41 protein-coding genes and 2 pseudogenes (1 of these 43 running past the window's edge) are annotated in these 57,671 nt (G+C 63.6%); 13 read left to right on the plus strand and 30 right to left on the minus strand.

What is annotated here, in order from left to right; translation table 11 throughout:
* Positions 1 to 76: 76 nt before the first annotated feature.
* Together G3480_RS05095 and G3480_RS05100 are read right to left on the minus strand one after the other, a co-directional pair.
* Complete coding sequence (locus G3480_RS05095) at positions 77 to 1,576, minus strand: GGDEF domain-containing protein (protein WP_164652595.1); 1,500 nt, start codon at positions 1,574 to 1,576, stop codon at positions 77 to 79.
* A gap of 537 nt (positions 1,577 to 2,113) precedes the next feature.
* A complete protein-coding gene (locus tag G3480_RS05100; RefSeq protein ID WP_164652596.1) occupies positions 2,114 to 2,710 on the minus strand; it encodes a YceI family protein in 597 nt (198 codons plus the stop codon).
* Positions 2,711 to 2,849: 139 nt separating this feature from the next.
* Between G3480_RS05100 and G3480_RS05105 the strand changes: the two genes are divergently transcribed.
* A complete protein-coding gene (locus G3480_RS05105) occupies positions 2,850 to 3,425 on the plus strand; it encodes a nucleoside deaminase (RefSeq protein WP_338114066.1) in 576 nt (191 codons plus the stop codon).
* Positions 3,426 to 3,573: 148 nt separating this feature from the next.
* Here G3480_RS05105 and G3480_RS05110 read toward each other — a convergent pair whose 3' ends face one another.
* Positions 3,574 to 3,963, minus strand: a complete 390-nt coding sequence (locus G3480_RS05110) for a hypothetical protein (RefSeq protein WP_164652597.1) — start codon at positions 3,961 to 3,963, stop codon at positions 3,574 to 3,576.
* A 286-nt stretch (positions 3,964 to 4,249) separates the two neighbouring features.
* Between G3480_RS05110 and G3480_RS05115 the strand changes: the two genes are divergently transcribed.
* The 4 genes from G3480_RS05115 to G3480_RS05130 all read left to right on the plus strand — a co-directional run bounded on the left by G3480_RS05115 (position 4,250) and on the right by G3480_RS05130 (position 7,472).
* Positions 4,250 to 4,867 (plus strand): ankyrin repeat domain-containing protein, encoded by a 618-nt coding sequence (locus G3480_RS05115; RefSeq protein WP_240905598.1) that lies wholly within the window; start codon positions 4,250 to 4,252, stop codon positions 4,865 to 4,867.
* Entirely contained in the window at positions 4,864 to 5,157 is a 294-nt protein-coding gene (locus G3480_RS05120; RefSeq protein ID WP_164652599.1) for a hypothetical protein, read from the plus strand. The genes G3480_RS05115 and G3480_RS05120 overlap by 4 nt, the downstream gene beginning before the upstream one ends.
* A gap of 86 nt (positions 5,158 to 5,243) precedes the next feature.
* Positions 5,244 to 5,981 carry a UDP-2,3-diacylglucosamine diphosphatase gene (locus tag G3480_RS05125; protein WP_164652600.1) on the plus strand — a complete coding sequence of 246 codons (738 nt, stop codon included), beginning with the start codon at positions 5,244 to 5,246 and terminating at the stop codon, positions 5,979 to 5,981.
* A 741-nt stretch (positions 5,982 to 6,722) separates the two neighbouring features.
* Positions 6,723 to 7,472: a hypothetical protein gene (locus G3480_RS05130; protein ID WP_164652601.1), complete on the plus strand. Its 750-nt coding sequence runs from the start codon at positions 6,723 to 6,725 to the stop codon at positions 7,470 to 7,472.
* Between the two features lie 97 nt (positions 7,473 to 7,569).
* On the opposite strand, the gene G3480_RS05135 is transcribed toward G3480_RS05130, so the two are convergent.
* From G3480_RS05135 to G3480_RS05155, 5 genes are all read right to left on the minus strand, one after another.
* Entirely contained in the window at positions 7,570 to 8,040 is a 471-nt protein-coding gene (locus G3480_RS05135; RefSeq protein WP_164652602.1) for a rhodanese-like domain-containing protein, read from the minus strand.
* 179 nt (positions 8,041 to 8,219) lie between these two features.
* Positions 8,220 to 8,891 carry a response regulator gene (locus tag G3480_RS05140; RefSeq protein ID WP_164652603.1) on the minus strand — a complete coding sequence of 224 codons (672 nt, stop codon included), beginning with the start codon at positions 8,889 to 8,891 and terminating at the stop codon, positions 8,220 to 8,222.
* The gene (locus tag G3480_RS05145) at positions 8,891 to 10,507 is read right to left on the minus strand and encodes a histidine kinase (RefSeq protein WP_164652604.1); all 1,617 of its coding nucleotides are present in this window, start codon (positions 10,505 to 10,507) and stop codon (positions 8,891 to 8,893) included. Before G3480_RS05145 ends, G3480_RS05140 begins: the two co-directional genes overlap by 1 nt.
* Positions 10,508 to 10,728: 221 nt before the next feature.
* Positions 10,729 to 11,244 carry an SCP2 sterol-binding domain-containing protein gene (locus tag G3480_RS05150; protein ID WP_206171504.1) on the minus strand — a complete coding sequence of 172 codons (516 nt, stop codon included), beginning with the start codon at positions 11,242 to 11,244 and terminating at the stop codon, positions 10,729 to 10,731.
* A gap of 127 nt (positions 11,245 to 11,371) precedes the next feature.
* Complete coding sequence (locus G3480_RS05155) at positions 11,372 to 13,168, minus strand: ABCB family ABC transporter ATP-binding protein/permease (protein WP_164652605.1); 1,797 nt, start codon at positions 13,166 to 13,168, stop codon at positions 11,372 to 11,374.
* Positions 13,169 to 13,555: 387 nt separating this feature from the next.
* On the opposite strand from G3480_RS05155, the gene G3480_RS05160 reads away from it, so the two are divergent.
* The 3 genes from G3480_RS05160 to G3480_RS05170 all read left to right on the plus strand — a co-directional run bounded on the left by G3480_RS05160 (position 13,556) and on the right by G3480_RS05170 (position 16,893).
* Positions 13,556 to 13,942, plus strand: a complete 387-nt coding sequence (locus G3480_RS05160; protein WP_164652606.1) for a S24 family peptidase — start codon at positions 13,556 to 13,558, stop codon at positions 13,940 to 13,942.
* A 178-nt stretch (positions 13,943 to 14,120) separates the two neighbouring features.
* A complete protein-coding gene (locus G3480_RS05165) occupies positions 14,121 to 14,729 on the plus strand; it encodes a hypothetical protein (protein ID WP_164652607.1) in 609 nt (202 codons plus the stop codon).
* 295 nt (positions 14,730 to 15,024) lie between these two features.
* Positions 15,025 to 16,893 (plus strand): oxygen-binding di-iron domain-containing protein, encoded by a 1,869-nt coding sequence (locus G3480_RS05170; protein WP_164652608.1) that lies wholly within the window; start codon positions 15,025 to 15,027, stop codon positions 16,891 to 16,893.
* On the opposite strand, the gene G3480_RS05175 is transcribed toward G3480_RS05170, so the two are convergent.
* Together G3480_RS05175 and G3480_RS05180 are read right to left on the minus strand one after the other, a co-directional pair.
* The gene (locus tag G3480_RS05175; protein ID WP_164652609.1) at positions 16,890 to 17,660 is read right to left on the minus strand and encodes a c-type cytochrome; all 771 of its coding nucleotides are present in this window, start codon (positions 17,658 to 17,660) and stop codon (positions 16,890 to 16,892) included. The genes G3480_RS05170 and G3480_RS05175 overlap by 4 nt on opposite strands.
* 341 nt (positions 17,661 to 18,001) lie before the next feature.
* Positions 18,002 to 18,472 carry a CBS domain-containing protein gene (locus G3480_RS05180; protein ID WP_164652610.1) on the minus strand — a complete coding sequence of 157 codons (471 nt, stop codon included), beginning with the start codon at positions 18,470 to 18,472 and terminating at the stop codon, positions 18,002 to 18,004.
* A gap of 642 nt (positions 18,473 to 19,114) precedes the next feature.
* On the opposite strand from G3480_RS05180, the gene G3480_RS05185 reads away from it, so the two are divergent.
* A complete protein-coding gene (locus tag G3480_RS05185; protein ID WP_206171505.1) occupies positions 19,115 to 23,269 on the plus strand; it encodes a ribonucleoside-diphosphate reductase subunit alpha in 4,155 nt (1,384 codons plus the stop codon).
* Positions 23,270 to 23,750: 481 nt separating this feature from the next.
* Entirely contained in the window at positions 23,751 to 24,113 is a 363-nt protein-coding gene (locus tag G3480_RS05190) for a hypothetical protein (protein ID WP_164652611.1), read from the plus strand.
* Between the two features lie 1,052 nt (positions 24,114 to 25,165).
* Here G3480_RS05190 and G3480_RS05195 read toward each other — a convergent pair.
* Complete coding sequence (locus G3480_RS05195) at positions 25,166 to 25,852, minus strand: class I SAM-dependent methyltransferase (protein ID WP_164652612.1); 687 nt, start codon at positions 25,850 to 25,852, stop codon at positions 25,166 to 25,168.
* A 1,303-nt stretch (positions 25,853 to 27,155) separates the two neighbouring features.
* On the minus strand, positions 27,156 to 27,908 hold the full coding sequence (locus G3480_RS05200; protein WP_164652613.1) for an MBL fold metallo-hydrolase: 753 nt from the start codon (positions 27,906 to 27,908) through the stop codon (positions 27,156 to 27,158).
* A gap of 381 nt (positions 27,909 to 28,289) precedes the next feature.
* Here G3480_RS05200 and G3480_RS05205 point away from each other — a divergent pair, with 381 nt between their 5' ends.
* Entirely contained in the window at positions 28,290 to 28,862 is a 573-nt protein-coding gene (locus tag G3480_RS05205) for a plasmid pRiA4b ORF-3 family protein (protein WP_164652614.1), read from the plus strand.
* 998 nt (positions 28,863 to 29,860) lie between these two features.
* On the opposite strand, the gene G3480_RS05210 is transcribed toward G3480_RS05205, so the two are convergent.
* From G3480_RS05210 to G3480_RS05235, 6 genes and pseudogenes are all read right to left on the minus strand, one after another.
* Positions 29,861 to 30,028, minus strand: coding sequence for a PIN domain-containing protein (locus tag G3480_RS05210; RefSeq protein ID WP_164652615.1), 168 nt, complete (start codon positions 30,026 to 30,028; stop codon positions 29,861 to 29,863).
* A 118-nt stretch (positions 30,029 to 30,146) separates the two neighbouring features.
* Positions 30,147 to 30,432 (minus strand): annotated as a pseudogene (locus tag G3480_RS05215) (HigA family addiction module antitoxin).
* Positions 30,433 to 30,731: 299 nt separating this feature from the next.
* Positions 30,732 to 30,935 (minus strand): annotated as a pseudogene (locus tag G3480_RS28240) (type II toxin-antitoxin system RelE/ParE family toxin); the annotation flags it as partial.
* Positions 30,936 to 30,992: 57 nt separating this feature from the next.
* The gene (locus G3480_RS05225; protein WP_164652617.1) at positions 30,993 to 34,124 is read right to left on the minus strand and encodes an efflux RND transporter permease subunit; all 3,132 of its coding nucleotides are present in this window, start codon (positions 34,122 to 34,124) and stop codon (positions 30,993 to 30,995) included.
* Entirely contained in the window at positions 34,121 to 35,461 is a 1,341-nt protein-coding gene (locus G3480_RS05230) for an efflux RND transporter periplasmic adaptor subunit (protein ID WP_164652618.1), read from the minus strand. Before G3480_RS05230 ends, G3480_RS05225 begins: the two co-directional genes overlap by 4 nt.
* Positions 35,458 to 36,177: a CerR family C-terminal domain-containing protein gene (locus tag G3480_RS05235; RefSeq protein WP_164652619.1), complete on the minus strand. Its 720-nt coding sequence runs from the start codon at positions 36,175 to 36,177 to the stop codon at positions 35,458 to 35,460. The genes G3480_RS05230 and G3480_RS05235 overlap by 4 nt, the downstream gene beginning before the upstream one ends.
* 836 nt (positions 36,178 to 37,013) lie before the next feature.
* On the opposite strand from G3480_RS05235, the gene G3480_RS05240 reads away from it, so the two are divergent.
* The gene (locus G3480_RS05240) at positions 37,014 to 37,943 is read left to right on the plus strand and encodes an adenylate/guanylate cyclase domain-containing protein (RefSeq protein WP_164652620.1); all 930 of its coding nucleotides are present in this window, start codon (positions 37,014 to 37,016) and stop codon (positions 37,941 to 37,943) included.
* A 16-nt stretch (positions 37,944 to 37,959) separates the two neighbouring features.
* Here G3480_RS05240 and G3480_RS05245 read toward each other — a convergent pair whose 3' ends face one another.
* The 8 genes from G3480_RS05245 to G3480_RS05280 form a co-directional block, all read right to left on the minus strand.
* Positions 37,960 to 38,508, minus strand: coding sequence for a cyclic nucleotide-binding domain-containing protein (locus G3480_RS05245; protein WP_164652621.1), 549 nt, complete (start codon positions 38,506 to 38,508; stop codon positions 37,960 to 37,962).
* A gap of 22 nt (positions 38,509 to 38,530) precedes the next feature.
* The gene (locus G3480_RS05250; RefSeq protein WP_164652622.1) at positions 38,531 to 40,777 is read right to left on the minus strand and encodes an NHLP bacteriocin export ABC transporter permease/ATPase subunit; all 2,247 of its coding nucleotides are present in this window, start codon (positions 40,775 to 40,777) and stop codon (positions 38,531 to 38,533) included.
* On the minus strand, positions 40,774 to 42,945 hold the full coding sequence (locus G3480_RS05255; protein ID WP_206171506.1) for an NHLP family bacteriocin export ABC transporter peptidase/permease/ATPase subunit: 2,172 nt from the start codon (positions 42,943 to 42,945) through the stop codon (positions 40,774 to 40,776). Before G3480_RS05255 ends, G3480_RS05250 begins: the two co-directional genes overlap by 4 nt.
* A 2-nt stretch (positions 42,946 to 42,947) precedes the next feature.
* Positions 42,948 to 44,225, minus strand: a complete 1,278-nt coding sequence (locus G3480_RS05260) for an NHLP bacteriocin system secretion protein (protein ID WP_164652624.1) — start codon at positions 44,223 to 44,225, stop codon at positions 42,948 to 42,950.
* Positions 44,226 to 44,326: 101 nt separating this feature from the next.
* Positions 44,327 to 45,058, minus strand: a complete 732-nt coding sequence (locus G3480_RS05265; protein WP_164652625.1) for a hypothetical protein — start codon at positions 45,056 to 45,058, stop codon at positions 44,327 to 44,329.
* Entirely contained in the window at positions 45,058 to 45,660 is a 603-nt protein-coding gene (locus G3480_RS05270) for a 2OG-Fe(II) oxygenase (RefSeq protein WP_164652626.1), read from the minus strand. Before G3480_RS05270 ends, G3480_RS05265 begins: the two co-directional genes overlap by 1 nt.
* 116 nt (positions 45,661 to 45,776) lie before the next feature.
* Positions 45,777 to 46,124 carry a Nif11-like leader peptide family RiPP precursor gene (locus tag G3480_RS05275; protein ID WP_164652627.1) on the minus strand — a complete coding sequence of 116 codons (348 nt, stop codon included), beginning with the start codon at positions 46,122 to 46,124 and terminating at the stop codon, positions 45,777 to 45,779.
* Positions 46,111 to 49,680 carry a type 2 lanthipeptide synthetase LanM family protein gene (locus tag G3480_RS05280; protein ID WP_164652628.1) on the minus strand — a complete coding sequence of 1,190 codons (3,570 nt, stop codon included), beginning with the start codon at positions 49,678 to 49,680 and terminating at the stop codon, positions 46,111 to 46,113. The genes G3480_RS05275 and G3480_RS05280 overlap by 14 nt, the downstream gene beginning before the upstream one ends.
* Before the next feature lie 1,080 nt (positions 49,681 to 50,760).
* Here G3480_RS05280 and G3480_RS05285 point away from each other — a divergent pair.
* A complete protein-coding gene (locus G3480_RS05285) occupies positions 50,761 to 52,095 on the plus strand; it encodes a sensor domain-containing diguanylate cyclase (RefSeq protein WP_164652629.1) in 1,335 nt (444 codons plus the stop codon).
* Positions 52,096 to 52,224: 129 nt separating this feature from the next.
* Here the strand turns inward: G3480_RS05285 and G3480_RS05290 are convergent, their stop codons facing one another.
* From G3480_RS05290 to G3480_RS05305, 4 genes are all read right to left on the minus strand, one after another.
* Positions 52,225 to 54,117: an XrtA/PEP-CTERM system amidotransferase gene (locus G3480_RS05290; RefSeq protein WP_164652630.1), complete on the minus strand. Its 1,893-nt coding sequence runs from the start codon at positions 54,115 to 54,117 to the stop codon at positions 52,225 to 52,227.
* A gap of 353 nt (positions 54,118 to 54,470) precedes the next feature.
* The gene (locus tag G3480_RS05295; RefSeq protein ID WP_240905599.1) at positions 54,471 to 55,610 is read right to left on the minus strand and encodes a TIGR03088 family PEP-CTERM/XrtA system glycosyltransferase; all 1,140 of its coding nucleotides are present in this window, start codon (positions 55,608 to 55,610) and stop codon (positions 54,471 to 54,473) included.
* Positions 55,611 to 55,632: 22 nt separating this feature from the next.
* Positions 55,633 to 57,165 carry an exosortase A gene (gene xrtA, locus G3480_RS05300; RefSeq protein ID WP_164652632.1) on the minus strand — a complete coding sequence of 511 codons (1,533 nt, stop codon included), beginning with the start codon at positions 57,163 to 57,165 and terminating at the stop codon, positions 55,633 to 55,635.
* Positions 57,159 to 57,671: the final stretch of a TIGR03087 family PEP-CTERM/XrtA system glycosyltransferase gene (locus G3480_RS05305; RefSeq protein WP_164652633.1), read on the minus strand. Its footprint extends 720 nt past the window's final position; the window shows 513 of its 1,233 coding nt (coding positions 721-1,233); its start codon lies beyond the right edge, outside the window — the gene reads right to left on this strand; the stop codon is at positions 57,159 to 57,161. The genes xrtA and G3480_RS05305 overlap by 7 nt, the downstream gene beginning before the upstream one ends.

Raw genomic sequence — 57,671 nt, forward strand, 5'->3', positions numbered from 1 at the left:
ACATGGTCGGACTCGATAGGGTCAGTCTGTTGAGTAAATCCCATCTTAACCGGGTAAACTGTTATTCGGAAATCACCTAAGCAGCGACAACAATCCGGTTTCGGCCCAAGCGCTTAGCGTCATAGAGGGCGCGATCGGCGGCGCGGACCAGATCGATCGAATCCTCCAAGCGGCACTCACCATCCATGTGCGCGGCGATCCCGATCGAGGTGGTGACATGGAAGCGCCCGCCGGACTCACCAAGGTGCAAGGTCTGCTCAACGGCAGCCCTGAGCCGCTCGAAGACCTTGAGAGCACCCTCCAGCCCATGGCCTGGCAGGAGCACCACGAACTCCTCACCGCCGTAGCGCATGATGTAGTCGCGCTCGCGCAGGTTCTTCTTCAGCACGCCAGCGACCTTGACCAGCACGGCGTCACCGATCAGGTGGCCCTCGGTATCGTTGACCTGTTTGAAATGGTCGAGGTCGATGAAGCCCAGGGTCAGCGGCCAGGCGTTGTCGATCGCGAGGCCGAATTCGATGTCCAGGATCTGATCGAAATGACGCCGGTTGTGCAGCCCGGTCAAGGCGTCGTGGATGGCGGCCTTCTGCAGCAACTCAGCGGCCTGCTCCATCTCGATGAAGCGCTGGTGGTGCTCCGTCGCCTGCTGGATGAGCCGCAGATTGCGTGTCGCGAGGATCTCGCGAGCCTGATCGGCGAGCCCGAACGCCATGGCTTGTGAGACGACCTCCAGCTCGAAGAGTGCGCCCACCTCGGGTAAGTCAGTCACGACATCTTCCACCAACGACGCCAAGCTGTCCGGGGCCAAGCCGAGCCAATCGCTGGCAGAACTGGCCGCCGATTCCATAGCATCCGCCGAGCCCTCGGACAGGACGAAATCGGCGAGCTGAGCACCGACCGCCACCGGATATACGAACTGCTTCTGCTCGTCATCCAGCGCATCGCTATCCGGGCTGTGCACGGCCAGTGCCGTCATCGCAAGACGCTCCGGCATCCCCCAATGCTGCATCAGCCAAGTGCCAGCTTCGCCATGATCGTAACCGAGGGCATCGCGCTCGAGACGCACAAAGCTTTGATGATCGTCGTACTGCTCGAGCAAGGGGAGGTAGCGGTCTGGCACGGCCGCATAGAGGGCCAAGATACCGAGATCCTGCAGCAAACCGCCGAGATAAAGTTCGTCGAGCGAGCCCAGCCCCGCACGCTCGCCAATCTTTCGGGCCGCCAAGGCAGTGACGATCGACCGCTTCCAAACGCGCTCCAAGGCGCTCTTTTGGGCCTTTGCGGCGCCAAAAAGGTCCGACAGCGTGAAGCTCAGCGCCATGGTCATGGTGGAATTGAGCCCCAGAAGCATCACGGCCTGATGCAGATTGGTCGTGGTCCGACGCTGGCCATAGAGCGGGGAATTGCAGACACGGAGCATACGGCTCGAAAGTGCGGGATCCTTCGCCAACAAGCCGGCCAGGGCGCCGATGTTCACGTCCGGATCGCGGCCCATCTCCACGATGCGAACCACGACCCCTGGCAAGGAGGGCAGATTGGGGCAGTAACGCAGGACGTCACTCACCTTGGAGGTCATGAGCGTCCTCGCAGGTGACCGCGATGAGGCAGGCCAGCCGGTCCGGCCATGACCGCACTTGGATCGCTGCTCAGAGCACAGATCGCACGCTTGCCCGCCGCACGCGCGCAGTTTTTATCGAGCAGATCTGGTCGGCCCGACTCTGAAGACGCCTTGAAACGCCAGGCTGCTTGGAGCATCAGCCCATTTGCCTCCCCTCGGCAGTTAGCACGGATACCGATGCGCGATGATACCGACTTAAGTCCTGGGGTGCGCGCTTGCGTTCTAAACCCTCTAAACCACTAGCGAGGCTTCGCCTCAGACCGACGCGTCATGCCATCGGGATGGCTATCGGAATCGGGATCGCTACCGTCGGTTCGATCCCGATCCCGACGGCCTTGGATGATCGGACGCTTCATCGAAATTTGACTCGTCTGCAAGCATTTTGCGCCCTCAAGGATTTTAGGACGCTCGATCCGTGAGCGTCCTCGGGCTTAGGCGCGTCATCCGTCAGCAGAGGAGCGATGCTAAGACAAGCCTGCGCCCGCCCGCAGCTCATCATTGTGCGGCGGCCGGCGTGCTCACGAAGGTCACCACGAAGGTGACAGGTACGGCGTCGCTGATGCTATCGAGGCCGGCAATCTCGCGGAGCTTCTCGACACCGTCGCCGAGGCCGAACTTGGCCGCGTCCACGAGCAATGGCTTGGTTGTTGCCACCAAGAGGGTCGCGTCATCGAGCTTCGCGACCCGAATGGACAAGGTCATGGGCTGGGTCTTGCCGTGGAGGGTCAGGTTGCCCTCGGCGGCAATTTGAGTCATTTCGCCGACACCGAGAGCCGTGATCGCCTCGGGATCCACCTTGGCGGTGAGCGTTGCCTCTTTGTAGTCCGTGGTCTGGAAGAGGATCTCGCGCATGCGCTCGTTGCGAATCGGCACCAGAGTCTCGACACTGTCGAGCATGAGGGAAACCTCTGCTTGACCGCTGCTGTCGATGGAGCCCTGCATCTCGGTAAAACTATTGTTCTCAGCGACATCCTTGGCCTTGATCGTGACGTAGGTGACCGCCGACCGAGCAGGGTCTAGCGACCAGTCGGCAAGCGTTGGCGCGGATACGAGACTTGCAAGTAGAGCCAGCGGCAGTAGTGATTTATACATTGAGCCCTCCGTTGGGTGGTCTGAGTTCTCTGGCGGCCGGCCAACCCTGAGTTGAGGTCAGAGCCGCCGTCGCGTTGATCTGTGTCGAGAATCTGGAACCGAAATCTTGAGAAACAAGCGCGCGTAGGAGGGCATTGGGGTGAGAAAGATCGAGATTGTCGTACCAGAATGGGTTGAGGGCTTCCTCGACGCACGGGAGTCAAGGCTGAGCGGAGACGCGCAGCGGATGCAGCTGGTCTTGGATCTAACACGCGCCCACATCCGCGCCGGAACGGGCGGCCCCTTCGGCGCGGCCTTGTTCGATGCGCAGAGCGGCGAGCTGATCTCCGTCGGCGTCAATCTGGTCGTCGCCTCACACTGTTCGATCGCCCACGCAGAGATGGTGGCAATCGCCAGCGCCCAGCAACGGCTTGGACACTACGATTTGAGTCAGGCCGTCCCCGGCGGCTGCGTCATCTACAGCAGCGCGGAGCCCTGTGCCATGTGTCTCGGCGCCATCCCTTGGTCCGGAGTCGAGCGTTTGGTCTGCGCGGCGCGCGACGCCGACGCCCGCGCGATCGGCTTCGACGAGGGCCACAAGCCCTCGGACTGGCAACGGGGTTACGCCGAGCGCGGCATTGAGGTCACTAGGGACATCTTGCGACAGGAGGCGAGCGCGCTGCTGCGCGACTATGCGCGGCACGGCGGCGAGATCTATGGCCCGAAAGAGCACTAGCGGGGCTTCGCCTCAGACCGACGCGTCATGCCATCGGGATCGGGATCGTCGGTTCGATACCGATACCGATGGCCTTGAATGGTCGGACGCCTCATCGAAATTTGACTCATCTGCAAGCATTTTGCGCCCTCGAGGATTCGAGGGTCGATCAGGGAGCAGCAGGGCTGTCCACCGGCAAAATGATCATGCGCTCGACATCTGCGAGCCGAACCTGGCGGCCGTCCAGGGTCTGGATTTGGCGACCACCCACGTCGCCGCGATGGGCACGGTAGGTGATCACCTCACCCGTGTTGGCGTTCACCACTTGGACCTGAACGACCTCACGCGTCTCGAGCCAGCCTTGCAGCATCACCAGGACGCTGCCTCCCGCCATGATGGCCAAGACCACTGCGGCGGCCAACCGGGCAGCGCCGCGCGGCAGAAGCGGAGCAGACGGCGGTTCGAGGCCGCGCGCGACACGCTCCGAGCGCCAGCGCGCGCGCAGAACGGCATAGGCGCCAAAGAGCACCAATAGAGTCAAGGCCAGTTTTCCGATCATCCCAATTCCCACCTTCCTCGGTAGAGGCTGTCCTCAGAGACGCCCAGGGCTCGGGCGGCGAGGCGGCACAAGAGCAGACGGCACAAAAAGGAAGCGCAACGCGTGCCGGCAGACAGCGCCGGGTTGCGAGGCCACAAGCACCGGAATTACCATCGCGGGCCTCTACCGAGACAGTCGCAAAGGAGACGGTCGCAAAGGGCTCATGCCTATGTATCGCCCAATACTCGTTTTTCTTCTCGCGGTCGCCGCCTTGATTGCGGCCTGCACCGAACCAGAGCCTCCCACCTTGAGCCTCTATCGCGCCGTGCATTCGGGCGATCTGAACCAGGTGATGCGGCACCTCTACTGGAAAACCGATATCAACCAGCCAGACATCGACGGTAATTATCCGCTGCACGTCGCGGCCCACGACGGCCGCGTCAGGATCGCCCGCGCCTTGGTCGAGCATGGCGCTGACCCAGAGACCCGCAACGCGGCCGGCGAGAGCGCACTGCGCGTCGCCTTGGGCAATGGCAAGACCCAGGTCGCCGACATGCTGCTGAGCGAAGGCACCTCGATCAACCCGCAGGCGATGCTCGCGGAGCTGGTCCAAGCCGGCGTTTCCGACCGCGACAGTTTCCAGTTTTTGCTGCGTCGCGGCGCGAGCCTGTCCCAAGTCGACGACGCCGGTGATACCCTGCTGCACCTCGCCATCGCCAGGGGCCACCTGGACACCCTGGCACGTTTGATCACACTCGGAGCCGACGTCAACCAGCCAGATCGCGACGGTCAGAGGCCCTTGACGCTGGCCCTGAAGCAAGCGAAGCAGTCGCATGACGACGGCCGCAACATCGTCGAACTGCTCAAGCGCAATGGCGCATCCGACGCTGCATTATCACCTGAGACACAGAGGAAGCCACAATGACGGAGCGGATCGAAGACTTGACCGTAAGCTATACGGAAGACGGCATCGAAACCACGAAGGAACTCGACAAGGTCATCCTATCCAAGGGAAGCTGGACCACCATCCTCTTCCGCTATCAGGACTGGGATCGCGCAAAGGCCGAATACGGCCCGGAGCGCTACACCATCCGCCGCTATCAGAAGCGCAGTGGCGAGTATCGCCAGCAATCCAAGTTCAACATCTCCAGCCGAGCACAGGCCCAAGCCTTGGTCGCCGCGCTGCAGGGCTGGATGGATGTCAGTGAGGATTGACCCAAGGCGCGCAGGGAACCGGCCGCCGCGCGCGACCCAGGCACCCTGCGCAAGCGCACGCCCAAATCGCCCGTGAAGGAGCAGTCATGACGCGCTCATCGGGCGAATCCCTCTTCATCTCCGACCTCCATCTCGCACCAGAACGGCCCGCGACCATCGAACTGCTGCTGCGCTTTCTCGGCGAACGGGCCCGTCAGGCAGAGCGGCTCTTCATCCTTGGCGACCTCTTCGAGACCTGGATCGGTGACGATGACGACGCGCCGGCCTACATCGAGGTTCGTGCCGCCCTCCGTCGGCTTGTCGAGGCGGGCACGCACTGCGCGCTCATGCACGGCAACCGGGACTTTCTCATCGGCCGAACCTTCTGCCGCGAAACGCACTGCCAACTGCTCAAGGATCCGACCGCGCTCGAACTCGGCGGTGAGCGCGTCCTGCTGATGCACGGTGACCTGCTCTGTAGCGACGACATCCCCTATCAGCGATTCCGGCGTCGCATCCGCAACCCCCTCGTCATCTGGCTGTTCCGCCGCAAATCGCTGGCGAGCCGGCGGGCCCTTGCTGCGAACTACAGACGTAAGAGCGGCGCCGCAACCTCGGCAAAGGCCGAGCACATCATGGACGTCAACCAAAACACCGTCGTCCGTTATCTGCGCCGCTACGCAGCGAACCGCTTGGTTCACGGTCACACACACCGGCCCGGTGATCACAGCATCGATCTCGGCGGCGAGTTATTGCATCGGCACGTCCTTGCGCAGTGGCACGAAGCTACCGCCGAAGCCCTGGCTTACAGAGACGGCCGCTGGTATCGCGAGGCCCTTGTCTAGCGAGGCTTCGCCTGAGACCGACGAGTCATGCCATCGGGATCGCTATCGTCGGTTCGATACCGATACCGATCCCGATCCCGATACCGATACCGATACCGATACCGACGGCCTTGGATGGTCGGAGGCTTCATCGAAATTTGACTCATCTGCAAGCATTCTGCGCCCTCTTAAGGATTCTAGACCCAAGGGTTCCGCCCCCCCTTCCGACCCCTCCACCTGCTCAAGCGCCAGCTTGATTCGTCTCAAGAGCGAGCCAGACGTGCGCATATCGGCGTGTATGCTAGGATCAAGGATGCAGGAGCAACCCGGCTTTGCATTGTCACAAGCCCCTGTCGCAAACCTGCGACGAAAGTGACGAATCGCAAGTGTGACAAGGCATTTTTCAATACTGATCAACGGTATCGCTTTTCCGATCAGCGGTAAAATCAAGAACTGGCGACGCCATCACTCAAGGCATTGACAAGGTGAATTGTCAGAGTACTCAGCCCTTAGTTTTCTTTTAGTTAGGAAGGCTAATTTACAGAGCGAATTAGGAATCGCCCAGATCAGCCGTGCCCTTGTTTCGATCGAGGCACGCAAGCTGCATTATAGATTGCAGTAACGAGCAGCCGATGCCCGCGGCCCGGGCAATGAAACGCTTGCCTCTACGACGGATTCGCGAGATGACCACACAGCGCGAAAACCATCGTGTCTTAAATGATGCGGCAAGCGGACTCAGGGAATCGACGAGCAAGTAATTACATGAGCACTAGACGCTTCGCACTCATCTTGGTCCTGGCCTTCTCGCCTGGCTTGGTCGGAAACGCCTTTGCGATCTCGATCCGCTACGAGCCCGGAATCACCCATGAGGCCCGTGCGATCACGGAATATCGGACAACGGGCGCCATGATCGAGGGCCTCGAGGTGACGGCCTTCTTCTCGAACGGGGCATCCGAAAGCCTGAGCTGGGCCAGTAGCGACGCCGCATCCGGCGGGGTCATGGGCTCCGGCTGGTCACTGACGCAGTCGGGAGACACCTTTCGGTCCGCTTGGACCCTCAGCATGGACGCACCGAGCACCAGCTCCACCGACAGGGCGCCATCCATCGCCAGGCTCGTCCTCAATGCTGCTCCAGGCCGCTCGGTCTTCGATGTCGATGTGACCGACCAGGACGGAAGCGGAACGGCCGGCTCCAAGGCGGGTGGGGCCTTCGCGCTCGAGGGTCAGCGCCAAGGGCTTGCGGTGACCTACTCGGATCAGGTCGCAATCGGTAATCAACGCGCCCTCGGAGATCTCTACAACACCTTGACGCTCGAGTTCAGTGAGACCAGCTTCTTCAGTGCAGGACAAAGCCTGAACTTCGTGGCGGACATGGACAGTATCTTGACCTCTCCGAAGCAACTCGGCGGCCTTGACGACCGCGTCGCGGTGCCGATCCCGAGCGCAGTCTGGCTCTTCGCGTCCAGCCTGGCGGGAATTGCAGGCATTGGCCGGTGGTCGCGCAAATCCTGAGGCGAGCAGCTAGCCCGATCAATGCCACAACGCCCCATCCAGGAGCCAGTCGGGCAATCGCCTAAGAGGACTGACGCCGACGGCAGAGAACTGCTGGTCAGCCAGCACTCGGACGCATCTGCTCCGAGCGCAGGCGTGGCGTGAAGTAGACATCCGCATCATCGAGATCAACCGACCTCCCCTCCGCATCGACGAGCGGCTGCTCGTAATCCTTCCAGCCACGCAGCCCGGTCTGGAGCGAGACGACATCCTTGTACCCCAGAACATTCATCGAATGGGCCGCCAAGACGCTGCGGTAGCCTGAGCGGCAGACCACCACCACCTCGCGCTCGCGCGCCCGCACCAGCTCGGGCACCGTCTCCTCATAGTCCCACTCGCAGGCAGACTCCAGAATACCGCGCGGCACGTTCAATGATCCCTGAATGTGCATGGCGGCAAACTCCCCTGGCTCGCGCACGTCGACGATGAGCAGGTCGGGATTCTCTTCCAGCCGCTCCTCGAGATCCCAGGGCATGATCTCTCGGATGTCAGTGAGGCAGTTCTTGATAAGCTCTAAGAAGTTCTTCACGGGTGCAACATCTCCTCTGTGATTCTGCGAAGCTGCGATCTCGGTTGACCGATACGCGCCTAAACACTGCTGAGCTGAAGACCATAGCCCGACCATGCAAGCCCGCGCATTCAAAATCCGCAGTGCGAGACTCGGAATCATTGGATGTCCGTACCTCAACCCGAGGTAACAGGCGGCCGCTAGCTCGGCAGGCCAGGGTCACGGGTCACGGCGCGCTCGCACAGCCCGCGCTCCACCGCGATCACCGCCGCCTCCACGCGCGAGTGCACCTCCAGCTTGCGGAGGATCGCCTTCACATGCAGTTTGACGGTACCGTCCGAGATCCCCAATCGGCGCGCGATGGCCTTGTTGCTTTGCCCTTCAGCAAGGTGGCAGAGGATCTCTTGCTCGCGCGGCGTCAGGTCGGTGGCGCCGTTCTGCGGCTGTGCCACCTTAGCCTCACCCTGGACCGCCTTGGCGAGCACGATGGCCAACTCGGGCGCGACGACCGTCTTGCCCTGCACGATCTCGCCGAGCGCGGCGATCAAGGCATCTGGCTCCATGTCCTTGAGCAGATAGCCCTGGGCGCCGCCCTGAAGGGAATCGATGACGTCACGCTCCTCCGCGCTGGTCGTGAGCATCGCGATCGGCATGGTCTGGTCAGCGGCACGCAGCTCCCGCAGCAGGTCGAGCCCGGAGAGCTGCGGCATCCGCATGTCCAGCAGCACCGCGTCAGGACGCGTCTCGGCGACCTTCTGAACACCAGCGGTGGCGTCGCCCACGGCGGCGACCACCTGGATCCCACGGCGCTCCAGCAGTTCCTGGAGCCCGAACCGGAAGAGTGCATGGTCGTCGATCAAGAGTACGCGCATCAGGCAGCCTCCAGCGATGGGCGCGGCGGGCGCCGATTGACCTCGAACATGACCTCGACCCGCGTCCCCTCGCCGGGCTCACTCTCGATGCGCAGCTCGGCGCCGATGCGGCGCGCGCGCTCTTCCAGGATTGAGAGCCCGATGCGCTCACCGGGCTGAGCGCCGTCGGCCGGGGCGCTGAACCCAACCCCATCGTCCTCGATCAGCAGCACATGTTGACCGCCCGCCTCGCGCGTCAGCAGAACCCGCACGGTATGTGCTTTGGCATGCTTGCGGACGTTGGCAAGGGACTCTTGGGCGATGCGCAGGAGCTGAAGCTCCTCGGTTGCGGACAGCTCGAAGGGCCGACAGTCGTTCTGAAAGAGCACATGGGCACCCGTCTCCTGCCCCAGACGCTTGGTCAGCTTCTCGAGCGCTGGAACCAAGCCGCGCCGATCCAGCGGGGCGCGGAAACTGCTTAGCAGCTCGCGCAGCTCGGTGTGGGCCTCGTCCAGGGCATTGCGGATGCGGCTGAGATCGTTGCGGGCCTCGGGCGGGATGGGGCTGCCGGCCAGTGAATCGCCCAGCATGCGGCACTGAAAGCGCAGGCTGGCGAGCGTCTGGGCCAGCGAGTCGTGCAGCTCATGGGCCAGCGCGTTACGCTCCTCCAAGATGGACGCGCGATGCGCCTCGGCATCGGATCTCTGCTTGGCGATCGCCACCCCCAGGTGGTGCCCGACGGTGAAGAGCAGATCCATGATGTCCTCGCGGGACTTCAAGCCGGGCCGATCGACGAAGATGCTGTAGACGCCGAGCAGCTCATCGCGATGCTCCAAAGGCACGGTCACGACCTCCATCTCGGAGCTGGCGAACATGCGCCGGCCATAGATGCGCGAGCAATAGCGGGCATCGTTGTCGCAGAGGATATCCCCTGGCGCCAACACGCTGCCGCAGATACAGAGGTCCACGGGCGTCATGTCCTGCTCACGCACCAAGCCGTCATCGAGTCCGATGGAGCCAACCAAGCGGCGCGTGCCATCCGGCATCACCAAGCGCACCGTCGCGGCACGGCCGTTGATCATCTCCTTGAGCACGCGCAGGAACCGCAGCAGCAGCTCCTCGACACTCTCGGTCTGATGGATACCAGCCGCCACGTCGTAGAGAATCTTGAGCGACGCGGTCTTCTGGGCCAACCGCCTGGTCTGGCGCGCCACGCGGTTGTCCATGTCCTCGTAGAGGTCTGTGAGTTCTTCGTTCAGGCTGCGGATATCCTGTGCGATTGGCCCCAGCACGCCCACGTTGGACAGGGTATCGCTCGCACCCGGCTCGCCCTGGCAGACACGCGTCAGCGAGTGCTCGAGACGCACCAGGGGAATGAGCAGCTGCGCACGCAGCCTGGCCCAAGCGAAAAAGCCCGCGGCTGCGGCGAGCAGCAGAGAGACCAGGCTCAGCCGTGCGAAACCGCCCGGCCCCGGCGCGTCAGAGTCAGCCAGGAGGAACACAACGGAAAGCGCAAGGGCAACGACAATGGTGAGCAGGGGCACCATCAGTCGCGACTCGCGCAAGAGGTCACGGACGCGCGCGACCTCCGAGCGTTGATCCGGGTCCAGTCGGAGACGTGGGGCGAAGAGGGTCATTTGGGTCGAAGGTGCGCGATGCGTTGGGCCAAGATGACGACCATCATAAGGCCCAGTCAGTCTTCAACCTAGATCCAGCAGCCGACCGCTGCCTGCTGCATGCAACGCACTGATCGCAACGAAAGATGGAGGGCTCCCGCAACTCACCCGCCGGGTGAAGCCCGCTGGCCTCGCCCCAGCGCCCAGCCGGACCGGACAACGCTGGGAAGAGGCAAGGTGCCTTACTTCGGGCAGGCAGCCGTTTCCCCAGGAACCTTGCCGGTCAGGAGAAGAAAGTTGTCGAAGGGACCCATGACGCCCATCGCCTCACCTTTGGGTCCTTGGAACTTGAGCTTCCCGGTCATCATGGCGCCCATGGCGCCACATCCGAAACTGCCCTTGCCCATGCAGTCCCAATCCTCGTCCGAGGCGTACATGAGGTAGTCCACCTTGGGATCCAGGGTCGCGTGCTGCACCGCACCGCCGCGCTCGCAATGCGCCTTGCCGTCCTTGTTGCGGATCTCCAGCTCGACCTTCGACCCAGCGCCGCACTTGGCGCGATAGAGCTGGATGACCTTGTAGCCGCGTCCAGCGTCGTTCCCGGCCCAGGCATCGCCGCCGAGATCATTGGTGAGGGCCGGCGTGCTGTTCCACGCCGAGCAGGCTGCCGACGCCCAATCGGCATCCATGAAGGTCGCAGCGGAAACCGCGGACGAGCAGGTCAGGGCCGCCAATGCGGCAGTGAAACGGATCATCATCGAGCTGTCCTCTTCGGTGGGTGGACCGCTGAAAGCGGTCTTCTGGAGTTGGTCGTGCCGACCCATGGTAGCCGTGCGCCCTGATCGGGGACAACTGGTCGATCTGCCGGCGCACCCAAGGTTGCTGCTAGGGCAGCGCCTCGACGCCTTCGCGCTTCTGCAGCTCCCACATAGACGCATAGTGCCCGCCTGCCTCCAGCAGCGCGCGATGCGTGCCCTGCTCGCGAATGCGCCCCTGTTCCATCACCAGGATGCGGTCGGCGTCAACCACGGTCGAGAGGCGGTGCGCGATCACCAGGGTCGTGTGGTCCTCGGCGACCTCGGACAGCGTCTGCTGAATCGCCTGCTCGGTGTGACTGTCGAGCGAGGAGGTCGCCTCGTCGAAGATGAGGATGCGCGGGCGTTTGAGGATGGCGCGCGCGATGGCGACGCGCTGCTTCTCGCCGCCGGAGAGCTTGAGCCCGCGCTCGCCGACGACCGTCTCCCATCCGTCCGGCAGGCTTTCGATGAAGGCGCGGATATGCGCCATCTCCGCCGCGCGCTCGATCTCCTGAAAGGTCGCGCCAGGCCGTCCATAGGCCAGGTTGAAGCGGATGCTGTCGTTGAAGAGCACCGTATCTTGGGGAACGATACCGATGGCGGCGCGCAGGCTCGCCTGCGTCAGGTCGCGCAGATCCTGACCGTCGATCAGGATGCGCCCGCCCGTCACGTCATAGAAGCGGAAGAGCAGACGCGCCAGGGTCGACTTGCCGGCACCGCTGTGGCCGACGACCGCGATCTTCTGGCCGGGCTCGATCGCAAACTCCAGGCCGTGAAGGATCTTGCGCTCCGGCTGGTAGTGGAAATCGACCTGCTCGAACCGGATGCCACCCTCACTCAGCCGCAGCGGCTTGGCGTCGGGGCGATCGACGATCTCCGGCTCGCGCTCCAGCAGCTTGAAGACCAGGTCCATGTCCGCCAGGGCGTACTTGATCTGGCGGTAAACGATGCCGAGAAAACCCAGAGGGATGAAGAGCTGCAGCATCAGGGCGTTGACCAGGACCAGGTCGCCCACGCTCATGGCGCCAGACACGACGCCCTCGGACGCGAGGGCCATGATGCCGGTGACGCCGATGGCGATGATGGCGCCTTGACCGAAGTTCAGCAGCGACATGGAGGTCTGACTCTTGACCGCCATCTCCTCCCATTCCTCCAGCGTCCCGTCGTAGCGCTTGAGTTCCATGGGCTCGTTGCCGAAGTACTTGACCGTCTCGTAGTTCATCAAACTGTCGAAGGCCTGGCTGTTGGCCTCCGAGTCCAGCCTGTTCATACGGTGCCGGTATTCCATGCGCCACTCGGTGATGGCGAAGGTAAAGGCGAAGTAGACGACGACCGTGCCGAAGGTCACCAAGGCGAAGTAAGGCGAATAACGCCCGATCATGATGATGCCGACCAGCGAGAACTCGACCACCACTGGCATCACGCTGAACACCAGATAGTTCATGATGGTCGAGACCGAACGCGTGCCGCGCTCCAGGTCACGGCTGATGGCCCCGCTCTGGCGCTCCAGGTGGTAGCGCAGCGAGAGCCGGTGCAGATGCTCCAGCACGCGCGTCGACAGGCGCCGCATGGCCCGATAGCGCACCCGCGCGAAGACCACGTCGCGCAGCTCATTGAAGAGCGAGGCGCTGAGCTTGAGCGCGCCGTAGGCGAGCAAGAGACTGAACGGCAGGATCAGCGTCTGCGCCTCGACATGCTGAAAGGCGTCGACGATGTCCTTGAGGATCAGAGGCACACCGACATTCGCCACCTTGGCGAGGATGAGGCACCCCAGCGCCAGCGCGGCGCGCCCGCGAAACTCCCAAAGAAAGGGCAGCATGCCGCGCAGATTATGCCAATCCCGACGGTCCCCATGGATCCGCTCGGTCGCAAAGACTCGATTCATTTGGCCTTGTGTCTTCATGCCCTACTGTGACTCGGTCGCCGAGACTGCTTCCGAAGATATGTACCCAAAGAGGAGGCGAGCGCACTCGCAAAAGTCGGCCCCACCAGGCCCAGCTCGCGGACAAGCCGCCCACAGGCCAGTCATCGCCTTCTCACATTGGGGCAGGTCTTCCGCGCAAAGCGTCAATTTTTCATCATCGCAGATATCCACCTGCCCAGCACGGACAATGGACAGGACGTTTGCGCAGCTCGGCTTGGCCCGCCGCCGAGCGGGTGCGATCATCTTGAGCTTTTGCCCTGTCGCCCTAACCCCAGCGCAAACCCCTTCACAGCGCAACCCCTTCAATTAGGCGACGCCCCAGTGAAGCGAAGCTAGCGAGGACCTATCATGAGCGAATTAGAACTGGCGGGCTCCGGCTGCAGCCTCCACGAGCCTTATGCACTCCAGGTGCTCGGTAACGAGATGGAGCCGGAGTTTCCCGACCGCTGTATCGTCATCATCGAGCCCACGGACCAGTGCCCGAATCATGCGTTCGTCTTCGCGGATGTCGAGGGCGTGCGCTGGTTCCGCCAGTATGCACGGGACGCGGCCGGCAAAGAGCGCCTGGTCGCGCTCAACGCGCTCTATCCGGACATCGAGCTCGAGGGTCTAGCCTGGTCGGTCCTCGGCGTCATCATCCAGCGCAATATCCGTCGTCAGGTTAAGCACTATGATTACACTCAACAACCTAGCTCCCGCACAGCGGCCAAGATCACCGACCTGACGGGCCAGTAATCTTTCAGTCTGGGCGGAACCGAAGGCAAAGGTTGACCGACTAAGCAATTCGCGACAGTGACTCTTGGCCTGCGACGCGACTCAGCAGGATCATCATAGCGTCCAGCCGAGAGAGGCTGCTCCCCGCTCAGCTGCAGCCGGCGAAACCAGCCGGGTGCAGACAATAGGGTCCTCGACCATGAATATCGAACTCCTCTACAGCGCCGTCGACCTCGTGCGTGCCAGCGGGCATCGAAGCAATGCCCGCGAAGCCGCCTTCCTGCGAACCTATCCCATTCTGCTTGCAACGGCGCGCATCCCTGGGGCCGACGCCATCGAGACCTTGCTGCGCAGCGCCAGCCTGGTCTATGCCTGGATGCCGAGCCCCCTGCACCTGGACATGAGCCAACTGGAGCACGCGGCGGCATCGCTTGCGATGGCAAGCGGAGAGGCCCCGCTGATCGCCGCCGAGGTGATCGAGCCGATCGCTGACTGCCTCGGCTCGCTGATCGGCGCGGCCAAGGTCCTGCACCTCTCAAGCCCCGCCGTCTATCCGCTCTGGGACGCGCGCGTGGAGCGATTTCGCCTGCAAGACGAGCCGTCGAGCTATCATATGAGCCAAACGCGAAACTACCTCTCCTTCGTCCAAGAGGTCCAGGAGGTCGCTGCACATCCGCTCTTCCTGACCTTCCATAACGAATACTGCACCGCCTACCAAGCAAGGCTGCAGCGGCTCCAGATTCCCGCCTACCCGCTCACCGAGACGCGAGTCATCGAGTCCGCTGCGGCCGAGCTGGCGGGCCAATAGCGCGCTTCGCGCCGAGTAACAGATCGACGCCGAGGCGTGCCGTCCCGAATGGATGGAGCCGAGCCCGCACGAATCGCCGACAGGGAAGGCATCAGCGGACGTCGTCCCCATCGAGATCTGCGGCACCGACAAGGTGGACGGAGAGAACCATGAACCCGAAAAGATCCGTTGAACCACAAAGAGCGCGCAGACCAAGAAGAGCGCGCAGACCACAAAGGCTTTCAATGCCCTGTACCAGCATCAAGGCACCCCTTCTGGGTGAGGCGTCTCCGCGGTTCCAAGCGCCGGATCTAGGATGAGCGCATTCGACACCCAGCTCGCCCATCTGCAACACGCCGACACCCGGCATGCCGTCGAAATCGGGCCACGCATCTGGTGGGTTGGACACCTGCTGGAGGATGACATCTTCCAGTGCCACGTCTACCTCATCGAGCAAGGAGACCAATCCGTTCTCATCGACCCAGGCTCCCTGCTGACATTCGCGCACACACGCGAAAAGATCGAAGAAGTCATCCCCTTCACCGCTATCCGCTACTTCATCTGCCAGCACCAAGACCCAGACATCGCCGCCTCCCTGCCAACGCTAGACGCCCTCATCGACCGCCCCGACGCCGTCGTGGTCACGCACTGGCGAACGCAGACGCTGCTCAAGCATTATGGCATCCGCACCCCCTTCTGGCTGGTAGACAAGAACGACTGGCGTCTCCAGCTCGAGGACCGCGAGCTTGCCTTCATCTTCACGCCCTACGCCCACTTTCCCGGAGCCATTTGCACCTTTGACAAGAGCACGGGTGTGCTCTTCTCCAGCGATCTCTTCGGAGGCTTCACCGAGCAGCCAAGACTCTTGGCCGAAGACGAGTCCTACTTCGAGTCGATGCGCCCCTTCCACGAGCACTACATCCCGAGTCCAGACATCCTGGACTTCGCCTTGACGAAGATTGCCGAGCACGAGGTCAAGGTCATCGCCCCTCAGCATGGCTCCATCATCCCGGAGCACCTGGTGCCCTTCATGGTGGAGCAGCTCAGCCACCTGGATTGCGGTATTTACCTCCATGCCAAGGAGAATACGGACATCCAACGCCTCTCGCGGCTCAATACGACGCTGCGCGAGATCACCCAAACGATGCTCCTCTACCGCGACTTTCGCGATATCGCCGCCCGGCTGCTCCATGTCGTGAGCCGAGGCCTGCCGGTCGAGCGTATCGATTACTACACCAGGCTCGAAGACGGCACGGTCTTGACGCTCAGCCCCGAGAACCAATTCTCCGGGGTAAGGGACCCCATCCCTGAAGGCATCGCCCGACTCATCGGTATCGACCACAAGGAATGGCTCAGGCTCCACCACGAGCATCCGCAGCTCAAGGCGCACAGCATTCGGCTAGGCAGCTTTTGCACCCATCCGAGCCCGGACGGCACGCTCGTCCTGACGCTGCCGCTTATCTCGCCGCAAACGCACGTCGTCGAAGCGGTGGCACTCCTCCAACTGACTCAGATCGACGAACTCACCCGCGAGGACGAGCAGGTCATCCAGCAGATCACCATGCCGCTCCAGGTCGCCCTGGAGCGCGAGGTGATCTATCGCTCCATCGACAGCAAGCGCGAGGAGGCCTATCAGAGATCCATTCACGACTCCCTGACCGGCCTCTGCAATCGGCTCTACATGCAAGACGTCATGAAGCGCCAATGTCGCATCCATGACCGTGATCCGCACGCCGGTTTCGCCGCCATCATGCTCGACATCGACCACTTCAAGTCGATCAACGACAGGCATGGGCACGCGGCCGGCGATCAAGCACTCAAGCAGATCGCCGAGCTGATGCGGATGGCGAGCCGGGAGACCGACGTGCTCGTGCGCCTCGGCGGCGAAGAGTTCGTGCTCTTCTCGCTCGGCGCCAATCAAAAGGGTGCGATCATGCACGCCGAGCGTTTGCGCTCCCTTATCGAGCAGCGTGGCTGCAGCCTGGAATCGGGCGTTTCGCTCAAGCTCACAGTCAGCCTCGGCGTCGCGCTGCGCGCGCAGCTCGAGCCGCTAGACGCCGTGATTCAACGCGCCGATCAGGCCCTCTACCGTGCCAAGCAAGACGGACGCAACTGCTGCCGGGTCGCGCAGCCTGCTCCAGCTCAGCCCCCGGCAGCCGCAGGGGAATGCTTTCCGGCCGGCTAAGGCAGTGCTGGAATCGGCGGCGCTGGCGGGAAGGGGGGAAGCCCCATCGGCTCGCGCACGTAGGCGGGAAAATCGGGATTCAGCCAACCTTCGGTCGCCATCTTCGCTGCGGGCGGACGCAGCCGCGCTGCGTAGTCGAGCATTGCCGCCGCGTCGCGCTGCCGATACTGCGCGACGTGCTCGGCGATGTCCGCATTGGCGTTATTGCGCCGCCCGGTTCGTATCGCTTCGAACTGGCGCACAAGATAGGGGTAATGCTGCCCGGCGATCGCGGGCACGACCTCTTCCGAGTCCCCCTCCCCCGCTGCACCGTGACATCCAGCGCAGTTATCAATGTAGACCTGCCGACCGAGTTCCAGGTCGATGCCTGGGCCAACACCATTGCGTGGCGACATCGGCAACTGAGCGACATAGGCAGAGACATCCGCAATCTGCTGGGTGCCGCCCAGGATGCGCCGCCCCGAGAAAGGCAGCATCAAGGGATTCTCCCGCCTGTGCGCGCGGATGTCGGTCAGCTGCTTGACGATAACGGGCTGCAGCTGCCCGGCGATCTGCGGGTAAGTCCCATCAATGGTCCCCCAGCCTTCCGGACGGTGACAAACGGCGCAAGTGAGATAGACCTGCCGACCATTGTCGACATCTGGGGTCAGAGCCATCGCCTCAGCGTACTCCGCTGCGGCCACGTCCTGGCCGGCAGCCAAGACAATCGTCGCAGGCACTTGCATGAGCGCGAGCAAAGCGCACGACAGGGAGAGCAGTCGAAACATCACAACCTCCGCTCCCCAGCGGATCGAACAGGGGCGTCGATCCTTAGGGGCTGAATCTTAAAGGGGCTGAATCAAAGAGGCTAAATCAAAGCATCAAGGATCTTCACGCGACCGAGACTTCATGACCGCACTGACTGGCAGCGGACGTGCGGCAGCGTCAAACCGCCGCGGCCTCATCATGCATCCCGCTTCTGCGGCGATCTCAGGACGCGGGGGTCCCAGCAGCCAAGGTCGCGGTACGGGCAGGCTAGTGCGTCACGCGCACATCGACAATCCGGCCTGACCCGGATCTTGATTCGCGAGCCCTCGGGCGGGCAGACCCGCCCGAGAACGGCCGCCTCCTAGTCGCGCACCGCCTTCAGCGACCCCGTCAGGTTGGCATGGAAGATCGCCTTGTGGACGTCACCCAAACTCAGCATCCCAATCAGCTTCCCATCCTCGGCAACCGGCATGCGCCTGAAGCTGTGCCGGACCATGATGGTTGCCGCCCGCAGCAGGTGCATGTCGGGATCGACCGAAACCGGCTTCTTCGTCATCAAGTCCTCGGCCGTGAGGTCAAGAACCTCGCCGTAGCGCGCCATCTCCTTGTCGAGATCGACCGAGTGCATGCCCTCGGACATCAAGTCCTCGAGCTTGGGAAAAAGGCAGTGGAGCACGTCCTTCTCGGCAATGACGCCAAGCAAATGGTCCTCAGCGTCCACGACCGGCAGGCCATGAAAGCGGTAGAGACACATGAGGGAAGCCACCTCCACGATCTTGGTGTCCGGCTTGATCGAACGAACCGAACGGCTCATCGCATCGCGCACTTTCATCCAGCAATCCTCCAGTTTATCGATCTTTGTTATCGCTTGGCACAAGGTCGTCGCTGAGCGGACATCAGATGTCCTAGCACGACCGTCCCAGCACGACCTTCGGTTTCAGCACCGGCCGAGACTCGTCGCGGCATACCAGACGGGCTTCGTCGGATTATAGACGCGGATTCATCCCAGTCCGCAATCACTCATACGCCTATCGTGTGCGCCGATGCAATGAGCAACAGCGTGATTCTGGCCGCCAGCGGTTAGGGGAGCGCCCAGAGCACAGTCAGGAACGCGATCGGCAAGGCATTCCTCCGAACGACGCCGACCATGGATCCTCAGAAGACCGGAGGAGTTCTGCCGACGCGCCCCATTCTGGCGCCCTCGGTTGCAGCCGCGGCCAGCGTTATCCACAGCGTCCCAGTTCTCAGACCCAAATTCTCCGACCCAAATTCCGCCCGTCTCGCCGCCTTATCGCATGCGCTTCGCCAGAGCCTTATCCACAGAGAATCCACAGCTAATGGACAGGCATCACACAGGCTTACTCACAATATGTTGTGGTTGACTGAGCAGAATGGACGTATATATTGACATCGATCGCCAGCACCCGTGCGAATACTTCCAACACTGACCCAGCCCCGTTCTTCAGGAGGAGCCATGTCCGCCAGCAGCCAGCCCAACCCTCATCCGATCCAGCATCAGGAGCCCACTGCCGAGCCGGCCAGCCCCGCCGAGAAGGATGCTGGCATCGAGACTGCAGCCTATGTCCCCGGCAAGGTCCAAGTCATCCGACGCAATGGCAAGGTCACGCATTTCGACCCCAACAAGATCATGGTCGCCATGACCAAGGCTTTTCTCGCGGTCGAGGGCGGCTCGGCGGCAGCCTCCAGCCGCATCCACGATCGTGTACAGGAACTGACGGAGCAAGTGGCCGCAGCCCTGACACGGCGCCTTCCCGGCGGCGGCACCGTCCATATCGAAGACATCCAGGACCAAGTCGAGCTGGCCCTGATGCGCGCCGGCGAGCACAAGGTGGCGCGCGACTATGTCCTCTACCGAGAAGCGCGTGCTCGCGAGCGCGCGGAGAAGAGCGCGGCCAGCACCGAGCTACAAGAGGCGCCCACCATCAGCGTCACCCTCGCCGACGGTAGCACGCGCCCGCTGGACGTCGAGCGCATGGCGCGGCTGGTCGACGAGGCCTGCCGCGACCTCGACGCCGTCGACCCCCAAGCCATCCTGACCGAGACCCTGCGCAACCTCTTCGACGGCGTGCGCGAGAGCGACGCGCGTCAGGCGTTGGTGATGTCTGCCCGCACCCTGATCGAGCGCGAGCCGCAGTACAGCCAGGTCGCCGCCCGGCTGCTGCTCGACATCGCCCGCCGCGAAGCCCTCGGCTTCCTCGGTCTCGCGGCCGGCGTGGAGACCCAGGCCGACCTCGCCGAGCGCTACGGCGACTACTTCGCCGCCTACATCAAGCGCGCCGGCGACCTGGAGCACCTCGACCGCCAGCTCAGCCGCTTCGACCTCAAGCGACTCGGCGCCGCCATCCGCCCCGAGCGCGATCTACAGTTCAACTACCTCGGCCTGCAGACCCTCTACGACCGCTACTTCATCCACACCGCCGACGGCATCCGCATCGAGCTGCCGCAGGCGTTTTTCATGCGCGTCGCCATGGGACTCGCCATCAACGAGATCGACCGCGAAGCGCGCGCGATCGAGTTCTACGAGCTGCTCTCAAGCTTCGACTTCATGAGTTCTACGCCGACGCTGTTCAACTCCGGCACCCTGCGCCCGCAGCTCAGCTCCTGCTTCCTCACCACGGTCGCGGACGACCTCGAAGGCATCTACGGCGCCATCAAGGACAACGCCCTGCTGTCCAAATTCGCCGGCGGACTCGGCAACGACTGGACCCGCGTGCGCGGCATGGGCGCGCACATCAAGGGGACCAACGGCAAGAGCCAGGGCGTGGTGCCCTTCCTGAAGGTCGCGAATGACACGGCGGTCGCCGTCAACCAATGCTTCGCCCCGGAGACCACCGTCTTCACCGCCGACGGCCCCAAGGCCATCCAGGACGTCAAGGTCGGCGACCTCGTGCTCGGCCAGCGCGGCCGCTATCGCGAAGTCACCGACCACTTCGTCTACGACCAGAAAGACGCGCCCATGGTCCAGGTCGCCGTCAAGCATGCGGTCAACGACCTCAAGGTCACCGGCGGGCATCCCTTCTGGGCGATCCAGGGCGTTCCCATGGAGCAGAGCATCGAACGGACCCTGCGGCAGATCGAAGACGGCCGCTTCAAGCCGGACTGGATCGAGGCCGGTCAGCTGTCGCGCGGGGACTATGTCGCGCAGGTCATCCCATCCGAGGTGGTCCCTGTCGAGGGGCTGACCGAAGACGACGCTCGCCTCTACGGCATCCTGCTCGGCGACGGGCACCTGAGCGGCGGCTACGAATTCGGCGTCTCGGGCAACCCCAAGGCGGACGCCGGACATCTAGCCTTCGTTCGCAACTACCTCACCGAGCGCGGCATCCACTTCTGGGAGAACAGCCGCGGCGAGACCGACCTGCAGATCAAGTGGAGCCTCGGTCGCGGGCTCGCCCGCTGCGCCACGACCGGCCAGTACGTCGGCCTGGACCAGGCGCACCTGCCCTTTGCGTATGAAGACCTCTACGACACCGAAGGCAACAAGCGGATCGCGCGGCGCTTCAGCCACTTGCCGCACAACCAAACCCTCGCGCTGATCCAGGGTCTACTGGAGACGGACGGCGGCGTCTCGCGCGGCAAGGAGATGTCTTTCACCTCTGCGTCCGCGCCGCTCGCCGAAGGGCTGCGTTATCAGTTGCTCCGGCTTGGCATCCCCTCATCCCTCGCTCGCTCCCACGCTCCGCGTGGGAACGCCGTCTCGGCCGCTCCAGCGGCACGGGTCCGGACTCGACGCTGGAGCGTCAGCACTTGCTCCCACGCTGGAGCCTGGGAGCCAGAAGCGGATGATGGCTCCGTCCTCTCATTCACCGGCACCACCCGCGCCTTCGACCTGCGCATTCCGGCAGTCCCCCAGATTGCGGACTTGGTCGGCGTCCCCGCGTTGACTAAGCACAACTGGTTTCGCCTCGGCAACTGGATCTTCACCCGCGTCAAAGCGGTCACGGAGATCAAGCCCGTCGCCCAGGTGCATGACCTCAAGGTCGAGGGCGACGAGACCTACATGACCGCCGCCGCACTGGTCCACAACGGCGGCAAGCGCAAGGGCGCCGTCTGCGCCTATCTGGAAACCTGGCACATCGACGTCGAAGAGTTCCTCGACCTGCGCAAGAACACCGGCGACGACCGCCGGCGCACGCACGACATGAACACCGCCAACTGGGTGCCGGACCTCTTCATGAAGCGTGTCGCCGAAGACCAGCACTGGACCCTCTTCTCGCCGGACGAGACGCCGGACCTGCACGACCTCATGGGCCAACCCTTCGAGCAGGCCTATCTGGCCTATGAAGCGCGCGCCGAGCGCGGCGAGATGAAGGTCAGCAAGCGCATCAAGGCCGTCGACCTCTGGCGCAAGATGCTCGCCATGCTGTTCGAGACCGGCCATCCCTGGATCGCCTTCAAGGACCCCTGCAACCTGCGCTATACCAACCAGCATGTGGGCGTGGTGCACAGCTCCAACCTCTGCACCGAGATCACCTTGCACACCAACGATCTCGAAATCGCCGTCTGTAACCTGGGCTCCATCAACCTGGCCGCCCACGTCACCGACAAGGGCCTGGACACCGAGCGCCTGCAGAAGACCGTGCGCACCGCCATGCGCATGCTCGACAACGTCATCGACTACAACTTCTACAACGTGCCCCAGGCGCGCAGCTCCAACCTGCGTCACCGCCCGGTCGGGCTCGGCATCATGGGCTTCCAGGACGCGCTCTATAAGCTGCGCATCCCCTACACCAGCATGGAGGCCGTCCAGTTCGCGGACCTCAGCATGGAGCACCTGAGCTACTACGCCATCCAGGCCAGCTCCGAACTGGCCGGCGAGCGCGGACGCTACCCCAGCTTCGACGGCTCGCTCTGGAGCCAGGGCATCCTGCCCATCGACAGCATCAAGCTGCTGGAGGAAGGCCGCGGCGGCTATCTGAAGATGGACACCAGCACCAGCCTCGACTGGAACGGCCTACGCGAGCGCGTCCGCACCCTCGGCATGCGCAACTCCAACTGCATGGCCATCGCCCCCACCGCGACCATCAGCAACATCGTCGGCGTCAGCCAGTCGATCGAGCCGACCTACCAAAACCTCTTCGTCAAATCCAACCTCTCCGGCGAGTTCACCGTCGTCAACCCCTACCTGGTCGCGGACCTCAAGGAACAGGGCCTCTGGGACTCCGTCATGGTCAACGACCTCAAGTACTACGACGGCTCCGTCCAGCAGATCGACCGCATCCCCGACGAGATCAAGCAGCTCTACGCCACCGCCTTCGAAGTCGACGCCCGCTGGCTCATCGAAGCCGGCAGCCGCCGCCAGAAATGGCTCGACCAGGCGCAGAGTTTGAATCTCTATATGCAGGAGCCGAGCGGCAAGAAACTCGACAATCTCTATAAGCTGGCTTGGGTAAGAGGGTTGAAGACGACCTATTACCTGAGGTCCATGGGCGCGACCCATGTGGAAAAGTCGACCATGGCGGATTCAAGCAAGGCAAATCGGTTGAGTGCGGTTGGGGGGAGCTATATCGCGATCGACAAAGACAAGGCGAATGGGAAGGGGAATGGGAATGGGGTGGCGCCGAGTGCTTGCTCGATCTTGGATCCGGAGTGTGAGGCTTGTCAGTGACAGGAAAGAACAGGGGACAGATTTATTTAGCGACATGGTTTCCGTCATAACAGGCTACTTCGACGACGAAGCCTTGGTCATCAGTTGGCCCGGTAGGGTGGACGAGCGAGAGCGAAGTCCACCGAATCCCGCGTCGGCGTTGGTGGACTGCGCTGCGCTTGTCCACCCTAGGGAAGACGACTGGCCGAAACGAAGATCGACACCCGCGGAAAGCTACCCGCGTAATCTCAAGCCCGCGCCAACGCGCGGCAACTTTTTTTACTGAACAGCAAAGCAGCCGGAAAAAGAAATGGCAAAGTGTCCTATATGCAATTCCCGAAAAGGCAAAAGAAAGTGTCTCGTCGCTGATGCCTTGATCTGTAGCCAATGCTGCGGAGAGACAAGAGCCGAAGAAGCCTGCTCAGGCTGCGTCTTCTACCAGGCGCCGAAACGCAAGTATGAACAGGTGCCAGCCTATTCACCCGCCGATATGGAGCGGGACGTGGATCTTCAGACCTATGGGAATGCGATCGAAGGCGCGCTATGCGCCTATGACATGGAAAACCACAGCACGCTGAGCGACGACGATGCGATCAGGATCTTGGAGCTGCTCATCGATAAATATCACTTCAAGGATCAAAAGACGGACGACGAGCGCGAGATCGTGAAAAACGGGGTCGCGTTTGTCGATAACGCAATAGAAATCGATCTCAAAAAAGTCAGCGCCGAGGAGATCACGAAAGTCCTCGGCGTTATACGCTTCGTCGCCAAGCGAAGGACGAAGATCGGAAGAGAGTACATGAGCGTCATCCGTCAGTACGTCGGGATGCGAGTCGGGTCCGGCATACGGGTTTTGCAGGGATGAGAACTCCCCTCTGGCGCAACTGAGCGTTGGTCATCCTTATCGGCCAAGCGTGCTCTATAGCTCTGGGTGGACAAGCGTAGCGCAGTGTCCACCAGCGCCGGCGCGCGATTCGCCTGACTTCGCTCTCGCTCCCCCTACTGACCAATAGCGCAATGGGCGATGACCTGCCGAGGCGGAGGCCTTGGTCATCGTTCCGGGCGGCTGCAAAGCTGACTCTGTAGTCAGGCCATCTTGGCCTGACGATCTCAGGGCTAGAAGCCCTGACTACAGATAGGCACAAGCGATCGGCCGAAAAGATGATCAAGGCCGAAGCGGACAACGAAACGCGGAATGAAACATGGGGCATTACTGTAGGCTTTGCGGACGAACGCGAGCCAACGAGAAGTTCACCGGAGAGGGACATCGAACGCATGTCTGCCGAGATTGCGCGAGGAGGCCGAACGAGGAGTGCAACGCGATCGAATGGGAAGACGAGATCTTCGGCTTCTTGAAGCAGTCGCACATCTCGGACAAAAATGTGCGTCGGCTTCAGACGCTGTCCGGATCAGGAGATGCGAGAATCGCCGAGCTAGCCTCGATCGTGATCGAGGTCGCCAAAGTCAAACCGTACAAGAGACGGCGACTTAAGGTGCTTGCAAGGGAACGGAGAGATTTGCTCGAAGCGCTCGAGAGAACCGGATTGATCGAGGCGCATCATTGGTGACCCGCTAGGTCCGGTCGCCGGGAAGGTCGCTTCCGGAAGACTGAACCCGCGTCGGGCGCAAGAGCGATAGCCTATTGCGCCGCATGCTTGGCAGGCTGCTGGCCCCAAGACACAACGAAGGTCGCATGTCGCATTGCATCTGAGCACCGCCAAGCCGATGGATCCGTGCCGGCATCCTTTCGATCGATTGGGTCAGACGAAGCGAGGCTCCGTCTGCCCAAAGAACCCTAACGTGTAACGTGCGGCCCCGCACGCGACCTCTCACGCAAGACGTATGACCCGTCGGCGGGCAGACCAATGCGGGACCTTCCTGGCCCCAGCCAATCGGGTACCCAGACGAAAGGCCGCATCAGGTTGTGCGCGAGGGTATGGAACAACAAGGTGCAACAGACTCGGTCCGGACAAGCGTCGATGCCTTTGGAATGAGCGTATCGACGCCCGCAAGCCTATCATCCCCGTCCAGCTCAAGGACGCTCCGACGATTGGATGTGTAGACCCAGACACTGGCTGGCGGCAGATTCTTGAAGATCACGGCGACCCGCTCGGTCTTCATGTCCAGGAGTTCGACCAAACGCCGAGAGATGGGAGAGACTGTCGAGTAGGTGTACTGCACCAGTTTTCCGCCCGGGCTTAGCGCCGCGAAAATCCGCATCACGACCCGCGCACGTGCGAAGTGGCTCATGCTCAGCAATGGCAGGCTGGAGACCACGGTGTCGAACTGCTGGATGCCCGTGGAGGAGATGACGCGATGCAGATGCGAGGCATCCCCCGTGAGTATCTGAACACTCGGAAACCGATGGGCCAGCGCTCGCGCCAAGCGCGCGTCCCTCTCCACCAGCACCAGTCGTCGCTTGGTCGGCTCGCCGCGAACGAGGGCGACGGTGATCGCACCGGTGCCGGGGCCCAGCTCCAGGATGGTTTCACAGCGAGGGTCGATCTGCGAAGCCATCGCGTTTGCAAGCTGGATACCGCTGGGCGCGACGGCGCCGACCTGCCTGGGGCTGCGAAGCATGGCAGAGAAAAACGCGGGAATCATGGGTGTTTTGCTCCATCGCCCTGCGAGCGATTCCTGAGAGTTTGTGAAAAATGGAACAATGGCTTATGCCGTCTATCTGAACTGCTGAAACAAGCCTTGAGCACGACTTCACGAGCCCTGCCACTCAGGAGGTTTCTTCGCAGCCTCTGAGGAGACGGATCGTCACGAGGACTAGGCACTCGAGAAAGGACTTTGGAAACTTCCATTGTCTCACGCAGCAGCTAGATTGCCTGAATGTTGGCGTGCAAAGACCAGGTCCGGCCGCGCTTTGTAACATCCTGATTCCTAAACTGCCGCTGCCTGCTGATCAGACTCCTCCGAATCGAATCTTTGCCGGTGCGCTCTACCACATTACCTCAGGGCTATCGCACCAACCATCTCTAATATTCGACCGAACTAATGTTTTTTACAATCAAGGCATTAGCCACGCCGCGCATCTAGGATCTAATCACTGCCCCCATGTGCGCGATTGGACTGGTTCAGGACATAGCATTACCTAAATCTCCGGACGCCATCTGTGTACGCCGCCGTAAGTGCCTGATTGGATAACCCCAGACTTCGTTAACGCGCTTTGATGCGACGAAAATTGGCCACCTAGGCGTGGTCGCGTGACCTGTGTGAAACGGGAGACATGGTCGCCTTTCTGATCTTGCCATCATGCGAGACCTGACCCTTTTCCGGGGTCGCGCGATGTCGACTCAATCGACTGGGCTGTCTGATAATCAACCCCCTACTTTAGATGAAGAAATTTTGAGCGACGATACAAATACCCGACCTCAATGCGGCGCGGCTGGAATCCTCCGAACGAAACCTAGGCAAAGAGAAGAGTCATTTAAGAACCATGAGTGTTTAAGAACCATGAGTGAAAAGAACGAAACTGATAACGATCTCGAGCACTTTATCGGAGATTGGCATTGGGATGACAAATCCCACGTATATGCGCAGCAGCTAGGCCAGTTCTTATTCCGATTCCTAGACAGCCTAGAAGAGCAAGGTCTTTCCGAAAAGACGATCAATAAGCATAGGAGAAACTGTTACTTGATAGGAGTATTCGAATGCAGCTATAGCTATCGAGATACATTCTCTCCAGAAACAGTGTTCTCGGACCCTGATGCAAGTTACGAGTATGAGTATATGAGAAAGGTCAGCGACTCTGAGCACGCTGTCAATTCATACAGATCAACGTGGAAGAAGGTACACCAATACACCAAGAGGCTGGGTAAATCTTAATAGCCTCAAACTCTATCGACGGAGGGCGCAATAGTGATTACCTATCGCGCCTCATGATTGAACAGCGCGCCAATTAGCCTTGATCGCTCGCAGCACAGGGACCACGGAATTGCTCGGGTACGTTGGCCGGACATTCGCCACAGGCCTCGTTGCCTGGCACGGCGAAGTCGATCTTGCGTGGATAAGGAAGATCAAGCCCGTCCATCAGGGCCACGAAGGCGTCCTTCGAGCGACCTCCGCCAAGGCGCGGATTGCGGGCCTTCTCCTGGGCGATGCTCGAGACGAAGCGGCCATCGTAATCGTGGCCGGGATAGACCAGGGTTTCATCCGGCAGTGAGAACAGCTTGTTGTGAATGCTGTTGTAGAGCGCGCCCGCGTCACCGGATTGGAAATCGGTACGACCGCAGCCCTCGATCAAGAGAGCGTCGCCAGTGAGCAGCAGCTTCTGCACGGGTGTATCGATCAGGTAGGCGTGATGATGATCGGTATGCCCCGGTGTAAACAGCGGGTGCAGCGCGATTGAGCCGAACGCGAAAATCTCCCCTTCCTGAACACCGATATCGGCGCACGGCAACCCAAGCATCTTCGGATAGGCGATTCGACAGCCAGCACGCTGCTTCAGTCGACGCGCGCCGGTGAGGTGGTCGGCATGGACGTGGGTCTCCAGCGTGGCGAACAAGCTCAGCCCGAGATCCTTCACGAGCTGCAAATCACGCTCGACCGTATCGATGACCGGGTCGACCAGAATCGCCTGACCGGTCTCTGGACAGCCGATGAGATAGGTGTAGGTGGATGAATCGGCTTCCAGCAATTGTTTGAAGATCATTGATGTGACTCCTGCGCCTTGACGCATGATGGGGCCGCACGCCATGGAGGGGAGCGGCTAGAGCCCGTGCCGGGTGCAGTGCCGCTTAAGGCTGGACGCCAGTTCCAGCTCGGCGCAAACCCCTTCGCTATCCTGCCCGACCCCTGAGGCGGTTGTTTGCTTCCGCCCAGCCTCGACATGGTGCCGTCTGGTCTGACGGTCGCCGCAGCCGCGACTTCGCAGAATCCGGGGCCGCTGATGCGGTTCCTGGTCGACGCACTCATTGCTTGCGCCATCGGCCAGATAGCACAATCCTAGCCGAACGCCCTGAGCGCTGCAGCGCAAGCTTGCCGAGAAAGGCAGGCCGAGCGCGCCGCTATCAGAGAAATCGGGAGAATCATCTTGACCGCAACACGCACCAAAGCCTATCAGCTGAAGATCGGCCTCATCGGGGCCAAGCCGCCGATTTGGCGGCGTCTGCTGATCGCCAGTTCCACTCCGCTTTCAGAGGTTCACCATGCTATCCAGATCGCGATGGGGTGGACGAATTCGCACCTCCATCAGTTCGAGGCGGGCAACGCGTTCTATGGGGTTCCAGACCCTGACTTCGGTTTCGATTTCCACGAGATCCAGGACGAGACGCGCTACAAGCTGAGCCAACTGCTGCGGCGGGAAAAGGACTCGATCACCTACGAGTACGACTTCGGCGATAGCTGGCAACACAAGATCACGCTGGAGAAAGCCATGTTCGTCGAACCAGAGACCAAGCTGCCGCAATGCCTCAAGGGCAAAGGCGCCTGCCCGCCGGAAGACGTCGGCGGACTCTGGGGCTACTACGGATTCCTGGAAGCCATCGCGGACCCCAAGCACCCGGAGCACGTGGACTGCCTGGAGTGGGTCGGCGGCGCCTTCGACCCGACCGCGCTCGACATCAATGAGATCAACGCCCGACTGCTGATCAAATATGACCGCTGAATGAGCCACTCCCCGGAGTGGTTGCCGAAGATACTGTCTACCGCTCGCTCAGATCACGGATGGGTATGACCCATGCGATCAGCATCGCCCCGCGCAGATCGGTGCTTGTCCGACAGAGGCCTGTCTTCCACCTTGCTCGAGTTTGCTGGCTCTGGGAGACGCGTGCTCGAACCGAGTACGCCTTGGCAGATCGACCGACTGCGGATTTCTGAGGCGGAGGAGCACCACGCGGACGACAACGAGAAACGGGGCCATTGGCCCCGTCACATGACTTAGACACTCGTCTGCTGGAATGGTATCGCCGAGACGTTGAAGCAATCCTCCAACGTCTCGGAGCTGATCCGGCTAGGGACATCCCGAGCGGTCAGCAGCTGGAGTGGCCCAGTTAGGCACCACCTCTCAGGGCGTAGGGGACGAGTGGGACAAGACAGATCGCGATTCCGTACCAAAACGCCCGGCGATCGTTCTCTCGGAGCTTTTCTTCAGACATGGCATGAACCTCGACAAATGAGCAGATAATGTTCAGATATCAGTTTGATCGACCTTGCCCAGCTTGCCGTCAGCATTGGCAAGCGAAGGAGCCGTCCCGTCGCGATCGACTCGCTTACGCGCCCCCTCGAAGCGCATAGGGGACCAGCGGGAGCAAGCAAATCGCGACCCCGTACCACAATGCCCGACGGTCATTCTCGCGAAGCTTTTCTTCAGACATTTCAGTCACCTCACTCTCGTTGATTCCTCGATACCCTGCCTCATTGGCCAGGGACTCGTGACGCGGACTTCTGCCCGACGCCTTGGAGTCATCGACTCACGATGGGGAGAATAGTTGCTCACAAGAAAAGCTCAAGGGATACCATGTTCAGCACATGGTCATTTCTCAGCATTTCACTAGGTTTTTTGCGAGCGAGCGTCGCGGCGGCGAGGGATGCACCCAATAGCCCGGTCTGAGCATTCAGCGCATCCAGTGAGGGTGCGCGTTGCGGATACTTGAGGGTGATGTTTCAGTGGGCCTCGCCCCAAGCGAACGTCGAGGTCACTAGGCGGCATCGGCCGGCTGAGGCCAGCTCGAAGAGCAGCAGCGCCGGGCTAGTGTCGCGGTACGCCGCGCTGAACAGGATGTTGGCGTCGAGGAACAGGCGCAAATCAGTCGCCCCGCGCCAGCGAGGCACGGACCCGCGCCTGAAGTTCGGCGGGGACCGCATTCTCCCGCTCGAACTCATCGACGCGCTCCTCCCAACGCCGACCCGACCTGACATGCATTATTGATAGGCACTCACGCCGTCTGGGTTAGGCGGCCCGTGGCTGCACCTTGGCCTGGATAGTCGCGGCAACCCTGCGTCTTGCGACTTTCCAGTTCGTAGTTCTTCTGCAGGTTCAACCATGACGTCGGCGTCGTGTTGAAGTACCGGGCTAGGCGCAGCGCCGTATCGGCGGTGATGGAGCGGCTGCCATTCAATATGGCGGTGATCCGGTTGGTCGGGACATGCAGGGCCTTGGCCAGGGCGTTGGCCGAGAGACCCAATGGCTTCATAAAGTCTTCACGCAGGATCTCGCCGGGGGGGACCGCGGGCAGGAGGTCGGTGCCCTCTGCAACGTCGGTGAAGTCGATCTCCTCTAGTTGCTCTCTATGGATACTCATGGTTCTACTCCTATAGGCGGTTTAAGCGTTTATCGCGGCTGATTTTGGCCCATGCTCAGTGGTAGTCCGTCACCTCGACTTCATAAGCATCGTGGTCCTCCCACCGGAAGCAGACGCGGCGTCGATCATGGTTGCGCCCGCGTCACTTCGGAGGTTGGACAAGCGCACCGTATTGCACCCGCGTCGGCGCGGGATTCGGTGGACTTCGCTCTCGCTCGTCCACCCTACTGGTTCTACCGATGATCGAGGCCGCAGACGCGCCACTGGTCATTGATGCGGATGCTCCACTGGCCGTCGCGGTCGCCATGCAATTGCTCCAGTCGGTTTGACGGCGGTGCGCGCAAAAACGCCAGCGTATCCGCCGCATCCACTGCCTGAAGCTTGGCGTAGGCGCGACGATGGATCGCGGGCGAACGTAAAGATCGCCGTAATCTCGCCCCGTGCCAAAGCGCGCCGCGACGCCGTTAGGAGGGACTTTTGCACATTTGGCACCGCTAAGCCCTAACCTGATCTTCCGCCGGCTCATCCCCCTCCCCCTCCAACGCCCCAAGCGCCCCGAAGTCATCCAGGATCACATACACCGCCGGCACCATGAACAGCGCCGCGATGGTGGCGGTGACCAATCCGAAGGCGATGCTCGCGGCGAGCGGGATCAAGATCTGGGCCTGTAGGCTCTTCTCCAACAGCAGTGGGGTCAGGCCGGCGACCGTGGTGATGGAGGTGAGCAGGATAGGGCGGAAGCGGGCGCGGCCGGCTTGCTTGGCGGCGTCGATGGTGGCCATGCCGCTCAGGCGTGCCTGGCGGATGAAGACGACCAGCAGGATGCTGTCGTTGACGACGACGCCGAACAGCGAGGCCATGCCGACGATGCTGGGCATGGTCAGGTCGAGCCCCAGGGCCATGTGGCCGAAGACGACGCCGATGAGCGCGGTGGGGATCACCAGCATCACGGTGATGGGCGCCAGGTAGCCGCGGAACTGCAAGGCCAGCAGCATGTAGACGCCGATCAGGCCGAGCAGGACGTTGCGCACAATGGACTGGCCGGTCTTGGCGGATTCCTTGCTCTCGCCCTCCACGTCCAGCCGCACGCCTGGATAGCCCTCCAGCAGGTCGGGGATGAAGTGGGCGCGGGCCTGGCCCAGCAGCTCTTGGGCGTTGGCGAGATTGCGATCGACGTCGCCTTGCACCGTGACGGCGCGCTGGCCGTCGACGCGGTTGATGCGCGCCCAGCCGCGCACCGGCTCGATGTCGGCCACGGCGGCGAGCGGGATCAAGGCGCCGTCTCGGCCGGTGACGGTGAAGGCTTCCAGATCGGCGGGACCGGTGCGGTCGCTCGCGGCAACGCGCAGGTTGACCTCGTAGGTCTCGGCGCCGAGCGGGAACTCGTCCACCTTCATGCCCTGATAGGCGGCGCGCAGTTGGTCGGAGACCGTGCGTGCGTCCAGACCCAGCACGCCGGCGTCCGGCTTCAGGCGCAGCCGATACTCGCGCTTGCCTGGGCGCAGGTCGTCGCTGAGGTCGAGCACGCCGGCGAAGCGGTTGAGATAGGCCTGGAGCGCATTGGACGCGGCCTTGAGCTGGTCGAGGCTCGCACCCACCAGACGCAGATCGATGGGGCGCCCGCCAGGACCGATGGCGGGCTCGGTGTACTTGATGCTGATGACGTCCGGCAGCTCGCCGACTGCGGCGCGCCAGGTGTTGAGCACCGCGTCCAGCGCGGCGTCCCGCTCCTCGGTACCGAGCAGGTCAGCGACCACGCGCGCCACATGGGGGCCGGTCTCGTAGGCGTCGGGGTTCTCGCCGAAGATCACGGTGACCGATTGCACCAGATCCTGCCGGTCGGGCTGGCGCTCGCGGAAGGCGTCGTTGACCTCGGCCAGCGCCCCCGCGACCCGTGCGACGACCGCCTCGGTGCGCGCCAGCGGGGTGCCCTGGGGCAACAGGATGCGGGCCTCGACCACGTCGCCGTCCAGGTCCGGAAAGCCGACGAACTTGAGCTTGCCGCCCACCGGCATCGCGATGGCGAGGATGAACAGCATTAGCACCAGGCCGACCGTCAGATAGCGATAATCGACGGCGCGGTCCAGCAACCGGCCGAAGGCGCTGTCGCGCAGGCCCTCGAACCCGCGCTCGAAGCCCTGCCGGAAGCGCGATGGCCGCTCGCCGCGCTGATGCGCCAGCGAATGATTCAGGTGATGCGGCAGGATCAGGAAGGCCTCCAGCAGGCTCACCGAGAGCACCAGGATCAACACGATGGGCATGATGCGCAGGATCTGTCCGATCTCTCCGGAGATAAACACCAGCGAGCCGAACACCAGCAGCGTGGTCGCGAACGATGACAGGATGCCCGGCAGCACCTCGCGCGAGCCCTCGATGGCGGCCTGGGCCGGGCTGTCGCCCTTGGCCATGCGTGCGGCGATGTTCTCGGAGATGACGATGGCATCATCCATCAGCAGGCCGACGCCGATCAGCAGGCCCACCATCGAGATCATATTGATGGTGACACCGAACACCGGCAGCAGGAACAGCGCCCCGAGGAAGGACACCGGCAACCCCATGGCGACCCAAAAGCTGTACCTCAGCCCGAAGAACAGCCAGAGGATGAAGAACACCGCCGCCAGCCCCTGCACGCCGTTGCGCGTCAGCATATCGAGCCGGTCCTGCACGATGGACGCGCGGTCCTGGGTTAGATGCAACCCGACGCCGGCGGGCGTGGCGATCCGTTCAGCGGCGACGAAGCCGCGCACCTGTGCCAGCAGGTCGAGCACGTCTTGATCGCGGGTCTTGGCGATGTCCAGCACCGCGGCGCGCTGGCCGTCGAACAGGATCTTCTCCTCGTCGCGGTCGAAGCGGTCGGTGATGCTGGCGATCTCGCCGAGACGGATGCTGGCGCCGGTGCCGCCTGAGATGACCACCAGATCGCCGAAGTCTCCGGCGCGCTTGCGTTGATCGTCGAAGCGCAGCAGCAGGTCCTCCGAGCCGCCTTCGAGCCGTCCCGCTGGGCTGCTCAGGCTCTGCCGACCGACCGCGTTGGCGATGTCTTGCACGGAGAGACCGTACTGGCGTAGCCGCCAGGCCGGGATCTCGATGCGGATGTGATGATCGGAGAAGCCGGAGACGTTCACCTCGGCGACCGCGGTCTCCGCCAAGATCCGGTCCTTGAGGTCCTCGGCATAGGCCTTGAGGTCGACGGCGTCTGCGGGGCCGGTGACGGCCAGCGAGATCACGGGCTCGGTGCGGCCGAGTTCGGTGATCACCGGCGTCTCGACCTGGTCCGGGAAGTCGTCGATGGCGTCCACCTCGGACTTCACGTCATCGAGGAAGCGCATCATGTCCGCGCCCTCGCGCATCACCGCGGTGGCGGTGCCGACGCCCTCGCGGGACTCGCAGCGCAGCTCATCCAGATCGGTGATGCCCTCGATGGCGTCTTCCAGGCGGCGACAGACGGCGTCTTCCACGTCCTCGGCGGTGGCGCCACGGTAGATCAGCTGGATCTGGACCTTATCGTTTTGGATCTCCGGCAGGGTCTCGCGCTGCAGGCCGGGCAGCGCGGTGAGGCCGAGGATCATGATGGCGGCCATCAGCAGGTTGGCCGCAGTCTGATGGCGGGCGAACCAGGCGATCATGGCGCGTCCCCGAGGGCTTGCAGCTCGGCGGCTAGTTCAAGATCGGGCTGCGGGTCGAGCAGCATGCCGTCGACGGCGGGCACCAGGTCCGACAGCACCACCTGCTGGCCGGCCGTAAGCCCAGCGCCGATGACGCTGTAGTCACCCTGATTGAACAGCACTTCCACCGGCTGGCGGCGCAGACGCTGCTCGGCGTCCACCAAATAGACGGCACCGTCGCGCACGGCGTTGCGGGGCACGACGACCCGCGGGCCTTGGGCGCGCCCGCGCAGCAGCACCTGAACGAACATGCCCTTGGACAGGGGCGGGCGCTCGCCGGGGATGACCTTGTCGAAGGATCGGTCCACTGCGACCACCACGCCCATGGTGCGGGTCTGCGGGTCCACCTGATCGTCCATGCGCACGAACTCCGCCTGCCATTCGGCCACCGAATTGCCCAGGTCCAGCCGCACCAGGGGGTCGAGGCCGACCAGCTTCGACAAAAGCTCATTCAATCGGGTCGGATCCAGTTGGCCAGAGGTCTGTGATAGATCCGGTGTCGGCATGCCGATGAACAGGCGTCGTAGGCTATAGAGCGGCACCTGGACGTCAATTTCCACCCGGTCCACGGAGTCGCCCTCAAACAGGGTCTGACCGACGCCGACATATTGATCCGCCTCCACAGCCAGATTAGCGACGCGCAGATCGAAAGGCGCCAGGATTCGGGTGCGCCCCAGGTCGCGCTCGGCACGGGCGACCTGAGTCTCCAGCACCTGGCGCTGAGTCGGAATCAGGGTCAGGGTGTTGCGCAGATTCTGCGCCGCGCTATTGCTGGTCAGCGCGGTGCGCTCGGCCTGATCTACGTCGCTGGCGGAGGCGGTGCCCTTGCCGGCGAGTTTGCGCAGCCGCTCCAGCTCCTGATTGGCCAGTTCGCGATTGCGCTCCTCGATCTCCAGCGAGGCGCGGGTGTTCTGCTCCTGAACCCTCAGCTCCGCGAGTTCGGCCTGCGCCTGCGCCAGCGCCAGCTCGTAGTCGATGGGGTCGATGCGCACCAGCTCGGTGCCGGCCGCCAGGATCTCCCCGTCGCGCAGCCGTGGGTGGATCTCGATGATGCGCCCGGCCACCTGAGCGACCGCCTTCCAGACCCGTGCCGGGCGCACCGGGCCATAGCCCTCGGCGGTCGGCACCAGTTCGACGGCGGGCGCCTCGATCACCCGCACTGGGCGGGCGATCTCGCCCTGTTCAGCTTGCGCCGGCGGCTCTCGGCCCTGGGCCATCCAGACCAGGATGCCGACCCCGATGGCGATGGGCGGCAGGATCAGCCAACGGTGTTTGCGGTCGTGTCGCTCGGCGCTCATCGGTCTGCTCCTGAGTTGGGTTGGCGAGGGCTGGAGGGGAGGGGTTTGGAGCCGAGGGACCGATAGTCCAGCGCGGCCTCGGTGATCGCTTGCAGCAGCGCCTGGATCTGCGCCACATCGTCGGCGGCGTAAGCGTCCTGGCCGAGATGGCGCAGCAGCGTCGTGCGCGCGGCGCGGAAGGCGATGGGCGGCCCTGTCAGTGCGTGTGCGACTAGTCGGCACTCGGTATCCACCTGCTCCCGACCGCGGGCGCCGGCCACCAGCCCGGCCATGACTGCGTGCATCGGGCCGAAGAGTTTGGCGTAGATCACGTCGAAGGCCTCGGTCGGTTGGTTTTGTTCGCGAAAGATGAAGCCGGGAGCATCCTCACTGAATGGGCCAGCCATCAACTGTTGCGCCAGCCCACTGAGCAACTGCCCGAGCATTTGTCGGCAGTCAGCCGCCGACGCGGTGGGCAAAGCCTGCTCGATGCGTTCCAGGTGCTCGCGCATGCCCTCGCTCATCTGCTCGGCCAGGTAGGCGGCGGTGGCCAGATAGAGTTCGCGCTTACCGCCGAAGTGATAAGAGATGGCCGCGATATTGGCACCGGCGTCCTGCACCAATTGGCGGTTGGAGACCGCGTCGTAGTCGTTGTGCCCGAAGGCGTGCAGGGCGCTGCGCAGCAAGCGTTGGCGGGTGTCGGCGGCTGTTTCGGTGTTCGCAGGTCGGTCGGACACGATGGCTCAGACTCGGTTGGGCGTTAGATACTCGCCGAGATTAAATCAATCGATTGCTTTAATCAACGATCAACGACGAGACTGCGATCAAGCTGAATCCAATGGTCCCGTGACGGGCGGTCCTCGCTGGCTGCAGCGGGGTTCTCTGAGAAGGCGCTCAAAGGGCACCACCGGCGCAAGCGTGGTCCTACAGCGGCTTGCCGGATGGGGCGCGATCATGCGTGGGAGCGGCGCCCCGGCGCGACGCTGGACGCGCTGACGCGCCCGTCGCGGCGGGGCGCCGCTCCCACAGACCGCGCGGCTGGGTGGATCATCAGCTGACAGCCCTGTCGAGGATCAACTGCGGCGCCGTCGCTTCACCGACTTAGAAAGCGCTCATCAATTGTTTCCCGATGCGAGCGATGCCGCCCGAAATCCCCCCGAGCCCCCCTTTGCGAAAGGGGGGAAGTTGTTGATGGACACTTTCTTAGGATGTCGCGCCTGTTGATGGACGGCAATGCGCGCCAACTTCTTGGAGTTCGAGCGAGACCTCTTGGCGGTTCGCCTCGTTTCGAGATTAAATGGATCCGCGTCGATGCCGATGCCGCCTGGAATCACGCCCTGCGGCCGCCAACAACAGCCTCGGCCCGACCGGAGATCCCACACAGATCGCCGCGACACTTGCGTCTCGCAGGAGGCCTTGGTCGTCAGTTGGACCGGTAGGGCGGACGAGCGAGCGCGAAGTCCACCGAATCCCGCGCCAGCGTTGGTGGACTGCGCTACGCTTGTCCACCCTACAGAAGACGACTGGCCAAAACGATTATCGACGCCTAGTAGGACGACGAATCGGAGCAGACATGTCGGAGCAGGTCGAGACCCTCACCCTGGTATTCGCTGACATCAGCGGCAGTACGCGCATCATTCAAGCGCACGGCGACCAGGTCGCCCATCAGCTCATTCAGCGCTGCTTGGAGTGCGTGGCGGCGGCGGTCAGGCTGCACCACGGCCAGGTGCGCGAGAAGATCGGCGACGAACTCATGTGCACCTTCGCCGACCCGCGCGAGGCGCTGCGCGCCGCACTCGAGATCCAGCGCGCGGTCAAGGCCGCCGGCGAGGCCGGGGAGCTGCCCGCGACCCTCAGGATGCACGTCGGGCTGCACCACGGGCGCCTTCTCGTTCAGCAAGACCAGCTGTTCGGCGACACCATCCATATCGCCAAGCGCATGGTCGATCTCGCCAAGACCGATCAGATCCTCACCACCCAAGAGACGCTGAACGCGGCCGGGGTCATGTCCGACATGCGCTTCCGCGTCGCGGACCAGATCCGCATCAAGGGCTATGACGCACCCGTCGAGATCTATGAGGTCATGCGTCAAGACCCGAGCGTCACCCTCATCGCCCAAAGCGCACAGCCGCTGGCGATGGGCGAGCACTACTGTCGCTGCAGCCTGAGCTACGGCGGCCAGAGCTTCACCCTGGATGCCAAGCGGCACGTCCTGAGCATCGGCCGAGAAGAGGGTAACGACCTGATGATCCCGGAGAGCTGCGTCTCGCGCCGACACGGCCGTCTAGAATATCAAAAGGGCCGGATCATCTACGTCGACCAGAGCACCAACGGCACCTCGATCTTCGAGGACGACGCGCAGGCGCCCATCATCGTGCATCGCGAACAGCGCTGGCTGCGCGGCCGTGGTCTGCTCCGTTTCGGCCAGAGATCGGGCGACACCGGACAGGTGACCCTGCACTACCGCTGCGAGACATCCACCGAGTCGCCGCCAACGCAGTAAGGCGTTGGCAGACGGATCAGCCCCGCTCCTCCTCGAGCAGCCGCAGCAGCCTGCGCATGCGCTCGCCGGCGACATGCAGGTTGTCCAAGATGCCTTCGTCCAGCTCGCTCTCGCGGGCGAAGGCGTCAGCGTCGCCCTCCCCTGCCTGCTCGCTCCTGGCAAGACGGGCGACGCGGGTGCGCAGGCGGTCGGCTAGCATCACCGCGAGGGCGCGGTAGAAGCGCGCCGCGAAGCCTTGGTCATCGGCCAGACGCCGCCGCACCGCCTCATGCGGCAGGCTGAGCAGACGGGTCTCTTCGGCGGCCAGCAAGGACACCTCGGGCGGACGCTTCTCGATGAGCGACATCTCGCCGATGATGTCCCCCACCAAGAGTTCGCCGATGATCTTGTCGGGCGGCAGGATGACGTCGAGCTGTCCCTCGACGAGGATCGACAGCTCCGTAACCTCCCCGCCCGCGGCGATCAGCGTCGTCCCGGCCGCAATGGTCCGGCGACGGCCCGACTCGACCAGCCAGAGCAGGTCGCGATCCTCGAGTTCGGCGAGGATGAAGAGTGCCTTGCGCATGGCGTTCAGCCCTTTCGCTCGTCTAAAGAATCTGACGCTGCGCCAGCCGCGCGAAGGGGCCGTTGCACGCAATCAGGGTGTCATAGTCGCCGGACTCCACGACGCGGCCCGCGTCCATGACCAGAATTCGGTCGGCGTTGCGGATGGTGCTCAACCGATGGGCGATGACCAAGCGGGTCACGGCGAGCCGCTCCAGGCTGGCGGTCACGCGGGCTTGAGAGCGGTTGTCCAGGGCGCTGGTCGCCTCGTCCATGAAGAGCAGCCGGGGCTGCTGCACCAAGGCGCGGGCGATGAGGATGCGCTGGCGCTGACCCCCTGAAATGGTGCTCGCCCCCTCGGTCAGCGGCGTATGCAGACCCAGCGGGAATTGCTCCAGATCGCGCTCCAGCCCCGCATCCGCCGCCGCCCGCAGGCAGTCGTCGAGCGTCGCGGCGCTCGCCCCGCGAATGTTGTCGTAGATGGTCCCGGCAAAGACCCGCCCGGTCTGCAGCACCACGCCGATCTGACGCCGCAGCGCGGCCAGATCCAGGCTGCTCAACTCCTGCCCGTCGAAGAGGACGGCCCCAGCTTGCGGCGTCTCGAAGCCGAGCAAGAGTCGCAGCAGGGTCGACTTGCCGGAGCCCGAGGGTCCGACCAGCGCGACATGCTCGCCGGGCTCCAACCGCAGCGACAGCTCGCTCAGGATGGGCTCGGCACCCGGGGTGTAGGCGAAGGTGACCTCGGAGACCTGCACCTCGCCTTGCAGCCGACCTGGGTGACGCGCCCCGACCTGCTGCTCGAGCGGTGCGCTCAAGATGGGACGCGCGCGCTCCAGGTAGGGCATGGCCGTCAGGATCTGCAGCAGCGCATGGCTCAGCCCGACGAAGGCCGACTGGAAGGCCGCATGGGCGCTCAGAAAGGCGATGAAGACCCCAGCCGAGGGCTGCTCGGCGGCCAGCACCAGCACCAGGGCGAAGAGCAGACCGAGGCTCAGGGTCTGGAAGGCGTCGGCGAAGGCGCTGTAATGATAGGAGACGACCCGCAAGGCCCGCGTCGCCTCGCGCTCCTCGGCATAGCGCTCGGCCCATTGGGCGAGCGCGCGGCCCTCCGCCCCCGCCACCCGCAGCTTGAGGATGCCCTGCAAGAGCTGCAGCACTAGGCCCGCCAGGCGACCATCGGCGACCGCCAGCCGCTCGACATGCTTGAGCTTGAGCCAGCCGGCGAGCGCCGAGCTCAGCGCCAGCAGCAGCACCAGGGCAACGGCGACCAGCGCGAGCTGCGGCAGATAGAGCCACAGCAGCACCAGATAGAAGAGCGAGAAGACCGCCGTGATCCCGGTCGACAACATGAGTTCCAGCAGCAGCTCGCGCAGCCGCTCGACATCTGTGATGCGGGCGTTGAGATCGCCAGACGAGAAGCCCTTAAAGAAGCTCGCCGGCAGACGCAACACACGGTCCCAGAGCGAGGCCTGCAGCCGTTCGGCGGTGCGGCCTTCGATACGCAACTGCGCACGCTCCTGCATGATGTCGACCAAAAACGTCAGGCAGGCACCCACGCCCAGCGCCAGACCGAGCTGGACCAGCAAGCTGGACTCGGCGCCTGGGATGAGGACGTCCACGATCAGCGCAGTCGCAAGCGGAAAGAGCGCCCCGAGCACCGCGAGCAGCGCGCCGGCGGCACAGAGCGCGAGCAGATCACGGCCGCTCCCCGGCCACAGCACCGACATCAGGCGGGTGAGCCGGTCGGCATGCTCGGGCAAGGGCGGATAGAGCGCATAGGCGCGCGGCTGCAGGGTGCGTGCCACGGCGGGCGTCAGGGTGCCCTGCTCGCCCGTGACATGATCGGTGAAGTGATAACGGCGCCAACGCCGGATGAGGGAGACTGGGTGCTCCTCCGTGGCCGCCTCGGCATCCGCATCCGAGTCCGCTCGGACGACGCGGCGCAGCGCCACCAGCGGGCCGATATCCTGATCGGACCATCCCGCATCGAGCAGCACCTCGCGCGCGCGACCGCCCGCGCGGCGCGCCAGGTCCGGGATGCCCCCGAGCCCCGCCTCGGCTCCCGCCAGGCGCGCTGCCGGGACCGCGTAACCGCAGCACGCCAGCACCCGCCGCACCGCAGCCGCTGCGGGCACCAAGGCGCCGTCGGCGGCAAGCTCGGCGCCCCCTCGCGTGATGGCATCGAGACGCGTCAGGGCGCGCGACACACGCGCCTTGCTCTCCGCGCGCGAGCGTTGGATCCGGGAGATCCGCTCGGCATCATCCACTGGGGCGGCGCGGGGTCGGCTCATTCGTCGATCAGCCTCTTATAGGTGCCGCCCAGGGCGATCAAGTCGCCGTGCGTGCCGCGCTCCACGGGCACGCCGCGCTCCAGCACCAGGATCTCGTCACAGTCGCGAATGGTGCTCAGGCGGTGGGCGATGATGATGAGGGTGCAGCCGCGTCGCTTGAGGTTCTCCATGAGCCGACTCTCGGTCACCGGGTCCAGGGCGCTGGTGGCTTCATCGAGCACCAGTACGCGCGGGTCTCCGACCAGGGCGCGGGCGATCTCGAGCCGCTGGCGCTGACCGCCGGAGAAATTGCGACCGGCCTCCTCGACCGGGGCGCCGTAACCGCCCGAGCGCGAGGCGATGTGCGCGTGGATCTCCGCGTCCTCGGCCGCGCGTACCACGGCGGCATCCGGCACCGTCGGGTCCCAGAGCCGCAAATTGTCGCGGATGCTGCCCTCGAACAGCAGGATCTCCTGATCGACGAAGGCCAACGCGGCGCAGCGCAGACTCGATGGCCACGCAGCCAGCGGCGCCCCGTCCAGCAGGATGTCCCCCGCGCTCGGCCGCACCAGCCCAGCGATCAAGCGTCCGATGGTCGACTTGCCGGAGCCGGACGCACCGACCAGCGCGACGCGCGCGCCGGCCGGAATCTCCAGATCGAGCCCCTCGATCATCGGCGGCTCCAAGGGCAGGTAGCCAAAGCTCACCCCGCGCAGCCGCAAATGTCCCTGCGGCAGCGCCTCCGCAGAGGGCGCATCGGGCCGGTCGGCGGCCGCGCCCTCGACGTCCTGACTCATGACGTCCTCGATACGCGCAACGTTCGACTTGACGTCCTGAATGCCCATCCCGAGCCCGGACAGGGTCGCCATGGGTGCGGCGAAGCTGGCGGCCAGCGACTGCAGCGCGACCAGCGAGCCCACGCTGAGACCGCCCTGCATGATCTCCAGTCCACCGATGGTCAGCACCGACGCCGTCGTCAGACTGCTCGTGAGACTGGGAAAGGCGCCCACTAGAATAGTGGCGGCGCCGACCGCTTGCTGCGAGCCCTGGACCTGGGCATGCAGCCCGGTCCAGCGCGCGAAGAAGCTGTCCTCGTAGCCGGCCGCCTTGAAGGTCTCGATATCCTGCAGGCCGGCCATGCCGGTGCCCAGCAGCTTGCCGCGCTCGATGCCCAGCCGCTGATGCCCCTCGGCGACCCGGCTCGCGCTGAGGAGCAACACCAGCCAATTGAGCAGACTCAGCGCCGCGACCACCAGGGCGACGCGCCAGCTCAGCATCGCCATGGCGGCAAGAAAAAAGACCGCGGTCACCAAGCTGAGCGCCGCTTGCGCCAGCTCGCCGGTCAGCAGCGCCGCCAGCCGATCGCTCAAGCGCAGGCGGTCGGCGATCTCCCCGCTATAGCGTGCCCCGAAGAAGGCCAGCGGCAGATGCAGGATATGGGCGAAGAGCTCGCGCGAGCCCTGAACCGCGAGCTGCAGCTCCGCCCGCGTCAGATAATGGTCCTTGAGCAGACTCAGCGCATAGCGCGCGGCGGCCGTCAGCAGCATGCCGAGCAGCAGTGCCGGCAGCCAGTCGTGCAGCCCCTGAACCAGCACTCGGTCCACGAAGAGCCGTGCGAAGACCGGGATGAGCACCCCCGGGATGACCAGCATCAGACTGGCCAGCAGGACATAGGTGATCGCCCCGCGAAAGCCCCGCGTGCGCGCCAGCAGCGCGCCCCAGAGCGGCGGCCGAGAGTCGCCGCGCGTGAAGTCCGGACCCGGTTCGAAGGTGAGCACCACCCCGGTGAAGATGGCGTCGAAGGCCTCCATGGAGAGGACCCGGCGACCCACGGCCGGATCCTTGAGCATCACCTCATCGCCGCGTAGCCCCTCGACGACCACGAAGTGATTGAAGTTGACGAAGGCGATCATGGGCGGCGCAAGATTGCGTAGGTCTTTGGGCTCGGCCTTGAAGCCCTTGGCCGTCAAGCCCAGGGAACGTGCCGCCTTGAGGATGCTGGACGCCTTGGAGCCATCGCGCGACACACCGCACAGGGCGCGCAACTCCTCGAGCGGGATGTGACGGCCGAAGTACGACAGCACCATCGCCAGCGAGGCCGCGCCGCACTCGGCCGCCTCCAGCTGCAAGACCGTCTCGGTGCGCGCCAAGCGCCCGCGCCGATCGCCGGACCGTCGCCAGAAAGCCACCCTCAACGGCTCCCGCCCAGCGTGCCAAGGCGCTCGACCTGAGGCACCGCGAGGATGAGCAGGCGCTCGCGATCGACGATGACACGCGCCTCGATGAGCATCCCGGCATTGATCCGCGCATCCGGACCACGGGACGACGACCACTGATAGCCGCTCGGGGTGGCTGCATCCTCGAGCAAGGCGACCCGCACCTGAAAGGGCGCACCGGCGGTCGTGAGATCCTGCACCAACTGCTCGTTCTTGAGCAGACGGCGCATGCCGGCCCGTGTCGCCGGCAGCTCGGAGACCTGCTCCACCCGCCCGCGCAGATAGCCGAACTCCTCGGGCCGAAAGGCCGAGGGCAGGACCTCGACGTCCATGCCGGGGCGAACCCGCTTGCCGTCCGTCGGCTTGACATAGGCGAAGGCCACCAGATGCTCACGCGCGCCACCGACCGGCGCGACCGTCGCCAGGGTCTCGCCGGGCTGAACCACGTCCCCGGCGCCGACCATGACCTCCAGCACCCGCCCCGCATGGGCGCTCAGCAGACGTCCTTGCTCGCCGAGCCGTGCCTCGAGCCGCTCGACCGAACGCTCGGACTCCTGGATGCGCAGGCGCTTTTCGAGCATGGTCAGCTTGTCCTCGCCCGCGCGCTCCTCCTTGCGCAGCGCGATGGCCTTCTGCTCGTCGTCGAGTTCGGCGAGACGTTCGCGCACGTCGGAGAGGCCGAGCTGCACCTCAATGAGCTCGTCGTCCGTAATCACCCGTTTCTCCACCAGCTTGGAGACACTCGCATGCTTCTTGTCCAGCAAGACCAGGCGCTCCTCCAAGAGACGGCGCGTCTGGGCGATGGTGCCGAGACGCTCGGTCTCGAGCAGACGCTCGCGCGCCTCCTTGTCGCGATGAAAGACCTCCAGCTCGCGGAACTGGGCGCGCGCATCCTCCAGTCGGGCGCGAGCCGTCTCCAGCTCGCGCCGCAGCTCGCCTTGCTCGACCTGGGCGACCAGATCGCCGACCGCGACGGCGTCTCCGGGACGGATGTCCAGCGTAAGCAGCCGCCCTGGCACGGAGGCGACGATCTGATCCAGCCCGCCCGCCGCGATCAGGATGCCGCGCGCCTTCACCTTGACCGGCGCGGTCGCAGTCGCCGACCAGAGGATGGCCCCCAGAATGGCCACGCCCAGCGCCAGCAAGACGAGCCAACCGGCGCCGCCGACGAGACGCATCGGCTGATCGAGATGCTCGCTGGAGGCCAGCCGATCCAATGCGGCTTGACGGAAGATTTGACGGCGCTCGGACATAGGCAGTTGGCAGTTGGCAGTTGGCAGTTGGCAGTTGGCAGTTGGCAGTTGGCAGTTGGACGGTCTGGGAATTGGGACTGAGGTGCAAGTGGAGCCGTCGGTCAGAGGGTGCGCAGATGGCCGCTTGCGACGGCTTCGGCGAGCCAGGCGGACTCGCCGCGGAGATCGTGCCAGAGGGCTTGGCGGCCGTCGACCGCGCCGTCGAGGGTGAAGCCGCTGATCCTTGGGCGGAAACCCTTGTGGATGAGGGTCTCCAAGAGGAGCAGGCCGCTGGTCATGCGCGCTTGCGGATCCGCACGACAGCGCAGCGCCGGGTGGCGATCCTGCAAACTGCGATAGGTCAGCCGTTCGAGGTCGAGCGACCAGATGGCCAGCGGCGGCAGCTCGAGCGCGTAGAAGTCCAGCAGGCGTTGCACATTGGCACAAAAGGGCTCCCAGGCGTGGGACGGATCGAAGTCGCGGATGAGATAGAGCAAGAGCCGCGCGCCAGGATGGCGCTGACAGAAGCCAGCCAGGAAGACCAGGCGCGACAGCACGCTGGTGTCGTAGCCATGGATGTAGGTGAAGATCCAATCCACCGACTCCAGCACACCGCGATCGAGCAGACGCTCGGCATGCTTCAGGTGCACGGCCATGACGGCATTTGGGCCGGGGGTCAGGTCACGCAACCGTCGTTCCTCGTCAGGACTCAGCGGCTTACCGCCGATCACCAGGATGTCGCCGCGCAGCTCGCGACGCAGCAGCTCGTCGATGTCAGCAAGCGGCTCGAGCCCCAGCACGCCCAAGCTAGGCGTCTGGCTCGAGAAATCGCCTGCTACCCCGTCGTCTGCCATCAACGAAAGAGCGGGCCTTCCAGCCAACCGACCAGACTCCAGCGCGTGCCCCAGATCAGCTTGGTGACGGCATGCGAGCGAAAGCTCGGAAAGACGGTGACCGATCCTTGCGCCCGTGTCGCCAGCTCGAGCTGCTGCTCATGGCCGTGGAACTGGAGATTGCAGCCGACATAGCTCGCCGGATCCGAGAGCTGCACCACGACCGAGAGCTTGCGCCGCGACAAGTGGTCCTTGCCGATGTCGGTGTGCCAGCCGTAGAAGTGACCGGCCCCATAGCGCGTAAACTGAAAATCGGCCTCCTGGGTGTCGTCGAGGTCGAAGCCGTAGTAATCCTGATTGACCTGCCGGACCAGCGCGACGATCCGCTGGATCAAGCCCTGGGCATCTGCGGCGTCGGGCGCGATCCACCAGACATCGGCGTGGCGCGTGACCTTACCTTGGGGATCCACGTAGGCGGTGCGATCACCGGCATCGGCGTCGACCACATTGATGAGATGCCGACAGGCGTCGGCGTCGAGGACGTCGTGCAGGGTGCGATGATCATAGTAGTCCGCCCGCTCCACAAGGTCCGGGCGCTGCAGCGAGGCTGCGCTCAAGCTCATGCTGTCTCTCCTCGTCCAGTGCTCAGGTGGCATGGCGCACCGAGACCGCTCCAGCATCCGGCCCGCGGACGCGGAGCGGCACCATGCGGGGCGCGAACGCCCCGGTGATCGCGGCATCACCGCTTGATGGTACCCGGATCGATCTTAAGGCTGTCGCAGCCGGGGTGGATGGTCAGCTTGCATGAGGAGATCTTGGTCTGTGGTGCCAGACTGCAGCCGGGCGCGTTCGACGAATAAGACAGCCCCTTGCCGCCGGCGACCGCCTCCAGCTCATCGTCGGTGAGTTCGACTTCACCCACAGGGGCATTGCCGACCGCAGTGAACTCCTCGGCCGTGAAATCAAGCCCTAGCTCACTGCCGATCTGGGTGATGTCGTCGACGGTCTGGGCATCCTGGACCCGCTTGAGGAGATCCGCGTCCGCGCCGAGCTTTTCAAAGAACTTTTCTGCATCACTTGAAGACATGATTTTTTCCGCCTTGGCTATGGTTGAGGAAGCCGCAGCTTCCCGAGATGCGCTCGACCGCCGTGGGAGCCGTCGAGCCTGTGTCGACCCGCGCGCGGGCCATCACTCCGAGGCCCTTGGAAGCTCCGCTTCCTGGGCGTCTATCAAAGGGGGCGGCGACACCACTTGGAGCGCCGCTCCGCATCGAGTCCCGTGCTCGTCGCGCCGGGGCGGCGCTCCTACTCGGCGCCGCGAAGAGCAGCACCGAAGGGAGACGCTCCGGCTGAACGAGCCGCAGGAGCTGATAGCCGATCCCGGCGATACCTTGAAAGAACCCGGGGTTGAGTGCCTGCCCGCCCAGGACCGAGAAGAGCCGGTAGCCAGTCTCGTCGGAACGCTGTTGCAGGACCCCCGCGGTGCGTGCCAGTGCCGCGCGGCGCAGCTCGGCGTCATCGCAGACCCGACTCGACTCCAGCAACACCTCGGTCAAGCCCAGATTGCCGCAGCACAGATGATCGATACCCAGATCGCCCGTATGCCCGATGCAGTCCAGACCGGCTTGCCAGTCCTGCCGCAACGCCCCGTCCGCGTCGCGCCCGAGCTGCATCAGCCCAAGCCTGCCTAAGGCGATCCCGGGCGCACCGTGACACCAACTCGTCATGAAATGGCCGTCGCCGTGTCGCAGGTCCGACCAGTTCGTTGCAGCGGCGTCGAAGTGAGCGTCTTCCGCAGCGCGCAGCGCCTCGACCAGCGTCCAAAGCCCCGGCTCATCGACACATGCCGCAAGCCGTCCCAACGCCAAGGCGATGCCGGCGGCGCCATGCGAGAGCCCCGTGAGCAGTCCGGCCGGCGGTGCGGCGCGGCTCGCGAGCCGCGCCGGCAACTGCCGCTCCAGGTGGGCTGCACAGGCGCGTGCCCGCTCGAGCAGCTCCGCCCGCCCCGTGCGCGCATGCAGCGCCAGCAGCCCCAGGATGGCGCCAGCACTGCCGCCGATCAGATCGAGCGCGACGTCATTGGCGATCATCTCGGCGCTGATCTGCCCGGCGAGCGTCTCGGCGGCGGGCAGCAGCCACTCGGCCTCCGCCGGCACCAGGTCGGCCAGGACCGCGGACGCATAGAGGATGCCGCCGAGCCCAGCCCCCAAGCCGAGCCCTTCGCGGGCCAGACGCGGCGCGACACCAGGATCATCCACGGCATCACGCAGCGGCCTCAAGGCGTCCACCCAGAGGCGGCGATAGCGCGTCTCGCCCGTGACGGCCTCCAAGGCGGCTAGAAAGAGGGCGATCCCCGCCTTGCCTTCATAGAGCCCGAGCGAGACCAAATCGAGCTGCCAGCGATCGACGGCCGGCGAGAGCCGAAAGCCGAGCCACTGCGGCTGCCCCCAAAGTCGCATCGCCCGCTGCTCGAGGACGGCGGCGATGCGTGCTGCTTCGCCGGAGCAGACCGAGGGGGCCAGCGGATCGGGCTCAGACTGGCCGAGCGCGACAGCCGCCGCTGGTGCACTGAACACCATGTCGACCGGCTGACGCTGGGCGATATAGGCCGCGCGGATCAGTTCGCGCTGCAGCCTCAGATCCGCCGCGCCCAGGCGCTCCAGGAACTGGTGCGTGCTCGCCAGCTCGGAGCGCAGCAGCGGCTGCGCCGTCCCGGATGGACCGGGCGGGGGCTCGCCATGCACGGCGAGACTGAAGTGAGGAATGTCGAGACGGACCATCTGCGCCATCTCGGTGAGGACCATAGCGCGCGTCGCCTGATCGTCCGGCACCAGGAAGGCAGCACGGGCCAGCTTCTCGATCACCCAGCCCCAGCTCAGGCCGGAGACCAGGTTGGCCGGCTTGAGCAGCTGGCGCTGCAGACCGTAGTAGACCGCGGTGGCGCGAAAGACATAGCGTGAGCGGCAGCCGCGAAAGGCCAGCAGCGGGCTGTCCGCCGCCGCGAGCAGCGCGTCGCGCCCGCGCTCACAGGCCAGGTAGGCCTCGCGAAAGCCGACGAGCAGCTCATCCAGGTAGTCTGCCGGGTCGATGCCCTGCGTGGCTCCGGCGAGCTGCGGCAGGTTGGTGCCGGGCTCTGGCCTGACCTCCCGCACCACGCGATGCATCAGGTCCGAGTTGATGGCCCCCCAGCCGCTAACCCGCGCCGCCGGGGCGTCCGCTCGGACGCTGACGGCGCTGCCGAGGCCGCTCACGTCCAGCGCGCCGCGGCCGTCCAGGCTGCTGGTCCAGGTCGGCAAGAAGCCGGTCTTGAGCACCGTCTCGAGCCCCAGCGCGCCAGCATCGGCCAGGCCGGCGACATCGGCATCTCCGAGATCGACATCGCGGTGAAAGAGGGTCTCGGGGTCCAGTAGGACAAGGTCTTCCCCGCATGCCATGAGGTTGTCCTCATGACAGTCCGTGCCGCCCAGCAGATGCACGACGCACATGAGACGTCCCGCATTGCGGTAGAAGCGGCCGACGCCGTCCGGCTCCTGAATCGGCGCGGGCTCCAGATACTCGACCCAGCCGTAGCCGTCGCGCTCGAGCACGCGCGGCGCCCGCAAGCGTCCGCCGCCCGCCGCGTCCAGCCAATCGAGGAAGCTCGCGAAGGCGGTGTCGAGCCGCAAATCGCGCGGCTTGTAGAGCATCCGAGCACCGTCCGCGAAGCCCAGGACCATCACGGAGCGCCCCTCGTGATGCGGGTCGGACAGGTTGCCCTGAATCCAGGCGATCTGCGCAGTCGCCGACTGGCCAGCCATCTCGGTCAAGGCATCCCAATCCCGCTCCAGCCGAGTCACCAGCTCGGCGGTCGCCGTGATCCACTGCGCCAGACGTGTCCCGAGCAGGCGCGCCAACACTGGATAACGCTGAAAGACGGCATGCAGCCCGTCGCCGCCGAGTTCCGCGACCCAGCGGTCGTAGAGGCCTCGCTCCTCAGACAGGGCGGGGCCGCCGCGCACGCGCAGCACCAGACTCTGCCCCGCCGGGCGCCTGGCCTCCAGCTCGGCGAAGAGCACCTCCTCGGCGAGCTGCGTCAGCGCAGCCAAGAGGCCACGGCAGAGATCGTGCGCGCTGCCCTCCGCGAGATGCCGCGATAGCCGCTCGTCGGGGCCTTCGAGTCTGCCAAGGAGTTGGCGGTAAGCGAAGTCGACCGCCGGCGCCAACAACTCCTCGAAGGCGAGCGGCGCGCCGGGAATGCGACCGTCGAATGCTGTCCCCGCTGGCTCTGGCACGGCATACCAAGTCGCGGTCCAATCCACGAGCCCACACACCGCCTGCAGCCACTCGGGACGCCGCGCCGGCACGGCCCCGTCACAGAGTGCCCGCGCGAGATCCTCGTACCGCCAACCGGCCCATGCCAGACGCGCCTCCAAGAGGTCGGACGCTGGCCTGGCAGCAAGCGCCGAGCGCCATGCCTGGCAGATCGCGTCCAGCGTTTCGGGGCTGGCAAGCTCGGTCGGAGCGGTCCGATCCAGTGACGTAAGACGCTCCGGCAGCGTGAGCGCGCGACGATAGAGCGCATCCAGATCGGTGTCGGTCAGGCGGCTGATTCCGGCCTGCCAGCCAGACTCGATCCCCTTGATCAAAGCATGCTCCTGAAGCATGGCGCCTAGACCTCCAGGCACTCAGCCCAGCGCGCGCATCGGCGCGCCAGACGAAGGCCGATGCGCACACCGGCATCGGCAGGACAAGCAGGCACAGGGTTGGAAAAGCACATGACAATCGCCGTTCAGAGCATCATTCGAAATCCTGTATGAAGACTACGCTGCCAACCCGCAAAAACCAAGCATTCCCCTGCGACATTCCGCACCGCGCTGGCGTGAATATTCACTTGAATTACGACGCTTCTTGCGCTTAGAAAGTCTCCGTCAACAACTTCCCCTCTTTTGTAAAGCGGGCCAGAAGGGGATTTCGGGCAGCTTGGCTCGCATCGGAAAACAATTGATGGACACTTGCTTGGCACCCAACCCTTCGCGCCAGCCAGACATTGCCGGTTTCTCGAATCGCTGAGATCCCGACGACATGACCATGTTCATTCTGGATAGGCTTTAAGAAAGATGCCGAGCCGGATCGCATAGGATCGGGCTGCCTGATCGTCGGCTGCGGCTATTGAAGGGATTGCCGGCGCACCCCCTTGGTCGGCGTCGCACCCAGAGTCAACGAGGAGAATGCACCCGAGCGACCACGGCTCTCTGCCTTGACGCGCAACCAGCGTTTCCAGGGGCCGATCCATGAATGGGATTGACGGGATTGCAGATGCGGGGATTAGAATCCTTGAGGGCGCAAAATGCTTGCAGATGAGTCAAATTTCGATGAAGCCTCCGACCATCCAAGGCCGTCGGGATCGGGATCGAGCCGACGATAGCGATCCCGATTCCGATAGCGATCCCGATGGCATGACTCGTCGGTCTGAGGCGAAGCCTCGCTGCTAGTCAAGAGGGTGACCTTCAACGCGATCACCCCGGATAGATTCCTTCATCTTTTGTAAACTCGACTCGTGGGCGGAACCTGCCCAGGTTGCCTTCCGACGGTTTGCTGTGGAGCAACCGAAGCCTGAAGCATCTCACCGATCACCATTTACAGAGATGCTTCTCCGAGTGGCAAAGACGAGATCAACCCGCTTTCTCGAAGTCGCGTCGCGGCCCCAAAGGGCCATCCAATCGATCTGGGAGCCAGCCGAGGACATGGCTATTTGTGAATCATCGGAACGCTCGTCTGGACCAAGACCGACCAGGGCGCAGCGACGAAACCGAGCGACGGGCACCACAACGCCGCCTCCTGATGTCGCCGACGCGCCTGCAGATCTTTCCGCCCGCATCCGCGCCGAGCGGGTCGGCTTGGTCTACGGCAATACGCGGCCAGCCCTGTTCGCCAACCTGCTCACAGCCCTTCTAGCACTGGTCATTGTCTTCCCAGAGGCTCCCGTCATCGCCTCGGGAACCTGGCTGACAGGCATGCTGATCATTTCGGCGGTCCGCTGGTGGATGAAGCTGGCGCGGGATCGCGAGGCCAAGACGGTACAGACGCCGCCCGCGGTCTGGGCAAGGCGCCTGACCATTCTGGTCATCATCAACGGTCTTTGGTGGGGCGCCATCGGCGTCCTACTGCTGCTCTATGCCGCCCCCGTGAAAGCAGGCTTCGCCACCTTCATCCTGGGCGGCATGATCGCGGGCGCCGTCGCCACACTGGGGCCTTTGCGCTCCGCCTACCTGGGCTTCACCATCCCCATGGCCGGCTCACTGGCTGGCATACTGCTTTGGCAGAACGAGCCGGACGCCGCCGTCATGTCTGCCCTGGTCATCGCCTTTGAACTCGCCATGATCGGAACCGCCTTGCACGTCAGCAAGATCGTCAGCCGCAACATCGAGCTGAGACTGCACAACGAGACGCTGGTGCAATCCTTGACTGCGGCGAACCTGAGCCTCAAGCACGAGGTCGAGGAACGCAAACGCGCAGAGAAGCGTAGCGACTTCCTGGCCACGCACGATCTCTTGACCGGTTTACCCAACCGAAGGGTGCAGAAGGACAGATTCGATCACGCCATCGCCCGGACATCCCACCAAGACGGTCGAGCGGCCATCTTCTTCATTGATCTGGACCGCTTCAAGGCGATCAACGACACCTTAGGACACCCTGCCGGCGACGTCCTGCTGCGCACCCTGGCCGATCGGCTACGTGGGTCTTTACGGCCCGGCGATTCGGTCTGCCGACATGGCGGCGACGAGTTCTTGCTTCTGCTGGCCGATGCCGCCGATCACACTAGAGTGTCCTCGGTCGCAGAGCGCATCATTCAGTCGCTGAGCAACCCGGTCGAGATCAATGGGGAGTGCGTCGAAATCGGGTGCAGCATTGGCATCAGCCTCTGCCCGGACGATGGGGACGATTTCGAGCTATTGATCCAACGCGCCGACAAGGCACTGTATCGCGCCAAGCGCGACGGCCGGGGGAACTACAGGTTCTTCGCTCAGGAACTCGACGAGCAGGAGCCGCGCACCCTGAGCGCCGAGCAGGCGTCTTGAAACCTAGGCTCCGCACCTCTGCAACTATTGAAAATTAGGCTGTTTAGGCCAGTTCGCTCATGAGGCGATCTTTTTTCAGACAGCTTCTTACCGACATGCGCAGCTCTCACCCCCGGCCGAGCCCCCGTCTCAGGCCAGAGTGCGCTTATGGAAGGCGGCAAACATCATCAGGCTCCAGATCGCGGGGCTGAAGTCCCGCATTCCGGACTGATGCTGATCAAGGATCCAACGCACGCGCTTTTCATCGAAGAATCCCGTATCCATCAAGCTTGCTCCAAGCAGCAGCTGCCGAACCCGTTCACGTAGCGGTCCACGAAACCAGGAGGCCAGGGGCACCGCGAACCCCATCTTCGGCCGATAGAGCGTCTCGCGGCCGAGATGAGGCTCCAATGCCTTTTTGAAGATCCACTTCCCTTCCCGGCCAGACAACTTGAGGTCCGGCGACAATCCTGAGACCCAATCCAGGAACATGTGATCCAGGATCGGCACCCTGACTTCCAGGCCATGGGCCATGCTTGCCCGATCCACCTTGGTCAGTATGTCGCCGGCCAGGTAGGTCTTCATATCCAGGTATTGCACCCGGGACAAGGGATGCTCGGGAGCCCGCTCGGCATGGTGTCTGATCACCTCGACCGCGCGATAGCCCTGGAGTTCGCGCTCGAGCCTTGGCGAAAACAGATCCTTGCGTACCTGACTCCCCAGGATGGAGACGCTCTCGCAATAGCCTTCAAGCGAATCCAAGGCGAGGGCCTGAAGGGTCGACTTGGCCCGCAGAACCTTGGGCGCCCAATCCGCCTTGGGATAGAGCGCCCCCAGCAGACCGAAGACCGGACCTCTGAACCATTGCGGAATCGGACCGCGCAGCTGCTCCTCGTAAAGATGCCAGCGATAGCGACGGTAACCGGCGAAACTCTCGTCGCCGCCATCGCCCGACAGGCAAACCGTTACGCGCTTGCGCGCCAGTTCGCAGACCCGATAGGTGGGCATCGCTGAACTGTCCGCATAGGGCTCGTCATAGATCCCGGCCAGACGCTCAATCAGATCGAAGTCGTCCGGGTCAACCGCGTCGACATAATGGTCGGTCGCATAACGCCGGGCGACCTGCTCGGCGAAGGCGCTTTCGTTGAAGGCTGGATCCCCGAACGAAATCGAACAGGTATTGACGGGGCGATCCGAGAGCCCCGCCATCATGGCGACTACAGCACTCGAATCGACGCCGCCTGATAGAAAAGCCCCGAGCGGTACTTCCGCGACCAAACGAATGCGCACCGCTTCGCGCAGACGCTCGATGAGCTGACCAGCTGCCTCGTCGGCATCGCGCACGCCGTTCGAGCGAAAGGACACATCCCAATACTCCCGCGGCTCGGGCAAGCAGCGCTGCCCTCTCTTGAGCGTCAGCATGTGGCCGGGGGGCAGCTTCCTTACGGACTTGAAGATACTGCGAGGATCCGGGATATAGCCATAGGCGAAATAGTCCTCGACGGCTCGTGGATCCATCTCGCGCGAGAGTGAGTCATCGACCAGCAGGGCCTTGATCTCGGAACCGAACAGCAAGTGCCCATCGGGCAGCAAGGCGTAATGCAGAGGTTTAATACCGAGCCGGTCGCGCGCCAAGAACAGGGTTTCGCGGTTGCGATCCCAGAGGGCAAAGGCGAACATGCCGCGAAAACGCTCTACGCAGCGGTCTCCCCACTCCTCCCAGGCATGGACGATCACCTCCGTATCGCTGTGGGTGCGGAAGACATGGCCGCTGTCGGTCAGTTCGCGCGCCAGGTCTTGGAAGTTGTAGATCTCGCCGTTGTAGACCACGACGACGGTGTGGTCCTCATTGAAGAGCGGCTGATGGCCACCCGAGAGGTCGATGATCGAGAGCCGCCGGTGGGCAAGCCCTACGCCAGGCTCGCAGTGCAACCCGCCATCATCCGGACCCCGGTGATGGAGGGACTGGTTCATGCGGGACAACAGCGCTTCGTCGACTGGTCTCCGCTCGCGGGTATCGAAGATACCTGAAATTCCACACATAGCTTTCGATCCTGTTTCGTCAAGTCTCACAGCGCATCCGGACCACGAGTCCTCCTGTCACGCCTAGATTCCAGGCGCGTTGGCGTTGCTCGAGGCCAACTCAGTGCGCTTTGAATGCTGCTTATCAAGCTTCCCGAATCCCGCCACTTGAGCGTCGATTGCAGCCGCCGGACCGAACTCAGCGGACATGTGCTAGCGAGGCTTCACCTCAGACCGACGAGTCATGCCATCGGGATCGCTATCGTCGGTTCGATACCGATACCGACGGCTTGGATGGTCGGAGGCTTCATCGAAATTTGACTCAGCTGCAAGCATTTTGCGCCCTCAAGGATTCTAGTCGACCCGGGCCCGCTTCAGAGGAGATCAGCATAGACCTGCATGTAGCGCTCGACCATGACATCCAGGCTGAAGTCGCGCTCAGCGCGCTCCCGCGCCTGCTCTGCATGCATCGCCAGCACCTGGGGCTGTTGCGCATAATGGCGCAAACGATCGACGATCGCGGCGGGATTGGCCCTGGGGACGAGATAGCCGGTCACGCCCGGATCGACCAGCTCGGCATTCCCCCCAACCTGGGTTGCGATGACCGGCAAGCCGCTCGCCATGGCCTCCAGAATGGTGTTGGAGATCCCTTCGCCCAGTGACGGCAGCACGAAGACATCGAGCGCACGCAGACAATCCGGTATGTCGTCCCGCCTCCCTGCCAGCCAGACGCTAGATTCCAGGCCGGCCTCGCGCACCAAGGACTCGATGGGCTTCCGCTGAGAGCCATCACCCACGATGACCAGCCGAAAGCGCCCCAAGCCCTCAGGTTCGGATGCGACCAAGGCGACAAAGGCCCGAACCAGTGTCATCTGATCCTTCACCTGTTCCAGACGTCCAACGGTGCCGATCACCAGGTGCTCAGGACCGGCAAATCCATCCGGCAAGACGCCGCGACACCCTTGAGGCTTGGAGCAGGGATGGAAGCGTTGGATATCGACTCCATTGCGTATGGTGGCGATTCGCTCGGGCTTGACCCCAATATCGGCGACGAGATAGGACTCCAGGTCACGCGACAGCGGGATATAGCGATGGACGAGCGGCCGGAACACCTGGCGCAACCAGCGATACTTTAGGCTGGTGTTGTCGAGATCATGCACATCGCGTCCGTGCTCGCCATGCACCCGCCCAGGAACACCCGCCAACCAGGCGGACATCTGGCACTCGAGTGCCGAGAGATTGCGCGTGTGCACAATGGCCGGACGCAGGCGGCGCAGCAGCCGCCAAAGCCGCACGAAAAGCCAGAGATCCTGGCCCTCGCGCTTGTGGAGCGCGTAGACATCGACATTTGGCTGGATACGTCGCCTAAACTGCTCGTCGTACCGATCCAGACAGATGATGGTATGCCGGAAGCGCCCGGTCGGGATCCGATTGATCAGATTGACCAGACCATTTTCCAGGCCACCGACATCCAAGCGGTGAATGATGTGTGCCACTAATGGAGGCTGAGACATGGCTTCCGAAACGTTACGAGTCTCAATCATTCCGGGTACGACCCGACGGATTGCGCAAACTGGCGTCCAGAAGCGGCAACATCTCCTCCGTGAAGTCTTGCAAGCGCTGACGCGCCGGCTCCGTCTTCAGATCGATCGGCGTGTACAAGACGATGAGCGCCTCATTCCGCGGCCGGCCCGAAAGCAGGGCCAAAACCTCTTGGATCTTGGCGAAATGCGACCGATTCGTCTCATGCCCATCGACCCAATACCAGGACCAGACCAGGAGCCCCTGGCTCGACGACCCAAGTCGCGCCTCGGTGACGGTCAACTTCCGGTCAGCCAGCCTGAGTGTTCGGGTCGAGCGCTCGAATTGGCGCCAGACAGGATCCTTCTCCACCACCAAGAGGTTTTCCGAATTGACCATTTCACCACCAGCTTGGCGATAGAGGGCCAGATAGACACCCACCTGGTCGTCCAGCCGTGCGAAGTCGCGGCGCGACTCCTCGGACATGCCCATATAACGTGGCGACCAGTCCGTTAGGCGCTCATCCATGGCCCGCCATCCAGCCTGCCCAGCTGGTATCTCGAATGCCGGCCACTGGGGATCGGCCTCGGCGCGAGACTCTGTGAGCATTCCCAGAAGCGGCCAGACTGCGAGCAGTGCTAAGCCAAACAGGACCACCGGCCACTCACCAACCGTCGCTCGCGAGGAGAGCCTGGCAGTCCCAACAGGAGGCGTCGGCGTTGTCGCCACCTTCTCCTCCAGACCTCGCTCGGACCAAATGTTGCCGACCGCAAAGAGGATGAACATGACCAGGCCAAAAAACACCCACCCATAGATGAGATGATCGACCCCGACGGCCAGACGCATACCGCTCAGATGGCCAAGCATCACGATCAGATAGGCCCGCAGACCATTGGCCAAAATGGGCACGACAATCGAGGCGGCGACGAAGACCAAACGGCGCCAGAGTGAACGGTAATTCAAATAGGCAAAGAGCACCCCCAGAAAGAGCGAGGCGATCAGATAGCGAATCCCGCTACAGGCCGTCACGACCGACCAATCGCCGCTCGGGATACTGAAAAAGGTCCCCTCCCAATAGACCGGGATGCCCGAAAGCCGAAGCATACCCACCGTGAAGGAGGCGGTGAACTGCATCAGTGGATAGACGAGTTCCTCGCCCATGGGTACCGCGAAGAACAGAAAGCCCAGCGGGAAAGCGAGATAGCGCAACGCCGCCAGCCCGAATATCAGCCAAACCAGGATCGGAATCATGACCACGGCGGCCAGTTGCTCGATCACCAGAACGTCAGCCAGCCGCGCCAGCAGCCAAGCGAAGCCATTGATGGCAACGAATGGCAGGGCCCGCCAATCGGCCCGGTAGGGGATCGAGCCAAGCCCCGAACGTTCGCGCCACACCAGATAAAGAGCAATCGGCAAGACCACGAAGCCGTGAGCAAAGGTCTCGGACCTCTCCCAGATGCTCACCATGCTCGCAAAGGTCGGCCAGAAAAGCGCCCCCAGAATCAGGATCGAGAGCCCCCCCCACAACAGCCTCGTCCGCATCAACATGGCGCCTTCCCTCCGATGGCGATTGATTGAGCCTCCCCGAGCAAGGGAAGGAGTCGCTCCAGACTAGCCTCCCAAACGAAATCGCGTTCGATGAGCGCGCGGGCCGACGGTCCCATATCGGCGTATCCCCCGGACAGCAGGCGCACCAACTGAGCGACGAAGGCATCGGGGTCAGCGGCGACCAGCACGTGACGGCCAGACTCGGCCGGAATCCCCTCCAGCGCCTGAGGCGTCGTCACGACGGGCCGCCCCATTGACATCGCCTCGAGCACCTTATTCTGGATGCCCCTGGCAATGCGCAGCGGAACCACGACGGCGGTCGCGTGCTGAAGGTAGGGCCTGACATCCGGAACGCTACCCGTAACCCTGACACCAGGGACTTGACCGAGCGCGCGAACCGGGGGCGTTGGATTCATGCCAACGACATGGAACTCGACCTGTGGAAAAACCCGTCTCACCTTGGGCAGGATCGACTCGACGAACCAGATCGCCCCATCCCCGTTCGC

It is taken from the genome of Thiorhodococcus mannitoliphagus, from assembly GCF_010915725.1.
Classification (GTDB): Bacteria; Pseudomonadota; Gammaproteobacteria; order Chromatiales; family Chromatiaceae; genus Thiorhodococcus; species Thiorhodococcus mannitoliphagus.

What these genes read in the sequence shown, in the direction of transcription:
- G3480_RS05270 (WP_164652626.1), bottom strand. Translation starts at nt 45,660, where the DNA reads ATGAGCTTGAGCGCAGCCTCGCTGCAGCGCCCGGACCTTGTGGAGCGG.
- G3480_RS05275 (WP_164652627.1), bottom strand. Translation starts at nt 46,124, where the DNA reads ATGTCTTCAAGTGATGCAGAAAAGTTCTTTGAAAAGCTCGGCGCGGAC.
- G3480_RS05240 (WP_164652620.1), top strand. Translation starts at nt 37,014, where the DNA reads ATGTCGGAGCAGGTCGAGACCCTCACCCTGGTATTCGCTGACATCAGC.
- G3480_RS05195 (WP_164652612.1), bottom strand. Translation starts at nt 25,852, where the DNA reads ATGATTCCCGCGTTTTTCTCTGCCATGCTTCGCAGCCCCAGGCAGGTC.
- G3480_RS05230 (WP_164652618.1), bottom strand. Translation starts at nt 35,461, where the DNA reads ATGAGCGCCGAGCGACACGACCGCAAACACCGTTGGCTGATCCTGCCG.
- G3480_RS05160 (WP_164652606.1), top strand. Translation starts at nt 13,556, where the DNA reads ATGAGCGAATTAGAACTGGCGGGCTCCGGCTGCAGCCTCCACGAGCCT.
- G3480_RS05155 (WP_164652605.1), bottom strand. Translation starts at nt 13,168, where the DNA reads ATGAATCGAGTCTTTGCGACCGAGCGGATCCATGGGGACCGTCGGGAT.
- G3480_RS05200 (WP_164652613.1), bottom strand. Translation starts at nt 27,908, where the DNA reads ATGATCTTCAAACAATTGCTGGAAGCCGATTCATCCACCTACACCTAT.
- G3480_RS05170 (WP_164652608.1), top strand. Translation starts at nt 15,025, where the DNA reads ATGAGCGCATTCGACACCCAGCTCGCCCATCTGCAACACGCCGACACC.
- G3480_RS05125 (WP_164652600.1), top strand. Translation starts at nt 5,244, where the DNA reads ATGACGCGCTCATCGGGCGAATCCCTCTTCATCTCCGACCTCCATCTC.
- G3480_RS05110 (WP_164652597.1), bottom strand. Translation starts at nt 3,963, where the DNA reads ATGATCGGAAAACTGGCCTTGACTCTATTGGTGCTCTTTGGCGCCTAT.
- G3480_RS05180 (WP_164652610.1), bottom strand. Translation starts at nt 18,472, where the DNA reads ATGAAAGTGCGCGATGCGATGAGCCGTTCGGTTCGTTCGATCAAGCCG.
- G3480_RS05245 (WP_164652621.1), bottom strand. Translation starts at nt 38,508, where the DNA reads ATGCGCAAGGCACTCTTCATCCTCGCCGAACTCGAGGATCGCGACCTG.
- G3480_RS05145 (WP_164652604.1), bottom strand. Translation starts at nt 10,507, where the DNA reads ATGACCCTCTTCGCCCCACGTCTCCGACTGGACCCGGATCAACGCTCG.
- G3480_RS05285 (WP_164652629.1), top strand. Translation starts at nt 50,761, where the DNA reads ATGGCTATTTGTGAATCATCGGAACGCTCGTCTGGACCAAGACCGACC.
- G3480_RS05265 (WP_164652625.1), bottom strand. Translation starts at nt 45,058, where the DNA reads ATGGCAGACGACGGGGTAGCAGGCGATTTCTCGAGCCAGACGCCTAGC.
- G3480_RS05150 (WP_206171504.1), bottom strand. Translation starts at nt 11,244, where the DNA reads ATGATGATCCGTTTCACTGCCGCATTGGCGGCCCTGACCTGCTCGTCC.
- G3480_RS05120 (WP_164652599.1), top strand. Translation starts at nt 4,864, where the DNA reads ATGACGGAGCGGATCGAAGACTTGACCGTAAGCTATACGGAAGACGGC.
- G3480_RS05295 (WP_240905599.1), bottom strand. Translation starts at nt 55,610, where the DNA reads ATGTCTCAGCCTCCATTAGTGGCACACATCATTCACCGCTTGGATGTC.
- G3480_RS05130 (WP_164652601.1), top strand. Translation starts at nt 6,723, where the DNA reads ATGAGCACTAGACGCTTCGCACTCATCTTGGTCCTGGCCTTCTCGCCT.
- G3480_RS05095 (WP_164652595.1), bottom strand. Translation starts at nt 1,576, where the DNA reads ATGACCTCCAAGGTGAGTGACGTCCTGCGTTACTGCCCCAATCTGCCC.
- G3480_RS05250 (WP_164652622.1), bottom strand. Translation starts at nt 40,777, where the DNA reads ATGAGCCGACCCCGCGCCGCCCCAGTGGATGATGCCGAGCGGATCTCC.
- G3480_RS05100 (WP_164652596.1), bottom strand. Translation starts at nt 2,710, where the DNA reads ATGTATAAATCACTACTGCCGCTGGCTCTACTTGCAAGTCTCGTATCC.
- G3480_RS05290 (WP_164652630.1), bottom strand. Translation starts at nt 54,117, where the DNA reads ATGTGTGGAATTTCAGGTATCTTCGATACCCGCGAGCGGAGACCAGTC.
- G3480_RS05280 (WP_164652628.1), bottom strand. Translation starts at nt 49,680, where the DNA reads ATGCTTCAGGAGCATGCTTTGATCAAGGGGATCGAGTCTGGCTGGCAG.
- G3480_RS05140 (WP_164652603.1), bottom strand. Translation starts at nt 8,891, where the DNA reads ATGCGCGTACTCTTGATCGACGACCATGCACTCTTCCGGTTCGGGCTC.
- G3480_RS05175 (WP_164652609.1), bottom strand. Translation starts at nt 17,660, where the DNA reads ATGTTTCGACTGCTCTCCCTGTCGTGCGCTTTGCTCGCGCTCATGCAA.
- G3480_RS05225 (WP_164652617.1), bottom strand. Translation starts at nt 34,124, where the DNA reads ATGATCGCCTGGTTCGCCCGCCATCAGACTGCGGCCAACCTGCTGATG.
- G3480_RS05165 (WP_164652607.1), top strand. Translation starts at nt 14,121, where the DNA reads ATGAATATCGAACTCCTCTACAGCGCCGTCGACCTCGTGCGTGCCAGC.
- xrtA (WP_164652632.1), bottom strand. Translation starts at nt 57,165, where the DNA reads ATGTTGATGCGGACGAGGCTGTTGTGGGGGGGGCTCTCGATCCTGATT.
- G3480_RS05260 (WP_164652624.1), bottom strand. Translation starts at nt 44,225, where the DNA reads ATGTCCGAGCGCCGTCAAATCTTCCGTCAAGCCGCATTGGATCGGCTG.
- G3480_RS05185 (WP_206171505.1), top strand. Translation starts at nt 19,115, where the DNA reads ATGTCCGCCAGCAGCCAGCCCAACCCTCATCCGATCCAGCATCAGGAG.